51 protein-coding genes, 1 tRNA gene and 1 pseudogene (2 of these 53 only partly in view) are annotated in these 56,584 nt (G+C 66.7%); 24 read left to right on the forward strand and 29 right to left on the reverse strand.

The features are described 5' to 3' along the window. Positions 1–721, reverse strand: partial view of a DUF4118 domain-containing protein gene (locus ACFO0G_RS10175; protein WP_376977361.1) — the 5' end (the start) only. Its footprint begins 1,295 nt before the window's first position; 721 of the gene's 2,016 nt are visible here — the first part of the coding sequence; it begins with the start codon at positions 719–721; its stop codon lies beyond the left edge, outside the window. A gap of 105 nt (positions 722–826) precedes the next feature. On the opposite strand from ACFO0G_RS10175, the gene ACFO0G_RS10180 reads away from it, so the two are divergent. After that, a complete protein-coding gene (locus ACFO0G_RS10180; protein WP_142133947.1) occupies positions 827–1,447 on the forward strand; it encodes an L-threonylcarbamoyladenylate synthase in 621 nt (206 codons plus the stop codon). Positions 1,448–1,552: 105 nt separating this feature from the next. Here the strand turns inward: ACFO0G_RS10180 and ligD are convergent, their stop codons facing one another. Next, complete coding sequence (ligD, locus tag ACFO0G_RS10185; RefSeq protein ID WP_286403914.1) at positions 1,553–2,575, reverse strand: non-homologous end-joining DNA ligase; 1,023 nt, start codon at positions 2,573–2,575, stop codon at positions 1,553–1,555. A gap of 68 nt (positions 2,576–2,643) precedes the next feature. Between ligD and ACFO0G_RS10190 the strand changes: the two genes are divergently transcribed. Continuing rightward, the gene (locus ACFO0G_RS10190) at positions 2,644–3,321 is read left to right on the forward strand and encodes an alpha/beta hydrolase family protein (protein ID WP_376977364.1); all 678 of its coding nucleotides are present in this window, start codon (positions 2,644–2,646) and stop codon (positions 3,319–3,321) included. Between the two features lie 17 nt (positions 3,322–3,338). Here ACFO0G_RS10190 and hrpB read toward each other — a convergent pair whose 3' ends face one another. The 5 genes from hrpB to ACFO0G_RS10215 all read right to left on the reverse strand — a co-directional run bounded on the left by hrpB (position 3,339) and on the right by ACFO0G_RS10215 (position 8,729). Then, on the reverse strand, positions 3,339–5,975 hold the full coding sequence (gene hrpB, locus ACFO0G_RS10195) for an ATP-dependent helicase HrpB (protein WP_376977366.1): 2,637 nt from the start codon (positions 5,973–5,975) through the stop codon (positions 3,339–3,341). A gap of 41 nt (positions 5,976–6,016) precedes the next feature. Beyond that, positions 6,017–6,622 (reverse strand): hypothetical protein, encoded by a 606-nt coding sequence (locus ACFO0G_RS10200; protein WP_376977368.1) that lies wholly within the window; start codon positions 6,620–6,622, stop codon positions 6,017–6,019. Position 6,623: 1 nt separating this feature from the next. Then, positions 6,624–6,926 carry a hypothetical protein gene (locus ACFO0G_RS10205; protein ID WP_376977370.1) on the reverse strand — a complete coding sequence of 101 codons (303 nt, stop codon included), beginning with the start codon at positions 6,924–6,926 and terminating at the stop codon, positions 6,624–6,626. A 148-nt stretch (positions 6,927–7,074) separates the two neighbouring features. Beyond that, a complete protein-coding gene (locus ACFO0G_RS10210) occupies positions 7,075–7,590 on the reverse strand; it encodes a flavin reductase family protein (RefSeq protein ID WP_376977372.1) in 516 nt (171 codons plus the stop codon). Between the two features lie 200 nt (positions 7,591–7,790). Further along, positions 7,791–8,729, reverse strand: a complete 939-nt coding sequence (locus ACFO0G_RS10215; protein ID WP_376977374.1) for a 5'-3' exonuclease — start codon at positions 8,727–8,729, stop codon at positions 7,791–7,793. A 155-nt stretch (positions 8,730–8,884) separates the two neighbouring features. Between ACFO0G_RS10215 and ACFO0G_RS10220 the strand changes: the two genes are divergently transcribed. Further along, a complete protein-coding gene (locus tag ACFO0G_RS10220) occupies positions 8,885–10,180 on the forward strand; it encodes a BNR-4 repeat-containing protein (RefSeq protein ID WP_376977376.1) in 1,296 nt (431 codons plus the stop codon). Between the two features lie 16 nt (positions 10,181–10,196). Here the strand turns inward: ACFO0G_RS10220 and ACFO0G_RS10225 are convergent, their stop codons facing one another. Genes ACFO0G_RS10225 through ACFO0G_RS10235 form a run of 3 tightly spaced genes read right to left on the reverse strand, consistent with a single transcriptional unit; the run spans position 10,197 to position 14,215 of the window. After that, positions 10,197–10,805 carry a dihydrofolate reductase family protein gene (locus tag ACFO0G_RS10225; RefSeq protein WP_286403894.1) on the reverse strand — a complete coding sequence of 203 codons (609 nt, stop codon included), beginning with the start codon at positions 10,803–10,805 and terminating at the stop codon, positions 10,197–10,199. A gap of 6 nt (positions 10,806–10,811) precedes the next feature. After that, a complete protein-coding gene (locus ACFO0G_RS10230; RefSeq protein WP_376977378.1) occupies positions 10,812–12,812 on the reverse strand; it encodes a vWA domain-containing protein in 2,001 nt (666 codons plus the stop codon). A gap of 14 nt (positions 12,813–12,826) precedes the next feature. Then, positions 12,827–14,215 (reverse strand): sigma 54-interacting transcriptional regulator, encoded by a 1,389-nt coding sequence (locus tag ACFO0G_RS10235; RefSeq protein ID WP_286403889.1) that lies wholly within the window; start codon positions 14,213–14,215, stop codon positions 12,827–12,829. A gap of 214 nt (positions 14,216–14,429) precedes the next feature. Here ACFO0G_RS10235 and ACFO0G_RS10240 point away from each other — a divergent pair, with 214 nt between their 5' ends. Together ACFO0G_RS10240 and ACFO0G_RS10245 are read left to right on the forward strand one after the other, a co-directional pair. Next, positions 14,430–15,059, forward strand: a complete 630-nt coding sequence (locus ACFO0G_RS10240; RefSeq protein WP_286403886.1) for an MSMEG_4193 family putative phosphomutase — start codon at positions 14,430–14,432, stop codon at positions 15,057–15,059. Between the two features lie 28 nt (positions 15,060–15,087). Continuing rightward, positions 15,088–15,789, forward strand: coding sequence for an SCO1664 family protein (locus tag ACFO0G_RS10245; protein ID WP_286403885.1), 702 nt, complete (start codon positions 15,088–15,090; stop codon positions 15,787–15,789). Positions 15,790–15,851: 62 nt separating this feature from the next. Here the strand turns inward: ACFO0G_RS10245 and ACFO0G_RS10250 are convergent, their stop codons facing one another. Then, positions 15,852–16,595, reverse strand: coding sequence for an SGNH/GDSL hydrolase family protein (locus tag ACFO0G_RS10250; RefSeq protein ID WP_286403882.1), 744 nt, complete (start codon positions 16,593–16,595; stop codon positions 15,852–15,854). Positions 16,596–16,835: 240 nt separating this feature from the next. Between ACFO0G_RS10250 and ACFO0G_RS10255 the strand changes: the two genes are divergently transcribed. Then, the gene (locus ACFO0G_RS10255; RefSeq protein WP_376977381.1) at positions 16,836–17,615 is read left to right on the forward strand and encodes an MBL fold metallo-hydrolase; all 780 of its coding nucleotides are present in this window, start codon (positions 16,836–16,838) and stop codon (positions 17,613–17,615) included. Between the two features lie 26 nt (positions 17,616–17,641). Here ACFO0G_RS10255 and ACFO0G_RS10260 read toward each other — a convergent pair whose 3' ends face one another. Then, a complete protein-coding gene (locus ACFO0G_RS10260) occupies positions 17,642–18,466 on the reverse strand; it encodes a DUF1206 domain-containing protein (RefSeq protein ID WP_286403877.1) in 825 nt (274 codons plus the stop codon). Between the two features lie 184 nt (positions 18,467–18,650). Here ACFO0G_RS10260 and ACFO0G_RS10265 point away from each other — a divergent pair, with 184 nt between their 5' ends. Both ACFO0G_RS10265 and ACFO0G_RS10270 read left to right on the forward strand, forming a co-directional pair. After that, positions 18,651–21,236 carry an excinuclease ABC subunit UvrA gene (locus tag ACFO0G_RS10265; protein WP_376977483.1) on the forward strand — a complete coding sequence of 862 codons (2,586 nt, stop codon included), beginning with the start codon at positions 18,651–18,653 and terminating at the stop codon, positions 21,234–21,236. Between the two features lie 48 nt (positions 21,237–21,284). Next, positions 21,285–22,184: an SDR family oxidoreductase gene (locus ACFO0G_RS10270; RefSeq protein WP_376977383.1), complete on the forward strand. Its 900-nt coding sequence runs from the start codon at positions 21,285–21,287 to the stop codon at positions 22,182–22,184. Positions 22,185–22,194: 10 nt separating this feature from the next. On the opposite strand, the gene ACFO0G_RS10275 is transcribed toward ACFO0G_RS10270, so the two are convergent. The 3 genes from ACFO0G_RS10275 to ACFO0G_RS10285 are packed head-to-tail and all read right to left on the reverse strand — an operon-like array spanning position 22,195 to position 24,934. Then, the gene (locus ACFO0G_RS10275) at positions 22,195–22,953 is read right to left on the reverse strand and encodes an enoyl-CoA hydratase/isomerase family protein (RefSeq protein WP_376977385.1); all 759 of its coding nucleotides are present in this window, start codon (positions 22,951–22,953) and stop codon (positions 22,195–22,197) included. Between the two features lie 17 nt (positions 22,954–22,970). Beyond that, the gene (locus tag ACFO0G_RS10280) at positions 22,971–23,606 is read right to left on the reverse strand and encodes a flavin reductase family protein (RefSeq protein ID WP_376977387.1); all 636 of its coding nucleotides are present in this window, start codon (positions 23,604–23,606) and stop codon (positions 22,971–22,973) included. Positions 23,607–23,611: 5 nt separating this feature from the next. Beyond that, entirely contained in the window at positions 23,612–24,934 is a 1,323-nt protein-coding gene (locus ACFO0G_RS10285) for an MFS transporter (RefSeq protein ID WP_376977389.1), read from the reverse strand. Between the two features lie 216 nt (positions 24,935–25,150). Between ACFO0G_RS10285 and ACFO0G_RS10290 the strand changes: the two genes are divergently transcribed. From ACFO0G_RS10290 to ACFO0G_RS10300, 3 genes are all read left to right on the forward strand, one after another. Continuing rightward, on the forward strand, positions 25,151–25,939 hold the full coding sequence (locus tag ACFO0G_RS10290; protein ID WP_376977391.1) for an IclR family transcriptional regulator: 789 nt from the start codon (positions 25,151–25,153) through the stop codon (positions 25,937–25,939). A gap of 245 nt (positions 25,940–26,184) precedes the next feature. After that, the gene (locus ACFO0G_RS10295; RefSeq protein WP_286403862.1) at positions 26,185–27,618 is read left to right on the forward strand and encodes a flotillin family protein; all 1,434 of its coding nucleotides are present in this window, start codon (positions 26,185–26,187) and stop codon (positions 27,616–27,618) included. Positions 27,619–27,636: 18 nt separating this feature from the next. Then, positions 27,637–27,879 carry a hypothetical protein gene (locus tag ACFO0G_RS10300; protein ID WP_376977393.1) on the forward strand — a complete coding sequence of 81 codons (243 nt, stop codon included), beginning with the start codon at positions 27,637–27,639 and terminating at the stop codon, positions 27,877–27,879. A gap of 33 nt (positions 27,880–27,912) precedes the next feature. Here ACFO0G_RS10300 and ACFO0G_RS10305 read toward each other — a convergent pair whose 3' ends face one another. After that, positions 27,913–28,944, reverse strand: coding sequence for an aldo/keto reductase (locus ACFO0G_RS10305; protein WP_376977395.1), 1,032 nt, complete (start codon positions 28,942–28,944; stop codon positions 27,913–27,915). Between the two features lie 13 nt (positions 28,945–28,957). Continuing rightward, positions 28,958–29,851: an SMP-30/gluconolactonase/LRE family protein gene (locus tag ACFO0G_RS10310; protein WP_376977397.1), complete on the reverse strand. Its 894-nt coding sequence runs from the start codon at positions 29,849–29,851 to the stop codon at positions 28,958–28,960. A gap of 227 nt (positions 29,852–30,078) precedes the next feature. Between ACFO0G_RS10310 and ACFO0G_RS10315 the strand changes: the two genes are divergently transcribed. The 3 genes from ACFO0G_RS10315 (at position 30,079) to ACFO0G_RS10325 (ending at position 34,504) form a co-directional block, all read left to right on the forward strand. Then, positions 30,079–32,154, forward strand: a complete 2,076-nt coding sequence (locus ACFO0G_RS10315) for an acyltransferase family protein (protein WP_376977399.1) — start codon at positions 30,079–30,081, stop codon at positions 32,152–32,154. Positions 32,155–32,327: 173 nt separating this feature from the next. Beyond that, complete coding sequence (locus ACFO0G_RS10320) at positions 32,328–33,278, forward strand: CPBP family glutamic-type intramembrane protease (RefSeq protein WP_376977401.1); 951 nt, start codon at positions 32,328–32,330, stop codon at positions 33,276–33,278. Positions 33,279–33,337: 59 nt separating this feature from the next. Next, positions 33,338–34,504 carry a cytochrome P450 gene (locus ACFO0G_RS10325; protein WP_376977403.1) on the forward strand — a complete coding sequence of 389 codons (1,167 nt, stop codon included), beginning with the start codon at positions 33,338–33,340 and terminating at the stop codon, positions 34,502–34,504. A 41-nt stretch (positions 34,505–34,545) separates the two neighbouring features. On the opposite strand, the gene ACFO0G_RS10330 is transcribed toward ACFO0G_RS10325, so the two are convergent. The 3 genes from ACFO0G_RS10330 to ACFO0G_RS10340 are packed head-to-tail and all read right to left on the reverse strand — an operon-like array spanning position 34,546 to position 36,969. Further along, positions 34,546–35,298 carry a lytic transglycosylase domain-containing protein gene (locus tag ACFO0G_RS10330; RefSeq protein WP_286403847.1) on the reverse strand — a complete coding sequence of 251 codons (753 nt, stop codon included), beginning with the start codon at positions 35,296–35,298 and terminating at the stop codon, positions 34,546–34,548. A 37-nt stretch (positions 35,299–35,335) separates the two neighbouring features. After that, the gene (locus tag ACFO0G_RS10335) at positions 35,336–36,370 is read right to left on the reverse strand and encodes a zinc-dependent alcohol dehydrogenase family protein (RefSeq protein ID WP_286403846.1); all 1,035 of its coding nucleotides are present in this window, start codon (positions 36,368–36,370) and stop codon (positions 35,336–35,338) included. Positions 36,371–36,381: 11 nt separating this feature from the next. Next, on the reverse strand, positions 36,382–36,969 hold the full coding sequence (locus ACFO0G_RS10340) for a hypothetical protein (protein WP_286403843.1): 588 nt from the start codon (positions 36,967–36,969) through the stop codon (positions 36,382–36,384). An 85-nt stretch (positions 36,970–37,054) separates the two neighbouring features. Between ACFO0G_RS10340 and ACFO0G_RS10345 the strand changes: the two genes are divergently transcribed. Then, entirely contained in the window at positions 37,055–37,570 is a 516-nt protein-coding gene (locus ACFO0G_RS10345; protein ID WP_376977406.1) for an AAA family ATPase, read from the forward strand. Between the two features lie 33 nt (positions 37,571–37,603). Here ACFO0G_RS10345 and selB read toward each other — a convergent pair whose 3' ends face one another. The 3 genes from selB to ACFO0G_RS10360 form a co-directional block, all read right to left on the reverse strand. Continuing rightward, positions 37,604–39,400 (reverse strand): selenocysteine-specific translation elongation factor, encoded by a 1,797-nt coding sequence (selB, locus tag ACFO0G_RS10350; protein WP_376977408.1) that lies wholly within the window; start codon positions 39,398–39,400, stop codon positions 37,604–37,606. A 3-nt stretch (positions 39,401–39,403) separates the two neighbouring features. Continuing rightward, a complete protein-coding gene (gene selA, locus ACFO0G_RS10355) occupies positions 39,404–40,735 on the reverse strand; it encodes an L-seryl-tRNA(Sec) selenium transferase (RefSeq protein ID WP_376977410.1) in 1,332 nt (443 codons plus the stop codon). Between the two features lie 36 nt (positions 40,736–40,771). Beyond that, positions 40,772–40,866 (reverse strand) — tRNA-Sec (locus ACFO0G_RS10360). A 44-nt stretch (positions 40,867–40,910) separates the two neighbouring features. Here ACFO0G_RS10360 and selD point away from each other — a divergent pair. Next, positions 40,911–41,936: a selenide, water dikinase SelD gene (selD, locus tag ACFO0G_RS10365; protein ID WP_376977412.1), complete on the forward strand. Its 1,026-nt coding sequence runs from the start codon at positions 40,911–40,913 to the stop codon at positions 41,934–41,936. 12 nt (positions 41,937–41,948) lie between these two features. Here the strand turns inward: selD and nrfD are convergent, their stop codons facing one another. The 3 genes from nrfD to fdh form a co-directional block, all read right to left on the reverse strand. Beyond that, entirely contained in the window at positions 41,949–43,037 is a 1,089-nt protein-coding gene (nrfD, locus tag ACFO0G_RS10370; protein ID WP_286403832.1) for an NrfD/PsrC family molybdoenzyme membrane anchor subunit, read from the reverse strand. Next, positions 43,034–44,041, reverse strand: coding sequence for a 4Fe-4S dicluster domain-containing protein (locus tag ACFO0G_RS10375; RefSeq protein WP_286403829.1), 1,008 nt, complete (start codon positions 44,039–44,041; stop codon positions 43,034–43,036). Before ACFO0G_RS10375 ends, nrfD begins: the two co-directional genes overlap by 4 nt. Before the next feature lie 101 nt (positions 44,042–44,142). Continuing rightward, positions 44,143–47,478 (reverse strand): formate dehydrogenase, encoded by a 3,336-nt coding sequence (gene fdh / locus ACFO0G_RS10380; RefSeq protein WP_376977414.1) that lies wholly within the window; start codon positions 47,476–47,478, stop codon positions 44,143–44,145. Between the two features lie 169 nt (positions 47,479–47,647). Between fdh and ACFO0G_RS10385 the strand changes: the two genes are divergently transcribed. Both ACFO0G_RS10385 and ACFO0G_RS10390 read left to right on the forward strand, forming a co-directional pair. Further along, positions 47,648–48,253, forward strand: a complete 606-nt coding sequence (locus ACFO0G_RS10385; RefSeq protein WP_376977416.1) for a TetR/AcrR family transcriptional regulator — start codon at positions 47,648–47,650, stop codon at positions 48,251–48,253. Next, positions 48,243–48,803 (forward strand): NAD(P)H-dependent oxidoreductase, encoded by a 561-nt coding sequence (locus tag ACFO0G_RS10390; RefSeq protein WP_376977418.1) that lies wholly within the window; start codon positions 48,243–48,245, stop codon positions 48,801–48,803. Before ACFO0G_RS10385 ends, ACFO0G_RS10390 begins: the two co-directional genes overlap by 11 nt. A gap of 91 nt (positions 48,804–48,894) precedes the next feature. Here the strand turns inward: ACFO0G_RS10390 and ACFO0G_RS10395 are convergent, their stop codons facing one another. Next, positions 48,895–49,524: a class I SAM-dependent DNA methyltransferase gene (locus tag ACFO0G_RS10395; protein ID WP_376977420.1), complete on the reverse strand. Its 630-nt coding sequence runs from the start codon at positions 49,522–49,524 to the stop codon at positions 48,895–48,897. A gap of 658 nt (positions 49,525–50,182) precedes the next feature. Beyond that, positions 50,183–50,926 carry a glycosyl hydrolase gene (locus tag ACFO0G_RS10400; RefSeq protein WP_376977422.1) on the reverse strand — a complete coding sequence of 248 codons (744 nt, stop codon included), beginning with the start codon at positions 50,924–50,926 and terminating at the stop codon, positions 50,183–50,185. Between the two features lie 182 nt (positions 50,927–51,108). Here ACFO0G_RS10400 and ACFO0G_RS10405 point away from each other — a divergent pair. From ACFO0G_RS10405 to ACFO0G_RS10430, 6 genes and pseudogenes are all read left to right on the forward strand, one after another. After that, positions 51,109–51,324, forward strand: a pseudogene (locus ACFO0G_RS10405) (DUF4287 domain-containing protein); the annotation flags it as partial. A 77-nt stretch (positions 51,325–51,401) separates the two neighbouring features. Continuing rightward, a complete protein-coding gene (locus tag ACFO0G_RS10410; RefSeq protein WP_376977424.1) occupies positions 51,402–51,755 on the forward strand; it encodes an ArsR/SmtB family transcription factor in 354 nt (117 codons plus the stop codon). Further along, positions 51,748–52,221 carry an SRPBCC family protein gene (locus tag ACFO0G_RS10415; RefSeq protein ID WP_376977426.1) on the forward strand — a complete coding sequence of 158 codons (474 nt, stop codon included), beginning with the start codon at positions 51,748–51,750 and terminating at the stop codon, positions 52,219–52,221. The genes ACFO0G_RS10410 and ACFO0G_RS10415 overlap by 8 nt, the downstream gene beginning before the upstream one ends. After that, entirely contained in the window at positions 52,218–53,033 is an 816-nt protein-coding gene (locus ACFO0G_RS10420) for an alpha/beta fold hydrolase (RefSeq protein ID WP_376977428.1), read from the forward strand. Before ACFO0G_RS10415 ends, ACFO0G_RS10420 begins: the two co-directional genes overlap by 4 nt. 12 nt (positions 53,034–53,045) lie before the next feature. Further along, entirely contained in the window at positions 53,046–53,726 is a 681-nt protein-coding gene (locus tag ACFO0G_RS10425; RefSeq protein ID WP_376977430.1) for a DUF998 domain-containing protein, read from the forward strand. Between the two features lie 838 nt (positions 53,727–54,564). After that, positions 54,565–55,698, forward strand: a complete 1,134-nt coding sequence (locus tag ACFO0G_RS10430; protein WP_376977432.1) for a GAF domain-containing sensor histidine kinase — start codon at positions 54,565–54,567, stop codon at positions 55,696–55,698. A gap of 326 nt (positions 55,699–56,024) precedes the next feature. Here the strand turns inward: ACFO0G_RS10430 and ACFO0G_RS10435 are convergent, their stop codons facing one another. Continuing rightward, positions 56,025–56,584 carry the 3' portion of a phosphatase PAP2 family protein gene (locus tag ACFO0G_RS10435; RefSeq protein ID WP_376977434.1) on the reverse strand. The gene runs 277 nt beyond the window's last position, so only the last 560 of its 837 coding nucleotides appear in the window; the start codon falls outside the window, past its right edge; its stop codon occupies positions 56,025–56,027.

Below are 56,584 nucleotides of genomic sequence, written 5' to 3' on the forward strand. Positions count from 1 at the left end.
CCGCGACGGCCACGCCGGCGAAAACGGCCAGTGACAGGATGTCCTGCGGATCGTGGATGGCGAGGTCCCGCAGCGGCGGAGTGGAAAAGTAGTTGACCAGCACGCTGCTCCACAGCGCACCCGCAACAGCCGGCCAGAGGCCCCCCACCAGGGCGATGGCCACCGCGCCGGCCAGCTGGAGCAGTGCCGCCGTGGCCACGCTGTGGTCAAAGACTGCCAGCAGCAGTTGCAGCCCGGCCGGGAGAGCGGCGGCGAGCGCAAACCCGATCATCACCCTGCGCCGCCCCAGTGCGGTCCGCTGCCCGGCGCCCCTGGACAGGGTCGGCTTGGACACCGCCGGACGGGGCACCACCTGGACGTCGATGTCCCCGGCGCCCCGGACCACCTTCGCTTCCACGCTGCCGCCGGACAGCACCGCAAACCGGCGGCGGCTCTGCCCCACCAGGATGTGCGTCGCATTGTGCGCGTGGGCGTAGTCGAGCAGCGCCCCGGCGACGTCGCCGGACGAGAGCGCGTGGTAGCTGCCGCCCAGCCCGGCCACGAGCCGCCGCTGGGACTCCAGCGCGTGCGGAGATTCACCCTGCGCGCCGGACGGTGTCCGGACGTGGACTGCAAGGACGTCACCACCGCCCGCGCGGTCGAGGAGCTTGGCGGCGCGGTGCACCAGGAGGTCTCCGTCGCCGCTGCCGTTGAGGCCGATGACGATGCGTTCCCTAGCCATGACGCACATTCTCCCACCATTGAGCACCCCCGGTGCGTGCCGCCGCCGCGCGGGAGGCGGCGGCGGATGGGTGCGCCCCGGCCCGCGGGAACGTAGGCTCGGGGCATGGCCCGATTCTTTGATGTCCACCCCCACGACCCCCAGCCCCGCGCCATTGCCCAGGCAGTGAAGATCATCCGGGACGGCGGCCTGATCGCCTACCCCACGGACTCCTGCTACGCCCTGGGCGCGCAGATGGGCAACCGGGAGGCCCTGGACCGGATCAGGAGCATCCGGCACCTGGACGACAAACACCACTTCACGCTGGTCTGCCGGGACTTCGCCCAGCTGGGGCAGTTCGTGAACATCAGCAACGACGTGTTCCGCAGCATCAAGGCCGTCACCCCCGGCAGCTACACGTTCATCCTGCCCGCCACCAAGGAGGTCCCCAAGCGGCTGCTGCACCCCAAGAAGAAGACCGTTGGTGTGCGTATCCCGGATAACCGGGTGGTGCAGGCGCTGCTGGCCGAGCTGGGCGAGCCGCTGCTGTCCAGCACGCTGCTGCTGCCCGATGAGGAGGAACCGCTGACCGTGGGCTGGGAGATCAAAGAGCGGCTGGACCACCAGGTGGACGCCGTGATCGATGCCGGGGACTGCGGCGCCGAGCCCACCACCGTGGTGGACTTCTCCAGCGGGGTGGCCGAGGTTGTCCGGCGCGGCATGGGCGATCCGTCCAGGTTCGAATAACCCGCCCGGGAGCCGTCGCGGGGCACTTTGCCGCCGGCCGCCGTCGTAAAGTACGACGGCGGCCTGCGTGTCCGTGCCAGAGCGCCCCAATACTGGGTGTGCGGCTCAGTCCTGCTTGCGTGCCCTGCTGGGCTGGACCCGCGGCGGTTCGCCCGGCATCTTGGGGTAGTCCGGCGGGAACGGCATCTCGCCCAGGCCGGCCTTGCAGTCGCGGTCCCACCATTCCAACAGGGTGTCGATGGTGCCGGGGCTCGCACTGAAGTCCGCCCAGGGATCGCCCACGGTCTTAAGCCGCTCCGGCACGGTGAGGATGGTGAAGTTTTTCGGATCGGCGTGCTCCAGTTCGTCCCAGGTAATGGGGCAGGACACGGGGGCGTGCGGAAGCGCCCGCGGGCTGTAGGCGCCGGCGATGGTGCGGTCGCGGTTGGCCTGGTTGAAGTCCAGGAACACGCGCCGGCCCCGTTCTTCCTTCCACCAGGCGGTGGTCACTTTGTCCGGGATGCGCCGTTCCACTTCCCGGGCAGCGGCGATGACTGCGTGCCGGACGTCCAGGAACTCGCGGGTGGGTTCGATGGGCGCATACACGTGGAGTCCGCGGTTCCCGGAAGTTTTGATGAAGCAGGTCAGCCCCGCCTCGGCCAGCACCTCCTTCATCACCATGGCGGCGGGGACGGCGTCATCGAAGTCGGTGCCGGGCTGCGGGTCCAGATCGATGCGCAGCTGGTCCGGGTTGTCCGTGTTTTCAGCGCGCGAAGGCCAGGGGTGGAACACCACCGTGTTCATCTGGACAGCCCAGACGGCGGCCGCAGGCTCGTCCAACACCAGCTGGGGGTGGGACCGGGCACTGGGGTAGACGACTTTGACTGACCGGATGAAGTCCGGCGTGCCCTTGGGCGGGTTCTTGGAGAAGAACATCTCGCCGTCGATGTTGCCCGAATACCGCTGGAGTGAGATGGGCCGGTCCCCGTTGGCGGCGATGAACGCCTCCCCCACATCGCAGATGTAGTTCACCAGATCCAGCTTGGTAAGGCCCAGGTCCGGCCAGAGGACCCGGCTGGGGCTGGAAATCCGCATCTCGCGCTCGCCGTCGGGACCCGGGACAGTGATGGTGGTCTGTTCACTCGCCATGGGGACAACGTACACCCCGGCGCGGGCCGGGACCGGCACATCCGGCAGGGCTCCGGCATGATGGACCCATGCCGGCAACCGAACAGCAGCTCACCATCACCACAGGGGACGCCACCTTTTCCGCCATTTACGCCCGCCCCGCGAACCCCACCGCAACCGTGGTGGTGGCACACGGCGCAGGCGCCGGCATGGAGCACCCGTTCCTTCGCGGCTTCAGCGATGCGTTGAACAGCCTGGGCCTGGCCACCCTGCGCTTCAATTTCCCCTACCGCGAGGCAGGGCGGAAGTTTCCGGACCGCCCTCCCCTGGCCATCGCAGCCTGGCGGGCAGCCATGGACACTGCCCGTGCGCGGGCCGGAGCGCACGGTGACCGCGGTCCCGTGTGGGCGGCCGGCAAGTCGTTCGGTGGACGGATGGCGTCCATGGCCGTCGCCGAGGGCATGGAGACCGCAGGCCTGGTGTACCTGGGCTATCCCCTGCATGCTCCCGGAAAACCGGAAAAGCTCCGGGACGAACACCTGTATGGGCTGGCCACGCCCATGCTGTTCCTGCAGGGGACCCGGGACACCTTTGCCACGCCGGACATCATGGCGGACGTTGTGTCCCGCATCGGGCCCAATGCCGTCCTTCAATGGGTGGAGGGCGGCGACCATTCCTTCGCGGTGGCAGGTAAGAAGCGCCCTGCCGACGAGGTGGGGGAATCCCTGGCCGCCCCCGTCGCCGAATTCATCGGGTCGCACTCCTGAGCGTCCCGGGTTTGCCCTTACGGGCGCTGCCTGGTCCGCGCCGTCGCCGGGGCGGACCAAGGGTCCTCCGGCCAGGGGTGCTTGGGGTAGCGGCCCCGCATTTCCGCACGTACCTGCCTGTAGGGTCCCGACCAGAACGACGTGAGGTCATCGGTGACGGCGAGGGGGCGGCGGGCCGGTGAGAGCAGGTGGAACAGCACGGGGACCCTGCCCCCCAGCAGCCTCGGGGATTCTGCCAAGCCAAAGCACTCCTGAAGTTTTACCGCCACCACCGGCGCAGCAGCTCCATCACCGGGCTCCGGGTAGTCGATCCGGATCCGCGAGCCGCTGGGTACCTCAAGAGCTTCCGGCGCAAGCTCGTCCAGCCGGGCGGCTTCGGGCCAGGGCAGCAGGCGGCGCAGTGGCTGGGCCAGGTCAAGCGAACTGACAGGCTTGCCGGCAGCGAGCTCTTCCAGCTCCGGCCCCAGCCAGTCCTCCAGCCGCGCCAGCAGCGCAGCGTCCGAAACGTCGGGCCAGGGCTCTCCCAACCCGCGATGCAGGAAAGCGAGCCGGCGCCGGAGGGAGGACGCCGCCGTCGACCATGCCAGCGCCGTGAGCCCCCCTGACTGCAGCGCCGCCGCCACGGCCTTCCTGCCCTGCTCAGCCGTGGGCCGGACCGGCGTGGCGGACAGCACGATGGCACCCAGCCGCCTGGTCCTCCGTGCGCTCACCCGGCCGCCGCTGAATTCCTCCTCCACCGTGTCGGCGAACAGGCGCGCCGCTGCCCGGTCGGCCATCGCGGCCGAGAGCGGCGCCGCGGCGCGGATCACGGCGCCGGTGCCGGCAGCATCCCGGCCTTCCGCCCGCGACACTTCCGCCACGGACAGCCACTCCTCCCCTGACAGGCTGCTGCCGGCGGGCAGGCCCGCCCTGGTGCCGGAGGTCAACAGGTACTGCCCGGCGCCCCCGCTGCCGGGCACGCGGCGGGCCACCCGGTCCGGGAAGGCGAGGGCGACGACGGCGCCTACAGCTTCCCCGCCAGTGGCAGGCATGGCAGGGCCCGCCGCGGCAGCGCTCTTTTGCCGCCGCCCCAGCCCTGCCAGGCGTTTGGCCTCTTCCGCCCAGCGGCGGCCGGCCGGGCCCGGATCGGCACGGAGCTGGGACATGAGGCGGGGCAGGTCTGCTCCCGGGGCACGATGGTCCCCGGAGAGCGCGGCGACGACCTCTGCGGCGGCCTGCGCGCCATAGGAGGCGCCGCCGTCGAGCAATGCACGGGCCAGCCGGGGATCGGCGGGTATCGCGGCAAGGGCGCGTCCCGCCTTCGTCACGTGGCCGTCGTCGGAGACGGCGCCAAGCTCGCGGAGCACCTCGATGGCGTCCTCCATCGCCAGCCGCGGCGGCGCGTCCGGCAGGGCGAGCCCCTTTCCGCCCGGCGCTCCCCAGCAGGCGAGGGTCAGGGCGGCGCCGGTCAGGTCCGCCACACCGATTTCCGGCGTCACGTGGGCGGGGGCAGCCCCGTACGCCTGCTGCGAGTAGCAGCGGACCACGGTTCCCGGCCCTTGCCGGGCAGCACGGCCCGCACGCTGGTCGGCGGATGCCCGGGAGCAGGAAACCGTCACCAGCCCGCTCATGCCCCGGCCCGAGTCGCGCCGCGGCTCACGCGCGAGCCCGGAGTCGATGACCAGCCGGACGCCGGGCACCGTAAGGGAGGACTCGGCAAGATCGGTGGAGACGATGATCCGTGGCGGATCCCCGGGACCCCGCCCTGACACCGCCCGGTCCTGCTCCGCTGCACCCACCTGGCCGTGGAGTTCGAGGACCTCAACGGTGCGTCCCGTCCGGGAACGGAGCAGCGCAGCAACGTGGGAAACTTCCCTGGCACCAGGAAGGAACACCAGGGCGTCCATTGACTCGTCAGCGGCAAGGGTGCGGGCGTGGGCGTCAGCCGCTGCCGCGGCCACGTGGTCCAGGAAGGAGCGGCTCACCCCCCTGGCGTCCAGCCGCGCGGCCGGCGCCGGGAGCCATTGGACCTCCAAGGGATGGTTCACGGAAGGACAGTCGACGACGGGCGCCGGCCCGCCGCCGTCGGTATCCCCCAGCAGGGCTGCGAACCTTGGTGCGTCCAGCGTTGCGGACATGGCGACGACGGCCAGGTCGCCCCGCAGCGCCCGGACCTCCGCGAGCATGCCCACCAAAAGATCCGTCTCCAGCCCGCGTTCATGCACCTCGTCAAGGATGACGGCGGCGGTCCCGTCAAGCCCGGGATCGGCCAGCAGGAGGTGCAGCAGGATGCCCGGGGTGACGAACTCGACCCGGGTGCCTGGACCTGCGTGGTGTTCCCCGCGGACGGTGTACCCGACTCGACTGCCCTTGCCTCCGGCCTCCAGTCCCTTTGCGTCCAACCCGGTGAGGCGGCGGGCGGCGGCCCGCGCGGCAACGCGCCGCGGCTGGGTGACGACGATGCGCCCGTGCCGGCCGTACAGATTCGCCAGCAGCGGCGGAACGAGCGTGGTCTTGCCTGTCCCGGGCGGCGCCTGCACCACGGCGGCGCCCGGCGCCCCGCCGCTTTGCAGTGCGCTTCGCAAGGCGGGAAGAGAACCTTCGAAGGCAAGCCCTGCGCCGATGGCCGCGAGGTCGAAAGCGTCGGCGGGCGGGGAGCCCTCAGGTGGAGTCATCCGTCCATTCTGCCCTGACGGCATGGGCCCCGCCGTTGGGGTCAGGGCTTCCCCTGTTCCTTGCCCTTGTTCTTGTTTCTGGCTTCCTTGGCGGTGTCCGAACGCTTGTCACCGGGAACGGCCGCCGCCGGAGCAGGGGCGGGGGCCACGGCAGGCACCGCCGGTTCCACGGGAGCGGGGACGGATTCACTTTGGGCGGTGTCGGCAAGTTGGTTGGTGTCGGAACCGGCAGGGGCCGCTGCGCTGGGTTCCGCCGCGGGAGGTGCTGCGGCGGCCGCCACTTTCGTGGCAATGTCCGACTTCACTGCCGAGAGTGCGGTCTCGATGCCCCGGTACCGTGCAGCGGAGAGGCGGCCTGCTGCCGCCGCATCGCCCACGTCCTTTTCAAGTGCCTGCAGGGCTGCCAGTGCCCCATCCATCCTGTTCTCTGCGGCCGCCTGGCTGATGCTCAGTACGCGGACCTGGAAGCCCCGGAGGACGTTTTCGTCGTCGTCTGCGGAACGGATGCCCGCCGCTCCCACCACCAGTGCGGCGGCAACCAGGGTGCAGCAGAGGACGATCAGGGCATGGGCCCTCCGACGGCGCAGGGGTACGGGATGCGCCCCGACTGCTTCACTGGCAAGCCCGGGTGCCGCTGTGGGTTCCACCCTATGCGGCATGCCTGCCCCGCATCGGCATGGGAACGGTGGACCGGATGGGTAGCACGGTGACGGTGGCCGGGTCGGCCTCGGGGGGCAGCGCTGTGGTCTCATGCGCGGGTGAAGTACGCCGGGCCAGGAGAATCCGGGCGCCTGCCCGCAGGATGGTGGCGATCAACAAGCCGATGCCCACTCCGAGGAGCACATGTCCGGCAAGATAATGCTGGGCGGCCCCGGGGCCACCCTCTGCGGCAACCGCCGCCCCGCCAACGGTCAGCATCAGTGACAGGGCCGTACCGAGAATTGCGCCCATGGCTCCCGCTCCCATCCCATTTAATCAGCAAGCTTACTAGTAATGCTCAGTAAGCTTACTACCGGATGGGCCGGAAGCAAGAGTGCGGACGGCCGGTGTTCCCGGGCGCGAAGTGGAAGCCCTTGGGCCAATGGGTTGGCAGGACCCGTCAGCGTCCCGCTTCGAGCAGGCCCCTTGCCGGTGCAAGCCCGCCGTACCGGCCCCTGAAGAACAGCAGCGGTTCTGCGTCGTGCCGAGCGTGGAGATGGCGCACCGCGGCCACCACAATGCTGTGGTCGCCGCCGTCGTACTCGGCGTGAAGGTCGCAGTCGATCCAGGCGAGCGCATTATCGAGAAGGGGATTTCCCAGCGGCGACGACGTGTGGCTGACTCCTGCGAACCTCTCGGCTCCGGGGCGGGCGAACTGCCCGGCGAGGTGCTGGTGCTCCGCCGGAAGGATGTTCACGGCGAAGGAACCGGCCCTCCGCAGCACCGGCCAGGTAGTTGAGGTGCGCGCCGGGCTGAACGTGACCAGGGCCGGATCCAGCGACAGGGATGCAAATGACTGGCAGGTGAAACCGGCGGGTCCGTCCGGGGTGGAACCGGTGATTATGGTCAGGCCGCTGGCGAAGGTTCCGAAAATGTCGCGAAGCCGGCGCGGAGCAAGATCTGAAGTGACTGTCATGGAAGTGGCCTCTCGTCTGGATCGTTACCTCACCAAACCATCCCGAAAAAGGCCTGTTCAAGCCGTCTGACATGAACGGACACGGGCCGAAACCCGGCGTCACCCCTGCACATCCGGCGTCATCCAGCAGGGATCCAAGGGGGCGTGTTATGTCCCTGGATGACGCAACACAAGGCGGCTTTCACCGCCGTTGGCGTCTGCTAACCGCGCTGATCCAGGGCGGCCAGCAGCCGGCGGACCGATCCGCCCAGGTTCCAGTCCGTTGCCAGCTGCTCGAGTTCAGCGCGCCGCCCACCGGTCACCGGCTGCAGCAGGGCGCCGGCCTCATCCAGGGTGGGCAGCTCCAGGTTGCGCACCAAACGGACGACGGCGGGGGCTGCTTCCAGGTACGCGGCGGCGGCTGTGAGCTTGGCCTGGACAGGCCCGGACACCCCGCCGCCGGGCTCTTCCGCGGCTGCCAGCAGCCGTTCCAGGGTGCCGTGCTTCAGCAGCAGGGAGGCCGCCGTCTTCTCGCCGATTCCCGCCACGCCGGGCAGGCCGTCGGAAGCGTCCCCGCGCAAGGTGGCATAGTCGGCGTACTGCTGGGGCAGGACCTTGTACTTGGCCACCACACTTTCTTCGGTGATGACTTCGAGGTTCTTCATGCCGCGGGCGGTGTAGATGACCCGGACTCCGCGTTCGTCGTCGCAGACCTGGAAGAGGTCGCGGTCGCCCGTAACGACATCCACGGGGAAGGCAGCCTGGCTCGCGTAGGTGCCCACGACGTCGTCGGCCTCATGCTGCGCGGCACCCACGATGGCGATGCCGGCCAGCTCCAGCACCCGGCGGATCATGGGCAGCTGCGCTTCAAGACCCTCCGGTACCACCTCGACGTCGGTGCCGCCCGGTACCGTCCGGGCCACGCGGTGGGCCTTGTAGGTGGGAAGCAGGTCCACGCGCCACTGCGGCCGCCAGTCATCGTCCCAGCAGGCCACCAGATGGGTGGCATGGTAGTCGGTGGTGAGGCGGGCGATCATGTCCAGCAGTCCGCGGACGGCGTTGACCGGCGTTCCGTCCGGATGGCGGATGGTGTCCGGCAGGCCGTAGAAGGCACGGAAGTAGAGGGAGGCAGTGTCGAGCAGCATGAGGCGCTGGGGCATACCTTGATCCTGACACGGAATGGCTCGGTACGGCAGCAGGCGGACCGGTGGCCGGAGCGGCTGTTGATCCGATATCAGCGGTGCAGAAGCGTTGACCCCGGAAGAGGTATGGGCAAGGATAGCGGAATACGCTTTCCCGACTATACAGGAGTGCCATGTCCCAGGACCCGATCACAATCAATGACAACGGCGCCTGGTGCTGGTTTCAGGACGAGCGGGCCCTGGTGGATCCCGTTGCCAACACCCTGCTGGTGGGTTCGGTGGCTGCTCCGGAAGGCCCCGGCGGCGAAAGCCGTGGCGGCAACATCGAAATTGCAGTCCTGGACCTGGCAACAGGCCAGAGCACGGTACATGTCCTGCACCGGAAGCTGGAGCCTGACGACCATGATGCTCCTGCGTTGCTGATCAGGCCGGACGGCCGGTACCTGGCCATGTACGCCAAGCACAAGACAGACAACTTTTCCCGCTGGCGGATCTCCACGCGGCCCCACGACGCCTCCGAATGGGGGCCTGAACAGTGCTTCGACTGGACGGAACTGGCCGACGGGCGCGGCGCCACCTACTCCAACCTGCACCGGCTGGACTCCGAGTCCCGCGTGTACAACTTTGTCCGGGCCATCAACGACGACCCGACCCTGATGGTGTCCGAGGACGACGGCACCAGCTGGCGCTTCGGCGGCAAGCTCTTTACCCGGCCCAAGGTGGGCTACGTCAACGGCTACACGCGCTACTTCGGCAACGGCAGTGACCGCATCGACCTCATCACCACGGACCACCACCCCCGCGACTTCAACAACAGCATCTATCACGGCTTTATCCGCGACAACGCTCTGCACGACGGACAGGGCCAGGTGGTGTCCAAGCCCCTGCTCGGTTCCCCCGGCATCAACCAGAGCTCCCTCACCACGGTTTTCCAGGCAGGCACCGAACTCGACGGGCACCTCCTCACCCACGGCTGGACTGTGGACCTCCGCGGCCAGGGTTCCCAGCTGGCCGCGATCATCAGCTGCCGGGCAAACGACGTCAACGGTGCCCTTGAGCGGGAGCAGCGGCTCGACGTCGACGATCACCGCCTGCTCTACGCGCGCTTCGACGGCACCCGCTGGCAGCTGCACCATCTCGCCGCCGCCGGCCCGGCCCTGCTCCCCCACGAACAGGACTACACCGGGCTGGGCGCGGTGGATCCCTACGATCTGGACCGGGTGTACATCTCCGCTCCGCTCGATCCCCGGACTGGGGAAGCCACTGCACACTACGAGATTTACACCGGCTTGACCCGGGACGGCGGCGGCACGTGGGACTGGGAGGCAGTGACCGCCGACTCCCAGGTGGACAACCTTCGTCCAATGGTGCCGCCCGGAGACTCTGCGGTGCATGCGGTGTGCTGGTTCCGCGGCACCATGCGCTCCTCGCAGGCCTACGAAACTGAAGTCGTGGTGCTTCCCCTGTGACCTGATGCCAAGGGCGCTACGCCTGTCCCCTCCGTTGCGGCGCGTCGATCACGCGCGGAATGTACTCGAGCAGCTGGAGGCGCCCGTCAAAAGTCCTGCTGTCCACCATCTCCAGGGCAACGTCAGGGTAGCCGTCATAGATCCGTTCGCTTCCGGTGCGGCCGGTGATCAGGGGGAAGACGACCAGGCGGAAACGGTCCACCAGGCCCGCTCCCATCAGGGACCGGCAAAGGCTGAGGCTGCCCAGGGTACTCATGGGCCCCGCATGGGTTTGCTTCATCCGCCTGACGGCCTCAACGGCGTCACCGGCCACCAACTCGGAGTTCGGCCACTGGAGGGGCGCCGTCAGGCTGGAGGAAAAGACCACCTTGGGAACGGCAGCGAGGCCCGTCAGCGAAGCGCTCTCGTCTTCCGAGTAGCCTGTACCCCCGGCCGCGGCATCCTCCGACATCCCGGACATGAGGCGGTAGGTGTTGGCCCCCAACAGATAGGTGCGCTCCGTACGTGCCTCCTGCTGGAGCCAGGCCAGGTACTCCGGCCCTTCCAGGCCCCACCAGCCCGGCCAGCCCTCCCCGGAGGCACAGCCGTCCAGCGTGATGATCAGGTCCACCATCAGCTCGGCCATGGCGGGTCAGAACCAGTCGCCGTCGGCGTAGGCGCTGCGGACGTGGGCGCGCAGGTACTCGCCCACCACTGCGGCGCCCAGGTCGCCCACCTCGGGCGCCACCACGCGGCCATCCACGCGGTGCGCCATCCGCTGGATGAACCGTTCCAGGCCCGGATCGTTCCCCAAGCGGAAAAAGGTGGTCTGCACCCCCATGCGGCCAAGCCGGTCCAGTTCCCCGACGGTGGCCCGGATGGTTTCGGCATCCGGCGGCCAGTTGAACCAGGAGTCCCCATCCGGCAGCAGGTGCGCGGTGGGTTCGCCGTCCGTGACCACCAGCAGGACCGGCTGCATGGACGGGTGCTGGCGGAAGAAGCGGGCCGCCAGCAGCAGGCCGTGGTGCAGGTTGGTTCCCTGCTCGCGCAGGGCAGGCAGTGCCGTCAGTTCCCCTATGTCCATGGACTGCGCGTAGCGGCCGAACGTGATCAGCTGCAGCCGGTCGCCCCGGAAACGGGTGGACACCAGGTGGTGCAGCGCGAGCGCCGTCCGCTTCATGGGAACCCACCGCCCCTCGGCGGCCATGGAGAAGGACACGTCCACCAGCAGGGCAACGGCGGCCTGGGTCCGGGCTTCCGTCTCCGCTACTTCGATGTCGTCCACCGCCAGCCGCAGTCCGCGGGCCGGGTCGCCGCCGTCGGCCATGGTCCGCCGGATGGCGTTGGTCATGGTGTGGGTGACGTCCCAGGGTTCGGCGTCGCCGAATTCCCACTGCCGGCTGGACCCGGTCAGTTCACCCGCGGCCCCTGCCATCCTGGTGTCCCGGCTGCCCTGCCGCCCGGACAGCTGCCTGGCGGCGTCGCGCAGCAGCGACTTCCCCAGCCGCCGCATCGCCTGTGGGGACAGCCGAAGGTCGCCGTCCGCCCCGCGCCGCAGGTAGCCGCCGTCCTGCATGGCCCGCTCAATCTCCGCAAGCGTCCTGGCGCTTACCGCGGCGTTCTCGCCGAGCTGGCGGGCAAGGGCGTCCAGGTCCAGGTCATCCAGCCGGGAGCCGTTGTAGCTTTGGGACAGCTGCTCAGACAGTTCGTCGAGTTCCGCGATGTCCTGGAGCACTCCGGTGCCGTCGCCCAGTCCCAGGCCTTCCTGTCCTTCGAAACGTTCCGATCCATTCCAGTCCTCCCCCGGCCGCAGCGCCTGCAGGGCGGCGTCGAGGTCGCTGAGCTGGGCCATGAGTTCGGGCGAGCCGAAGGCCTGGGCAGACAGGCGCATCAGCTCATCACGCTGCTCCGGGGACATCGACTGCAGGAGCCGCTGGGCAGCGGCGGCGCGCTGTGCCAGCGCGTCCACCAGCTCCTCGACCGACTGCGGGTTCTCCGGAAAGTACTGGCCGTGCCTGGCCATGAACTCCTGGAAGTCCGCCTCCGTGTCTTCGCCGCGCCGGTGCTTGCCCAGCAGCTCGTTGAGGTCCCGGAGCATGGTGCTCACAGCCTCGCGGTCTTCATCGGTGGCGCTCTCCAGCGCCTGCTTCATCCCGGCGAACCGCTGCTCCAGGACTTCCCGGCCCAGCAAGTCCTTGATCTGTTCGTACGCTTCGCGTGCTGCACTGGATTGCCAGTCGTAGGACGCCAGCTCATTGACGGCCGCGGCGGTGGAGGGCGGCAGGTTCTGCAGCTGCATTTCCCGGAAGGCACGGTCGGTGTTGTCCATCATGGCGTCCCGGGCCAGCTGCTTGCGTTCTTCCAGCACGGCAGTATCCAGGAGTTTCTTCACTTCGTCCAGGGTGCCGTCCAGCCGGTGCCGGCCGAGCAGGTCGCGCCGCCGCTGCTGGACGCGCCGGGCAAGGTCATCCAGCCCGTCGCGGTTCCGGCCGCCCCGCCGCAGGAACTCCTGCAGGGCGTGGCGCGGCGAATAGCCTGCCATGACGTCCTCGGCGACGGCGTCGAGGGCCTCGGCCAGGTCCACCGGCGGGGCAAGCGGATCGGGGCCGCCGGTGTACCGGCCGTATCTGGCGGACCGTTTGTGGATGGCCATGGTGCCTCCTGGGCTTAGCCGTAAATGGTTTCCTCGTCGTCGGACTCCTTGGAGATCCGCCGGCCAAGGTACAGGCCTTCCAAGGCGAGTTCGACGGCGGCGGCCCGCTGGCCGTCGTTCACCGCACCGAGGCGCCGGCCAATTTCGTCGTAGAGGCCGGAGCCGTTCAGCGACGGGAGGTTGCCAAGGAACTCCCGGGCTGTAACCTGCTCGCCGGTGCTGACGGTCCGGTGTCCATCGAGGGCGGCGACGAGCGGTCCCATGTCCAGCCCCTGGAAATGGGCCCTGACCGCTTCGGCTGTGGCGGTGCGCAACAGGTGGTCAAGGACGCCCTGCTCCCGCCCTTCTTCACCTGATTCGAACTCGATCTTGCCGGTGAGCACCTCCACGGCGGGTTCCAGGTCGATGATCCGGGCCACGGCCTGGTCCTCACCCCGCAGGCTGGCCCGGCGCAGGGCCGCGGCGGCGATGGTCTCCGCCCCGGCAATGGCGAACCGGGCGGAAACACCGGAGGTCTGGTTGATCGCCGGCGACTGCCGCAGCGCCCTGGTGTAGCGGGCCAGGATCTCCAGGATGAATGGCGGGACATCCGCCACCAGGCGGCCCTCCTGCCGGATGACCGAGACCTCGTCTTCCAGTTCGATCGGGTAGTGCGTCCGGATCTCCGCGCCAAAGCGGTCCTTCAGCGGGGTGATGATCCGGCCGCGGTTGGTGTAGTCCTCCGGGTTGGCGGACGCGACCACCAGCACGTCCAGCGGCAGCCGCAGCACGTAGCCGCGGATCTGGATGTCCCGCTCCTCCATGACGTTGAGCATGGCTACCTGGATGCGTTCGGCAAGGTCCGGCAGTTCGTTGATGGCGATGATGCCGCGGTTGGAGCGCGGGATAAGGCCGTAGTGGATGGTTTCGGGATCGCCCAGGCGCCGGCCCTCGGCCACGCGCATCGGGTCCACATCGCCGATGAGGTCTGCCACCGACGTGTCCGGCGTCGCCAGCTTCTCGACGTAGCGCTCCGAACGGTGCCGCCAGGCAACCCGCAGCCGGTCCCCTTCGGTGACGGCGCGGGTACGGGACTGTTCGGTAATCGGTTCGAACGGATGCTCATTGAGCTCCGAATCTTCAATCACTGGGGACCATTCATCCAGCAGCCCGGCCAGGGTTCGGAGCAGGCGGGTCTTGCCCTGGCCGCGCTCGCCCAGCAGGACAATGTCATGGCCTGCAATCAGCGCCCGCTCAAGCTGCGGAATAACAGTCCTGCTGAACCCGTACAGGCCCGGCCAGGGGTCACGCCCCTCCGCCAGGGCGGCGAGGAGATTGTCGCGGATCTCATGGCGAAGGTCCTTGAGGACGTAGCCTGCCGCACGGAGTTCACCAACGGTGTAGATATCGGGGCGATCAGTCACCTCTCTACCGTAAGCCCCGCCCTGCGGCTAATCGAGAGATTCCTCCAGATTCCCAGGCGGCTGGCCGTAACGCTTGCCGCTCCCCGCGCGGCTACCGCTTGCCGCTCCCCGCGCCTCGCAAGCTCGGCACGGGGTCCCCTCGCGGCTACCGCTTGCCGCTCCCCGCGCCTCGCAAGCTCGGCACGGGGTCCCCTCGCGGCTACGCTTAGACGCAATGACACAGAGCACCTTGATCCTTTTAGTCCGCCACGGCCAGACGCCCACCACTGGTACGGTCCTGCCCGGCCGGGCCCCGGGGCTGCACCTTTCAGAGCGCGGGCGCGCCCAGGCCGACGCCGTGGCCGAACGCCTTTCCGGCCTGCCCGTGCACGCGATCTATTCCTCGCCGCTGGAACGGGCACGGGAGACAGCTGAACCGTCCGCTGCCCGTGCCGGGCTCACCATCAGCGAGGATGCCGGGCTCCTGGAGTGCGACTTCGGCGACTGGACCGGTGCGGCGCTCGCCGGCCTGACAGGCCTGCCGGAGTGGCAAACCGTCCAGCACAACCCGTCCGCTTTCCGCTTCCCCAACGGCGAGGGATTCTCCGGAATGCAGGCCCGGATCGTCGGCACGCTGGACGCCCTCCGGGCTGCCCACCCGGGTGCCGTCGTCGTCTGCTTCTCCCATGCCGACCCCATCAAAGCTGCCGTCGCCCACGCGCTGGGCACCCACCTGGACCTCTTCCAGCGGATCATGATCAGCCCGGCGTCGGTCTCGGCAATCTCCTACACCGACGGCCAGGCACCAGCCGTGCTTATGGTTAATTCGACGTCGGAACCCCTCAGCGGGCTGAGGGCGCCGTGACCAGGCGTGCATCCACGTGGAGCCCGTGGTGCCTGAACGTGAACTGACCCTCCTCACGGAAGGCCGCGTGGAGCTGCTGGGCCGCATCATGAGCGGCAGCAATGCCACCTTCCTCGCAGAGCTTTCGTGCGGGGATGACTCCGCCTGGGCAGTCTACAAACCAGTTGCCGGCGAACGTCCGCTCGCAGATTTCGACGCCGGCCTGCACCGCCGGGAGCGTGCTGCGTACCTGCTCAGCGAAGCACTGGGGTGGGGAATCGTCCCGCCCACGGTGGTCCGCGCAGACGCACCGCTGGGGGTGGGATCGTTGCAGTGGTTCATCGAAGGCGATCTCGGGGAGCATTACTTCACCCTGTACGAAGACTCCCCCGAAACGCACGGCGCACTGGCCAGGATCGCCCTGTTCGACTACGTGGCGAACAATACGGACCGGAAAAGCGGGCATGTGCTGCGGGGCGCCGACGGCCATATCTGGGGCATCGACCATGGCCTGTGCTTCTCCGCCGCCTTCAAACTGCGGACGGTGATCTGGGACTTCGCCGGCGACCCCATTCCCGAGGCCCTGCTCGACGACATCAGCCCCCTGGCCACCCAGGTGCCGGCCGATCTGGCCGAGCTGCTTAACGACGCCGAGGTGGCCGCGCTCCAGCGCCGGGTCCAGCGCATGCTGCAGGAACGGGTCCTCCCCGTGGACCGCACGGGCATGCGCTACCCGTGGCCTTTGGTCTAAGTGACGCAGGTGATGCTGTCCAGGCGCTTTTGATCGGGCCTCTAGTGGTCCTGTCCGCGGGACTAGGCTGCAGGCTTGCGCGGGTCCTGGCGCCCTTCCAATGCCGCTGCAGCCGCCGGGGCTGCCTGCTCAAGGTAGGCGCCGATATGGTCCAGCAGGTAGTGCTGCCCCTGAACGGTCGGATGGTCGCCGTCCGGACCAATCAGGTCGTCAAAATCATCGCTGATCCAGCCTTCGGCGATGGGGTCCACGAACTCCCCGCCGGCCTGCAGGGCAGCGGCTTTAAGTTGGTCGCTGATGTCCACCAGTCCGGGATCCGGGGTTGTGGTGTACGACGGCGGGCCCACCACGATGATTCTGGCCTCGGGGGCCAGGGTCTCCGCCCGGTCCATGGCGGCCAGGGCGGCGCTGCCTAAATCGGCCGGCGGGTAGCCCAGGTCATTCTCGGACCCGAAGAAAACCACGATCCCAGTATCCGGGGTGACGAAATCTTCAACCTGGCTGCCGAAAGTTCCGTTGTAGTCGCCCAGGCTGAGGTAGCCGCTTCCGTCCTCGGCGGCGTTGACCACTTCCAGGCCGGCCACCTCCGGGTCCTTCCGCATCAGCGCAGGCCACGCCTGCTGCGGAGAGGTACCGTGGCCGGTGCTCAGCGAGTCCCCCACCACCACCACGCGGACCGGAGGCGCCGCCGTGGCGGATGGCTGGGTCTGGGCGGCACTTCCCGATGTGATGGCCAGGAGGAGGGCAACAGCTCCGGCCGCCAAAAGACGCCCGGGATGCGAGTGGGGGTACGCATTTTGGTGCATGGGTACTGCCTCCTCCCTGGAAATGCGTGGCGGCAGCTGGGTCGCTGCCGCCGATATGTTCTTTGTCCGTGTCCAATCGTAGGCAATTGTGGGATCACTGTAGGGCGAAGGTGACCAGAATCAACAGGATGCACAGCGACTGCACAGGAAGTCTTAGGGCATTAGGTACCCCGCCAGCCTCCGTGGGGGGCAGGCGCGCACCCGGCCGTCCCGCTGCGCTCGAGCAGCTACCCTTGACCCGTGCAGCAGCAAACCACCTGGAACCCCGCGACCAGCCTTTCCGTGACGGCACCCGGCGTCTACTTCGCTGAAGGGCCGGCCGCCAACTGGATCGTGGTCCGGGACGGGACGGGATTCATCCTGATCGACAGCGGTTACCCCGCTGACCGCCACCACGTCCTCGCCTCACTCCGCCACCTTGGCCTGGACCCTGCCGACACCGTTGCGCTGCTGGTCACGCACGGCCGCGTGGACCACACCGGCTCGGCGGCGTACTTCGCCGAGGAGTTCGGAACCCCGGTGCTGTGCGCCCCCGAAGAACTGGCCCACGTGCGCGGAACGGAAAAGCACCAGGTCAGCCTTGCCCAGGTGCTGGGCCGTGCATGGCGGCCCCGCGTCATGCGCTGGATGCTGCACGCCATCAAAGCCGGGGCGCTGGCGGCCAAGCCTGTTTCCGGCGCGCAGGCATGGGACGCAGCCGCCCTCCGGGCGCTGCCCGGCAGGCCCGAAGCCGTCTCCCTGCCCGGCCATACCCCAGGCAACGCGGCACTCCTCCTTCCGGGGGCCGGCGTCATCGCCGTCGGTGATTCGTTTGTCACCGGCCACCCGATCAGCCGGAGCGGCGGGCCGCAGATGCTGCACAGGATGTATCACTCAGACCCGGCCGAGGCGCTGGCCGCCCTCCGGAAACTGGAGGGAGTTGACGCCTCGGTAATCCTCCCCGGCCACGGGCCCGCAGTGCGCCTCCCGTTGGGCGCGGCCCTGGCCGCCATACAGGGCCGGGTTCCTGAGACCCCGTAATCCGGGCTGGACTGGCACGGCTGGGTCTAGAACCGTCCGTAGCGTGCCCGTGCCATGGAATACACGCCGTAGCAGATGAGTCCGGCGGCAATGGCGGCGAGAAGGAACACCCCGTAAGGCTGTGAGCCGAGGGCCTTCAGGCCGCCGTCGAGGCCCGAGGATTTGGATGGGTCGGCGGTGGCCGCAGCCACGACAATCAGGACACCGACGGCGGCGAGCACCACGCCCTTGGCCGCATAGCCGACTGTTCCAAGCCACTCAACGGCCGTGCGGGCACTGCCCGGATCCTGCAGGTCCTTCATGAACTTCCGGGAAACACCCCGATAGGCATAAAAGACCCCTGCCCCGACGATCGCCAGCCCCACGACAATGACAAACACCACCCCGGCCGGCGCTCCCATCAGCTTTGCTGTGAAGTCGCTGGCCGACTGGCTGGAGTTTTTGCTGCCACCGGCGGCGAAGACGGCAAAGGTGAAGGCCAGGAAACCGAACACCACGGCCTTGCCCACGGCGGTGGCCGCCTCTTTCACCTTCTTCTTGGACTCAGTCTCGCTGCGGGCACCATAAAAGGCTTCGCTGAACATCCACAAGGCAAGGGCGCCGCAGGCCACGGCGCCGGCCCACAGCAGGATGCCGCCACCGGGCTTGGATGCCAGGGTTCCAATCGCCCCCGACTGGTCGGCCTCGCCGCCCCGGCCCTGGACCAGTTGCAGGGCAATGACGCCGATCAGGATATGGACCAGGCCGATGAAGACAAATCCTGCCCGGGCCAACATGCGGACCGCCGGGCTGCGGCTCGCGGATGCGGCCTCCGATACTGCCCTGTTAGCTCCCTGCGACGCGTTGCCCATGGCCGGCCCTTCCCAAATATGTAGTTGATCTTCTCTTCCCCGGTCAGCTTCCCCCGGCCCGCCAGCGTCGCGGAATGCTTCAGTGTAAATCCGCCCGCGCCGGCCCAACAGGTCCTGAAATTCCGGCCATCTCCGGATCGGCGCTACAGTCGAAGCGGTGTACGCCAAACAGAGTCCCAACGAACTGACCGCCCTGACCCTACCCTCCATTGCGGCCGGCCACGCCGAAGACGGGTTTGTCCGGGTGCGTGGCGCCCAGGAAAACAACCTGCGGAACGTGAGCGTGGACGTGCCGCGGGATGCGATCGTGGCGTTCACCGGCGTATCCGGCTCCGGCAAGTCGTCCCTCGCGTTCGGCACCATCTACGCCGAAGCGCAGCGCCGGTTCTTCGAATCAGTGGCGCCCTACGCCCGCCGGCTCATCCAGCAGGGGCACAACCCCAAGGTGGAACAGATCACCGGGCTGCCGCCCGCCGTCGCGCTCCAGCAGCGCCGCGGCACTGCCACCTCCCGGTCCACCGTTGGAACCGTCACCACCTTGTCCAATTCGCTGCGCATGCTCTTCTCCCGCGCAGGCACCTACCCTGACGGCGCCCCTCCGCTGGACTCGGACTCCTTCTCCCCCAACACCGCGGCCGGTGCCTGCCCGGAGTGCCACGGACTGGGTACTGCCCACACCGTCAGTGAAGCCTCGCTGGTTCCAGACCCGTCCCTCAGCATCCGAGACGGCGCCATCGCGGCCTGGCCCGGTGCCTGGCAGGGCAAGAACCTGCGCGACATCCTGACCCACCTGGGCTACGACGTCGACACACCCTGGCATCAGCTGCCCCGGAAGCAGCGCGACTGGATCCTGTTCACCGAAGAACAGCCCGTGGTGGAAGTGACGCCGCAGCGGGACCGCGTGGCCAAGCCCTACAAAGGCCGGTTCTGGAGCGCCAAAAGCTACGTGATGCACACACTGCTCGATTCCAAGAGCCCTGCAATGCGGGAGAAGGTGCTGCGGTTCATGGAGACCGGACCGTGCCCCCGTTGCGGCGGGACGGGGCTCCGGCCCGAAGCCCTGGCAGTGACCTTTGCCGGCCACACCATTTCCGGGCTCAACGCCGTGCCCATGGCCGAACTGGCGGAGCTCATCCGCCCCACAACGGAATTGGCCGCCGCGGGGACCGCGTCCCGAAAGCAGTCATCCGAGTCCAACGAAGTGGCCGTGGCCATCACCCGCGACCTGCTGCAGCGCATCAATGTGCTGCTGGAGCTTGGCCTGGGCTACCTGGCGCTGGGCCGGCCCACGCCAACGCTTTCCCCGGGCGAGATGCAGCGGCTCCGGATTGCCACGCAGCTGCGCTCCGGGCTGTTCGGCGTGATCTACGTGCTGGATGAACCGTCCGCAGGCCTGCATCCCGCGGACGCCGAGCCCCTCCTGGCCGTGCTGGACCAGCTCAAATCATCCGGGAACTCGGTGTTCGTGGTGGAGCACAACATGGACCTGGTCCGCCGTGCGGACTGGCTGGTGGATGTAGGGCCCCGTGCGGGCGAAGACGGCGGGGAGGTGCTGTACAGCGGCCCGGTGCAGGGCCTGGAGGCCGTACCGGAGTCCGTAACGCGGCCGTTCCTCTTCCAGGCGGGACGGATCCAGGAGGCACGGCAAGCGGTAACGGTCGACGGCGGCGCTGACGCCGGCAAGGATGGGCCCCGGCAGGCCGCGGGCTGGCTTGAGCTGCGCGGTGTGAGCCGCCACAACCTGCGGGACCTGGACGCGGCTTTTCCACTCGGCGTCCTGACGGCAGTCACCGGTGTTTCCGGCTCCGGGAAGTCCACCCTGGTCAGCCAGGTCCTGGCGGGCGTGGCGGGCGCAGCACTGCGGACCGTGTCCGCGACCGCGCCCGCAGCCGAGGAGCAGGACCCGGATCCTGCCCAAGACAACGCGCCCCTGACCGTGGGCACCGTGACCGGACTGGAGCGGATCGACCGCCTGGTCACGGTGGACCAAAAACCCATCGGCCGCACCCCGCGCTCCAACCTTGCCACGTACACCGGACTGTTTGACGCTGTGCGCAAGGAGTTCGCTGCCACCGACGCTGCCAGGAGCCTGCGGTTCGGGCCCGGGCGCTTTTCGTTCAACGTGCCCGGCGGGCGCTGCGAAACCTGCCAGGGCGAAGGGTTCGTGGCCGTGGAACTGCTCTTCCTGCCCGGCAGCTACGGTCCGTGCCCGGAATGCCACGGCTCGCGCTACAACCCGGAAACCCTCGAGGTCACCTACCAGGGCAGGACCATTGCCGAGGTGCTGGGCATGACGGTCGACACCGCCGCGGGCTTCCTGGCTGGTGTTCCCGCCGCCGCCCGCTCCCTGCAGACGCTGCAGGACGTGGGGCTGGGCTACCTCCGGCTGGGCCAGCCCGCCACCGAACTCTCCGGCGGTGAGGCGCAACGGATCAAGCTGGCCACGGAACTGCAGCGCGCCCGGCGCGGGCACACGCTGTACCTGCTGGATGAGCCCACCACGGGACTGCACCCAGCGGACGTCCAACTCCTGATGGCCCAGCTCAACCGGCTGGTGGACACCGGCAACACCGTGATCCTGGTGGAACATGCGATGGATGTGGTGGCCGCCGCCGATTGGGTGATGGACCTGGGGCCCGCCGGTGGCGACGCCGGCGGGCAGATCGTCGCCGCCGGCGACCCAGCCGCCGTCGCGCGTTCCGCCAACAGCCGCACCGCACCCTACCTGGCCGCCGCACTCGACGCCCGCTCTGCGGCCCAGGACCGGTAGCCGCCGGCAACCCTTGCCCTCCTCCCCGCCGGCGCGTATCACTGAGGGATGCGTTTACAACGCGGCGCCCTTGCCAGTGACGCGCTTCAGGGCCGCGTGGCGGTGGTGACCGGCTCATCGCGCGGCCTCGGCTTTTCCATGGCACGCGCCCTGGGCCTGCACGGCGCAACGGTGGTGCTGGCGTCCAGATCGGACGACGGCGTGGCTGCCGCCGTCGGACGCCTGCAGGCTGAAGGCATCGCGGCGTCGGGGAGGCGCTGCGACACCGGAGAGCCAGGGGACGTCGAGGCGCTCCGGGACGAAGCCCTCAGCCGGGGAACGCTGGACATCTGGGTCAACAACGCAGGCGTGTCCGGCGTGTTCGGGCCGACGGCCTCCACGCCCGTGGCCGACTTCACGGACGTGGTGCGAACGAACATCCTGGGGACCTTTCACGGGGCCCGCGTGGCCTTGCCGGTGTTCCTTGCCCAGGGCCACGGCGACCTGGTCAACCTGTACGGCCAGGGCGACCGCGGACCCGTCGCCCTGCAGAACGCGTATGCGTCCAGCAAGCGGTGGGTCCGCCAGTTCACGGAGACGCTGCGGCTGGAAACCAAAGGCACCGGCGTCCGGGTGCACGGCATGAACCCAGGGCTGGTGCGGACCGACCTCCTGGGCCGGGTGACTTCCCAGCCCGGGTACCAGCATCGCCTGGGCGCCCTGCCGGTGGTCGTCGGGCTGTGGGGCCAGAGCGCCGACGAAGCTGCATGGCCCATCGTGGACATGGTGACCTCCGATAGGGCGGAATTCCGGTTCCTGACCAGGCGGAGGCTGGTGACGCACGGACTGCACAACGTCCTGCGCGGCAGCCTGCGCCGGACGCACCGGATGCCCATGGAGGTCACCGTCCTGGAAGCGCCGCAGCAGCCGCTTCCCATGGCGCGCCCCTCACACCGCGACAGCCCCTGACCGGCTTTGGCTACAGGTTTTTTCGCTGCCGGGCCAGAAAGCCCTTGACCCGGCCCTGGAACTCAACGGGATCCACTGCGGGCCCCGGTGTTGCCCGGCGGCCGGCTTCCGTCAGCAGGCCCAGACCCGCATTCACAGCTGCTTTTGATGCCCGCAGGGAAGCCGCCGAAACCCCTTTCCAGTTGTCGAGGATCGCTTCCAGCGCCGCATCGGCGTCCTCGTCGGGGGCGACGGTGGTGATCAGGCCTGTGGACCAGGCCTGGTCGGCCGTCAGCATGCGGCCGCCAAACAGGAGGTCCTTGGTACGCGACGGGCCTATCCGCAGTGCCATGCGGTTGGCAAAGGTGGCCGGGACCAGCAGGCCCAGGCGTGCCACGGGCATCCCGATGCGGGCCGACGGGGTGAGCAACTGCAGGTCGCAGGCGAGGGCCAGCTGGCAGCCCCCACCGGCAGCCGCCCCCTCTACAACAGCCACGGTGGGAACGGGCAAGTCCTCGAGCGCCTGCAGGGCACCCTCGATCACGTCGAACGTCCGGCTGATTTCCGCGTCCGTCCGCCCCTCCCATTCGCGCACGTCAAACCCGGAGCAGAACACTCCTCCCCTGCCCCGCACCACGACGGCGCGAAGGGACGGGATGGCCGCCAGCCGCTGGACCGCGCTCCCCAGCTCCTGCCACTCGGCGCGCCCAAGGGCATTGAGCCGTTGCCCGCTGCCGAAGGACAGCGTCGCGACAGATCCCACCTCTTCAAGGCTTATGGTGGCGGCCATACGTCGGCTTTCCTCCCTTATTCCGGGTGCCGCGGAGTCCGTGGCGTGAAGCTGCCGGGCCATTGGGATGCCCGGATCCGCGGAAGGTCCTGGATGGGACCCATGGTGGCCCACTCATCACCGCCAAGCCTCGAGAGCGGATCAAGCCCGGTGACGTCGGGGTGGCCGCTGCGGAGCACCCCGGTTGAGACTGATCCGTGCACCACCACCCCGAACACCAGGACGCAGTCGCCCATGGGCAGGGTCTGATGCAGGGAACACTCCAGGACCGCCGGGGACTCCTTGACCCGGGGCGGCCGGACCACTGCACTGGGCTCGCGGGTAAGGCCTGCGGCATCAAACTCGCTTACGTCGGGACTGAAGTTCGTGCCGGTGGCATTGACCTCCTGGATCAGCGCGGCCGGCGCGAGGTTCACCACGAACTCCCCCGTCGCCTCGATGTTCCGCAGCGAGTCCTTTTCCCCGACGGAGGTCAACTGGATGATCGGAGGGTCCACCGACGCAACAGTGAAAAAGGAGTGGGGTGCCAGGTTGTCCACCCCCGCCAGGGACGTGCTCGAAACCCAGGCGATGGGCCGTGGAACAACCACCGACGTCAGGAACTTGTAGAACTCCCGCGGGCCCAGCTGCCCGGGGTCGAAGTCAGATCGCATCCGGCCTACAGGTTCCTGGGGGCCGCGGCGGCAGCGGCGTCCTTGGCCAGCGCCCCCTTGGCCCTGGGCAGGAAGATCAGGGCCAGCATCGCGATGACACAGCAGAGGATGATGTAAAGCGAGATCGACGTCGAGTTGCCGTAGTTCGCCAGCAGCGCCGCCGCAATCAGGGGCGCGGGACCACCGGCGATCACGCTGGCCAGCTGGTAACCCAGCCCGGCGCCGGTGTAACGGATGTCGGTGTCGAAGCTTTCCGCGATCAGGGCAGCCTGCGGGCCGTACTGGATGTCGTGCAGGATCAGGCTGACCACGACGGCGACACCCACCCACAAGGCGTCCCGGGTGTTCAACAGTCCAAAGTAGGGAAATGCAAACAGGGCCGTGAGCACGATCCCGGTTCCGTAGACGCGCCGCCGGCCGAAACGGTCTGAAAGCCGCCCGAACAGTGGCACGCTGATCAGCCCCAACGCCGCTGCGATCAGCGTGTCATCGAGGATGGAGTTGCTGTCCAGCTTCAGCTGCTTGGTGGCGTACGTGATCACGAAGGTGATGAACAGGTAGAAGGGTGCCTGTTCCGAAGTCCGCACCAGGGCGGAGAGGAGGATCTCCTTGGGCTGCCTCCGAATCACCTCGATGATCGGGGCCCTGACCACCTTGTTGGACTTCCGGACGGCATCGAACTCGGGGCTTTCAATGACCCGCAGGCGAACGAACAGGCCCACACCAATCAGGATGATGCTCAGAATGAACGGGATCCGCCAGCCGTAGGCGACAAATCCCTCGGCGCCGGTGGCGGCAGTCGTCAGCCGGACGACGCCGGTGGACAGGACCAGTCCCAGCGGCACGCCGATCTGCGGCCAGGAGGCGGACAGGCCGCGGCGGGCCTGGTCACCCCATTCCATGCTCAGCAGCACCGAACCGCCCCACTCGCCGCCCACCCCGATGCCCTGGATGATGCGCAGCAGTACCAGCAGCACCGGCGCGGCAACGCCGATGCTTTCGTACGTGGGGAGCAGGCCAATCAGTACGGTTCCGAAAGCCATGAGGAAAAGCGTGGCCATGAGCGTCGTCTTGCGTCCGATCCGGTCACCGAAGTGACCGAAAATGGCCGCGCCGATGGGCCGGGCCACGAAGCCGACAAACTGCGTGCCGAAAGCCGCGAGCACACCTGCGAAGGCTACTTGGCCCGGAAAGAACAGCTGGGGAAACACCAGGGCGGCGGCAGTGCCATAAAGGAAAAAGTCGTACCACTCGATGGTTGTACCCACCACACTCGCCACGGTGGCGCGCCGTACGGCCTGCTCCCGGGTCACTCCTTGAATACTCATCATCACTCCATTGGTCAGATGTAGCAGGGGCGCCGGCCTGGCTTCGAACATAGGATATTTGAGGTTCCGGAATCAGGCCGCTGGACCCGCAATGCGGTTCTCCAACCCATGGTGCGGGTCCTTGTTGCCTATGTCAACGATTATCTTGACCGGGCGCGGCGCCATAGAATGACGACTCACGCACGGGAAAATCATTGAAGACAAGGGATATAGACGTTGGCGTCAGAGCGAAGCAGCGGATCCGCGCAGCCCCTCCTGGTGCTGCGCAAAGTCAGCGAGATTCTGAACTGCTTTTCCATTGAATTTCCGGAACCAACCCTCCAGCAGATCGTCCGGGAGACGGGACTGCCGTCAAGTACCTGCCAGCGACTGGTGCAGAACATGGTGCGGGAAGGGTTCCTTGACCGCGACGGTGACCGCTACCGGATCGGACTGCGCCTGGTCCAGTGGGCCACCCCCGGAACCTTCGGCCTCGATGTGGTCCGCCTGGTCCATCCCTTCCTGCAGGAACTGCGTGACCGGACCGGAGAGACGGCTTGCCTGTATATGCGGGACGGCCCCTTCCGTACTGTGGTTGCCGTGGCCGAGACCCGTCACGTGGTGATGCGGCCCTTCCTCGTGGGGCAAGTCATGCCCATGCATGCCGGGGCTCCGGGAAAGATCTTCCTTGCCTTCGATCCCGAAGCCCGCCGGGCCCTCGAGGACGCGGAACTGACGAGTTATACGCCGGCGACGCCGGATACGTGGGAGAAACTCGACAGCCAGGTCAGCAATGCGAAAGCCGATGGCTACTATGCGGCCTTCGGCGAGCGGAACTCCGACGTGGGCTCCATCAGCGCTCCGGTCTTCAACCACGCCGGGCGCCTCGCTGCGGTCCTGGGCGTCGGGTTTCCCACCCAGCGCGTTGGCCCGGACGACGTCGGGCGGCTGGGTCCGGCGGTGGCGGAGGCCGCCAGGGCGGCCAGCGCAGCCCTCGGCTACCTGGAGAAAAACCTCCCTTCCTGACTGGTCCTGCCCCGGAGGCCGGACCCGGCGACGGAAGACGGGTTGCCGCCGTCGTAAGCGTTTTTCCGTTGCCGCAGGCAAATGGCCGCCCAACTCTGGACTCCGGGGCGGGCCCCAATCAGACTGTCTACAACAGCTGGCCGGAAACGCCTGAATCGAGGGCACTTCAGCGGTGCGGTAAAGGACGGCTGCAATTGTTGGGGCTATACCGTGATGCCCATTCACGGCATTGAAAGGATCTGGTTATGCCGGACTTTGCACCGTTCTTCCCGCTTATTGCCACTATTTTGGCGGTTCTCTTTGCCATCGCCTTTATCTGGGTGGCCACAAAACTGATGTGGAAAGTGGCTGAGCCCAATGAGGCCCTCATCATCTCCGGGCTGACCCGCGGAACACTGGAAACCCGGGAAGGAATGGACTTCAAGATCGTCACCGGCAAAGGCGCCCTGGTCCTGCCCGGCCTCCAGACGGTGCGGCCGCTGTCACTGACATTGAATGAAACCGAACTCAAGGTTTCCTGCGTTACTTCCCAGGGCATCCAGGTCATTGTGGAGGGTGTGGTCATTTACAAAATCGGTGATGCCCCGCCCTTTATCGCCAATGCCGCCCGCCGTTTCCTGGGCCAGCAGCCAAAAATGGAAAGCCAGGTATATAACGTCTTCGAGGGACACCTGCGCTCCATCATCGGCAGCATGACCGTAGAGGAGATCATCCGCGAACGGGACAAGCTCGCTTCCCAAGTGCGCAGCGCCAGCGGGGTGGAGATGGAGAAACTGGGCCTGGTGGTGGACTCCCTGCAGATCAAGGACCTCCAGGACCCAACGGGCTACATCCAGAACATCGCCAAGCCGCATATCGCCCAGGTGAAGATGGAGGCCCGGATCGCGGAGGCCACCCGGAACCGGGAAGCGGCGGAAAAAGAAGCGGAGGCGGCAGCGTTGATCGCGGACGCACAGAGCGCTTCCGCAATCAGGCAATCCGTGGCGCAGGCCAACGCCGAGCGCGCCAGGGCCAACGCCTCCCAGGCCGGGCCGCTGGCCGAAGCGACGGCAAGGCAGCAAGTGGTAGTCCAGGAAACGGAGGTGGCCAAACTCGAGGCAGACCGGGAGGAGCAAAAGCTCCAGACCATCGTCAGGAAGCCGGCTGATGCCAAGGCCTATGCCACCCGGACCGAAGCGGAGGGCAAGAAGGCTGCGGACATCAGCGCCGCGGAGGCACTGGCCCGCCGTACCGAACTGGAAGCCCAGGCCAACGCGCGGCGGACGGAGCTGCTGGCCCAGGCCAACGCCACCGCAGCCGCTGCCACGGCAGGGGCCACCAAGGTCACCGGCGAGGCCGAAGCCACGGCAACCAGGGCCAAGGGTGACGCCGCTGCCTCCGCGATCAAGGCCAAGGCACTCGCCGAGGCGGACGGCATCAAGGCCCGCGCCGAAGCCTTGGGCACCAACCAGGACGCAGTCATATCCCAGCAGCTTGCCGAGAACATGCCAGCCATCATCGCCGCGGCGGCCGAGCCTTTCTCCCACGTGGGCAACATGACCGTCCTGAACGGCGGAGAGGGCGTCAACCAGATGCTGGGCGGAATCCTGGCCCAGGCAGGCGACTACCTCCCCGCCCTCGCGTCCGCTCTGCGCAAGGGTGAAGACGCCAAGCACCCGGCCAGGGCACAGGGCTCCTAGAGGGCATAAGGGACCTGGATGCGCAAGAACGTTGACCGAAGCCTGACCGGAAAGATCGGCCGGGTGACCGGGCGAATTGGCCCGGACACCATCGGCGAAGTCATGCTGCCCTATCTTGGCGGCATCATGGCCTTTCATGCCCACCCGTTCGACAAAGCCAGAGACTTCCCGGTGGGTGCTGAAGTGCTGGTGATCTACTTCGACCCGCCGCAAACGGTGTACGTGGACGAACTGCCGGACGTGCTCAAGCACACGGAGTAGCCTGACGCACTTCCCCGGGCTGTTCCGGAGGTACTACCGGCCGCCCTCCATCTTGCGGCTGCGCTGCTCCTGGGCCATGGGCCCGTAGGGGTAGACGCCGGTTTCGGGCCGGCTGGCCTGCGTGAGCCGGGAGACTTCGTCGGCGGTGAGTTCCAGCTCGGCGGCGGCCAGGTTGTCAGCCAGCTGCTCCGTGGTGCGGGCTCCCAGGATCACGGAGGTCACTGCAGGCCGGTCCGCCAGCCAAGCCAGCGCCACCTGGGAATGGCTCACGCCGTGGGCAGAAGCAATCTCCGCAACGGCGTCGAGAACGGCCCAGGTCCGAGGGTTCTCGTTGCGCGCCTTCCAGGCCTCCATGCCGCGTTCCGGGTTTTCGCCGAGCCGGGTTGCACCGGACGGGCGCTGGTCCTTCTTGTACTTTCCGGACAGCCAGCCGCCGCCCAGCGGCGACCAAGGCAGCAGGCCAACTCCGGCGTCGAGCGCGGCCGGAACGATTTCGAACTCGATGTCCCGGACCAGCAGGCTGTACTGCGGCTGCAGGCTCACGGGCGGATTCCAGCCCTGGCTGCGGGCCACGTGGACGGCCTTGGTGAGCTGCCAGCCCAGGAAGTTGGAGAAACCGTAGTAGGCGATCTTGCCGCTTGCCACCGCATCGTCCAGGAAACGGAGCGTCTCCTCCAGCGGAGTGATCGGGTCCCAAGCGTGCATCTGGTAAAGATCAATCTGTTCCACGCCCAGGCGGCGGAGGGAGTTGTCCAGGGCGCGCGTAAGGCGCCGGCGGGACGTCCCGACGTCGTTCGGTGCCGTCCCCATGGGGAAGCGCCCCTTGGTGGCGACCACGGCGCTGTCCCTGGCTTCGGGCCGTTTGGCCAGCCACCGGCCGATGATTTCTTCGGACACGCCGGCGCTGTACACGTCCGCGGTGTCAATGAAGTTGCCGCCGGCCTCGAAGTAGCTGTCCAGGATGGCATGGGAGGTTTCCTCCGTCGCCTCTGCGCCGAAGGTCATGGTGCCCAGCGCGTAGTTGGTGACGATAGTGCCGCTGTGTCCTAGGGTTCGGTACTGCATGGGTTCCTCGCGATCAGTTGGGGTTGGGCGGAAAGGTGCGGGCGGCCGCGTCCGTGGTGGTGGTGCGGATCCGGTACAGGCTGGTGGTTGCCGTGAGGTAGAGGTCCTGCCCGTCGGGACCGCCGAAGCACAGGTTGGACACAGTTTCCGGCACGGCGATGGTGTGCAGGAGGTCGAAGGACGGCGAATAGATGCGGACCGTGGGTCCGGCCGAGGTCCAGATCCTGCCCTTGACGTCCACCCTCAAACCGTCGGCCGGGTAGCCGTCTTCCAGCTCCAACATGCCTGTCCGGGGACCGCAGTGGCCCTGGCGCACGGTGTAGGTGGCGATCCGCAGGGGCACGCCGTAGCGGCGGCCGGCGGTGTCCGCGACGTAGAGGACCGACTCGTCAGGCGAGAAGGCCAGCCCGTTGGGGTGCACCAGGTCCGTAATGACGGCAGTGAGTTTTCCGGTGGCCGGCTCAAAGCGGAAGACGTTGCAGCCGCCGTACTCCTGCTCGCCCTCGTGGCCTTCCCTTGTCCCCGGCAGAATGCCGTACGGCGGGTCCGTGAACCAGATGCTGGAGTCGCGGGCCACCACCACATCGTTGGGTGAGTTCAGCCGCCGGCCCTCGAATGAGTTCACCAGCGCGGTTACTGTCCCTCCGCTGTCCCGCTCCACCCGGCGCCGGCCGTGGCTGCACTGCACCACGCTGCCATCGGCGTCGAGGGTGCGGCCGTTGGTGTATTCGACGCCCACGGCGTATTCGCGGGTAGTCCCGGAGTCAGGGTTGAACTCAAGGATGCGGTCATTCGGGATATCGCTCCAGCGCACGGTCTGCGACGACGGCACCCACAGAGGTCCCTCGGCCCACACGGAGCCCGTGTAAAGGCATTCAAGCGGGCCGGTGGTGAAGTCGTTAACCATTGGAGCTCCTTTGCGGTCCAGGGGTCGGCCGTGGCGTGCCCGGACAGGACGGGCCCTCCGGCGGCGGCACAGGCACCACCCTAGCGCCAGGGATTACAACGACGGCGTTCCCGCGCCGGATCCTGCAGGATATGGTCTTCGGATACAATCGGCTGTCGGCGGGCCCCACCCGCCCCGATTCCCCATGCAGGGCGGAGGTTGACAGCGTTTTGTATGGAGGGGAAGCAATGAGGCACGCCGCGGTTAAGGGCCGCCGGACACACACCCGGAACAGCCATGGCCCCAGGCCCGACATCCAGGGCCTTCGCGCGCTGGCCGTGGGGATAGTGGTGATCTACCATCTCCGCCCGGAAGCATTGCCGGGCGGTTTCGTAGGAGTCGACGTGTTCTTCGTCGTCTCGGGTTTCCTCATCATTGGCTCACTTGCAAGGGAAGCCGCGAAGAAGGCGTCCATCTCCGTCCTCGACTTCTACGCCCGGCGCATCCGGAGGCTGTTCCCGGCGTCGGCAGTTGTTCTGGCCGCTGTCCTGGCCGGCACTGTCCTGCTGCTTGCCCCAAGCCGCTGGCAGAACATCTCCTCCGATGTCCTGTTCTCGCTGCTCCAGGTACAAAACTGGCACCAGGCACTTTCTGCTGCCACCTATGCGGGTGCGACGCAGGAAGTATCTCCCCTGCAGCACTTCTGGTCACTCGCCGTCGAGGAGCAGTTTTACCTCGTCATCCCGTTCTTCTTCCTTGGCCTGATCGCCGCGGCCCGCGCTGCCGGGCAAAAAGCCGGCCGGTTCATCGTGCCGGCCCTGTCCGTGACTGCCCTGGCGTCGTTCATTTACAGCATTTACCTAAGCGGCCATGAACACACCATGGCGTACTTTGCCACCACCACCAGAATCTGGGAACTCGCCGTCGGCGGCCTCGCGGCCCTTCTCCCAACCATGCTGAAGGGCTCCGCCCGCCTTTCCGCGCTCAGCGGGTGGCTGGGCGTCTCCGCCATTATCGTGCCGGCCTTCCTCTTCAGCACCGACATGGCCTTCCCCGGCAGCATCGCCGCCATTCCAGTGCTCGGCACCGCCATCCTGCTGCGTACGGGCACCGAGTCAACGGCCGTTCCCTGGTCCGCTTCAAGGGTCCTTGGCATCCGGCCTATGACGTTCGTCGGAGACGTGTCGTATTCCCTGTACCTGTGGCACTGGCCCGTCATCGTTTTCGCTGTGGCGCTGTTGGGCCGCACACCGCGCATCAGGGAAGCACTTATCCTCGCCGTCGTGAGCCTTGCCCTCGCCGCCGCCTCCTACCACCTTGTGGAGCAGCGCTTCCGGCACCACTCGGGGCCCGCCGACTGGCGCGCGTACCGACAGGTCTACGCGATGGCGCTTTGCGTGGCGATGGTGGTGTCTGTGGCGGCGTGGGCGCCCTGGCAGGTGATCGAGTTCAAGCGCGCGCAGTTGTCCACCGAGCTGTCCGACCACGATTACCCCGGCGCGCAGGCGTGGTCTGCCCGGCCCGCGCCGGTCCCTGCCGGCCTGCCCATCCGTCCTGATCCCTCTGTTGCCATGCAGGACGTGCCTGCCACCAGCGCCGGGGCCTGCGGGGTGTACGACCCCGCCCTGGTGCCCGACACGGATTGCTGGTTCGGGTCCACCGGACAGCAAGGTGCCCCGGTTGTGGTGGTTGTCGGGGATTCCCATGCCGGCCAGTTTGTGGATCCGCTCATCGCCGTCTCACGGAAGATCCCGCTCAGGATCCACGCCATGGTGCGCAACGGCTGCCCGTTTACGCTGACGCCGCCGCGGTCTGCCGCCACCGTCTACACCAACTGCTCCGCGCAGAACGCTGTGACGGCGGAGAAGATCGCGGCAGCAAAACCGGACCTTGTCCTGGTTGCGGGAATGCGTGAAGCGGGGTACCGCAAGGCACTTGGATGGTCCTGGGGGCCCGATGCCCCGCTGCTGGATGGTTATGTCCAGTCCCTTTCCCGCCTGCGCGCTGCCGGGCTGCGCGTCTCCGTCGTCGCCGACCTGCCATATCCCCAGGGCAACCCGGTTGAGTGCGTTCAGAAGCACGCCGACGGCGGCGCCTGTGCCACACCCGCTTCGGAGGCCCTTTCTGACGGTGAGGACGCGCTTGTGTCGGCAGCCGGCCGGATCGACGGCGTCGACGTTGTCAACCTGTCGAAGCTGTTTTGCCGGGACGGCGTTTGCCCTGCCGTCATCGGCAATGTTTTGGTCTACCGGGACAACCACATGACGAACACCTTCGCGAAGTCACTGGGGCCGGAGCTGGCCGTCGCCCTGGGCCTGGGCTAGGGGCGCAAGGGAAGCGCTCCGCAGCCGCAGGGGCTGGCCGCTGACCCGGGTGGTGGCTTGGCGCGGTGCGGGACCTGTGTTCAAGCCCGGCTGGGCCCTTCGCCCCTATAGTCCGGGCTTGGCCAACGAAAGACTTGATGCATGCAGTCCGCCGTTACCTGGAGGTGGGTGTCATGTCGGATATGAAGCTGGGTGGAACCGCCCGGGCTTTGCCACGGATTGCCTGGCCCGTGTTCCTCGTCGGCGCGATACTACTGCTGTCCCTCGGGAACCCCGCAGTCTACGGTTTCGGCGTTCCCGTTGCCGCCCTGGTTTTGGCGCTCATTGTGCCGATGTCGCGGCCCCGCTGGGCCGGACATCCTGACTGGCCTGACGTCGGCGCCGTAGCGGCGCTCTACGTGGGCGTCGTGGCCCTTTTTTGGCTGGCGTTCAGGGTCTTCACGCAGGGAAACACGCTGGGGCTGTTCCTGTCGTTCGCTGCCGGCATGCTCCTCGGTGTCCTCGGTCCCATCGGATACAACACGTGGATCCGGCGGAGGTCCCTGGCCGCGTTGGGAATCAGCCGCAGAAACCTGGGCCAGGCGTTTGCCTTGGGACTCGTCCTCGCATCGGTGCAGTTCGTCATCACCCTTTGGGGGTACCCGCTTCCGCGCCCCGTCGACTGGGTGCCCCTGGCGGCCCTCGCCATCACCGTCGGGTTCTTCGAGGCAGTCTTCTTCAGGGGCTTCGTCCAGGCACGGCTGGAAGCCAGCTTCGGCCCGATCCCGGGTGTAGCCGGCGCCGCCGCACTCTACGCCGCCTACCACGTCGGCTATGGCATGGCCTGGTCGGAGATGCTCTTCCTTTTCGGCCTCGGAGTGGTCTACGCGGTTGCCTTCAGCGCCGCCCGGAACCTCATCGTCCTCTGGCCGCTGCTGGTCCCCCTCGGCTCCTTTTACAACAACCTGCGGGGAGGGTCCATCCAAATGCCGTGGGAAGCGATCCTGGGGTTCGTGGACGTCTTGGGCCTGATGGTGGCCGCCGTGTGGTTCGCCGCGAGGCATGAGCGGCGGCTTGGTTTGGCTGGAGTGCGGAAGTCCAGGAATTCCAAAGTGAAGCGTCATGGCTTACGACGGCGGGACTAATGACCCGGGGGCAGGCTTTGGTTAGGATCGAGGTTCTACGGTCAGTCAGAGAGGCCACCATGGACGCCACCCAGTCCACGCAATACCCGCTGGATCCTTTTCCCCACTATGAACGCATGCGGGCGGCCGCGCCGGTCTTCCACGATGAGCAATCCGGGAGCTGGCATGTGTTCCGGTACGACGACGTCCAGCGGGTGCTGTCCGAGCACGCGACGTTTTCCTCACGGATGGGCGGCGACGCGCCATCGGGTTCAGGCCAGTTGTTCGCGTCAAGCCTGATCACGGCTGATCCCCCGCGGCACCGGCAGCTGCGGTCCCTGGTCACCCAGGCTTTCACGCCCAAAGCAGTCGACGCCCTGGCCCCACGCATCTCCGCGCTCGCAAACGAACTGGTGGACGGAATGGTGGCGCGCGGCGGCAGCGCGGACCTGATCCAGGATTTGGCCTACCCGTTGCCGGTCATCGTGATCTCCGAATTGATGGGCATTCCGGCGCAGGACCGTGAGCGCTTCAAGCACTGGTCGGACACCATTGTCAGCCAAACACGCACCGGTCCGGGCAGCGGCAGCCAGGACACCACCACATCCGAGATGGTCGAGTATTTCCTGGCCCTGATCGACCAGCGCAGGAGCCGTCCGGGTGAGGATCTGATCAGCAGCCTGCTGTCCGCCGAGATTGAAGGCCAGAAACTCTCGGTGCCTGAACTGCTGGGTTTCTGCGCTTTGCTGCTGGTCGCGGGCAACGAGACCACTACCAACCTGATCGGCAACGCCGTTCTGTGCCTGTCCGAATCGCCCGGCACCCTTGACCGTCTCCTGAAGGAGCCTGCCTTGTTGCCCCAGACCCTCGAAGAGGTTTTGCGCTTCCGCTCCCCTGTCCAGTCGATGTACCGGGTGAGCGTAGCGGAGACCGAGGTGGGCGGCGAACGCATCCCGGCCGGGGCACCGATCGTGGCGTGGATCGGCTCGGCCAACCGCGATGAGCGGCAGTTTGAGCGGGCGGCCGAGTTCGACGTCGACCGCAGCCCGAACCGGCATGTGGCGTTCGGCCACGGCATCCATTTTTGCTTGGGCGCACCACTGGCCCGGCTCGAGGCGAGGATCGCGCTGGAGGCGCTGCTCGCCCGCCTGCCCGGGCTGTCCGTGGCTTCCGGGGCCCACCTGGAGCGCATGGAAAGCACCATCGTCTACGGGCTGAAGGCAGTTCCCATCACCTGGCAGGCCTGACCGGGGGAAGGCACTGGCCCTTTCCGGCTGCCGGTCGTGGATTATTCGGCGGTACCCGTTTTCGTGGCGTAGGCAGTGGCCTGCGCACCCACCTTGCGGATATAGGCGTCGGACTGGTTGTAGGCGTAGATGGCATCCCGCCACCCCTGCGAGGTCGTTAGGTCGCGGCCGTGGCCGCATAGATACGTGGCCGCGCTGAGGGCTGCATCGTCGATATTGAACGGGTCCGCTGTTCCGTCCCCGTTCCCGTCCATTCCTGCAAGTCGCCAGGTGGAGGGAATGAATTGCATGGGACCCACCGCGTGGTCCCAGTTGGCGTCACCGTCCAGGGCACCGGCGTCGGTGTCGGGGATGGCGGCGAAACCTGACCCGTTGAGGCTCGGGCCCACGATCGGCCCGCTGGCCTGGCCCGACGCGTCCAGGCTGCCGCCACCATAGGTTCCGTGGCCTGATTCAACGAAGCCGATGGCGGCCAGCGTATTCCAGCCGATTCCGCAGTGCGGCGTGGAGTCATTGGCCGTGATGGCAGCAGCAACATAGGCCCGCAGGGCACGGGCAGGGATTCCGGTGCCGTGGGAAGCCCCTCGAAGCCATTCGGCGTCGGGACTGCGTGTCACGTCCACGGCGGTGGTCATGCCGCCAGCCCCGGTTTCAAGGGTCACCGCCGCCCGCGGCGGTGGTGAAAACGCCACCCGGGCTTCCGCCCCGGGCTGCCCGATGATCCAAAATGAGAAAACCGCGCTGGCGCAGGCCACGAACAGGCTGAAAACTACAAAGCGTCTTACTCGGAGCACTGACTAATCAAACCACCCAATCCGCGGGCCGGAAGCGTCACAGGGTGGGATCGATCATTGTCATGCCGGCGACGTTCGCTGTGTCGAAACGTGGCAGCATCCCGGCGGCCTCCTCCAAGCCGATGATCCGCTCGATGAGTTTCTGTGGCTCCAGTGCCCCCGATGCGATCAGGGCGAGCATGCCAGGGTAATCCACCGCTGCCATGCCGTGGCTGCCGAAGACATCCAGTTCCCAGGCAATAACACGCGCCATTGGTACGCGGGGATGGCCTTCCACCGGCGGGAGGAGCCCGATTTGGACATGCCGGCCACGGCGGCGAAGGCTAAGGAGCGCGTCAGCGCATGTCTGCTCACTGCCTACGGCGTCAATGGAGACGTGGCTTCCACCAGTGATGGCCTGCACTTGGGAGGGGACGTCCGAACCGTCGGCGACCAGGATGTGATCGGCTCCGAGGGATGCCGCCACCTTAAGGGCACCCGGGTTCCGGTCCACAGCAACCACCTTGCCGCCGAGCGCCTTCGCAATCATGACGGCGCTGAGGCCCACCCCGCCGGCTCCAACGATGGTGACCCACTCGCCGCGGGCAAGGCCTGCCCTGCCGGTGAGTGCACGGTATGCGGTGGCAAAACGGCAGCCCAGGCTTGCCGCAGCCTCGAAACTGACTCCTGCCGGGATGGCGACGAGATTCGTGTCTGCGGCGTGGATGACCACTTGCTCGGCAAAGGAGCCCCAGTGGGTGAAGCCGGGTTGCTGCTGTTCGGGGCAGACCTGCGCGTTACCCCCGCGGCACCACTCGCATGCCCCGCAGCCCTCAACGAAGGGCGCCGTGACCCTGTCGCCGACGGCCCACTTGGTCACCCCTTCACCGACGGCGGTGATGACGCCCGCGAACTCATGGCCCGGGACATGCGGCAACGCTATGTCGTCGTGGCCGGCCCAGGCGTGCCAGTCGCTGCGGCAGAGGCCGGTGGCGGTGACGGTGACCAGGACACCGCCTGACGGCAGCTCAGGTACAGGCACTTGTTGGACAGACAGGGGACCGGCGATCCGGTCCATGACGATTGCACGCATGGATCCCCAGCCTAGAGCACGTTGATGGCAACAATGATGCCGATGATGATGGCCACTACGAGACCCAGCATCATGTAAAGGCCGGCCTTCATTGCACTCGTCTGGACCGGAGCGCCTGTTTGCGGAAGGACCGCCTGCCAGGCCTTGATGGTTTCCAGCCCCTCATAGTAGGAGAACATCATCAAGGCACTGCCGGCGACGCCTGCAACACCGCCCAATCCCCCTGCGCCGCTCATTGCAGCACCGGCGGAACCGGCACGGTTGAGGGCTGTGCGGTCCTTGTAGTCGGCGACAGCCGCCTTCATCTCCGCCTTCTGCTCGGGCGACGGGTCCGGCGACATTGACGCCCCCACGCCCAGCACGTCATACGTACGGCCCTGGGCTGTCACCACCATCGTTCCCATGCTGGTGAACCGGAATGACGCCTGCTGCACAGGCAAGGAGAGCACGCTCACGCCCGCGGCATCCACCATGCGGAACATCCCTGACGGATCCATGCTGACTATGACGGGCACCGTCTTGGCTCCGTTGATCTTGCTCTTCCGCCAGTACAACAGGGACTTCATCGGTGTTGCGGAAACGTGTGGTGGCATTGTCATGACCACAGCTTAGGCAGCCCCCGGCCCAACTGCCCGAAAGGGACACGGGGAGAACTGCCCCTGGCCATGATCGGTACCATCAGGCATGGGCAGGAAGAACTACCTGATCGAAGGCGGCTCTGGAACCGGCAAGACTGCAGTCTGCAATGAACTGCGGCGGCGGGGCTATGAGGCCATCAACGGCGACCGCGAACTCGCCTATCAAGGTAACCCGGAAACCGGCGAGCCGGTCGGGGGCATCACCGGAGTCGCCGTTCACCGGCACCACCTCTGGAGAGTGGACAAGGTCAGGGCGTTGGCCGCAGACCAGCGGGAAGCGTTGACCTTCTTCTGCGGCGGCTCGCGGAATCTCGTCAAGTTCATCGATCTCTTCGATGGCGTCTTCGTCCTCGAGGTGGACCTGGAAACGTTGAAGCGACGGCTTGACCAGCGCCCGGAGGACGAATGGGGAGGACGGCGAACAGAACGGGACCTGGTTGAGCACCTGTACCAAACACGGGAAGAAATCCCATCTGGCGGCATCGCTATCGACGCCACCGCGCCGCTCGCACGCGTGGTGGACGACATCCTGCGGCGCGTCCAGTCAACCGAGCCGGCCTAGTCGTCTTTCCAGACCTGCTGCCTGACAGCCCGGTCAGCGCACCACTGTGCGGTGACCGGCATCAATCCGTTTGGTCCAGCCGCGCGAATCGAGGTGCTCCAGCAGTGGAACCGCAATCCGGCGTGTGGTGTCCAGCGCCTGTCGTGCCTGGCTGGTGGTGAAGGGCTGGGCCAGGCCGGCAAGCGTGCGCATCGCGAGTGCCGGCGCCGTGGGAAGCAGCACCACCCCATCGCGAAGACGCAGCAACCGTCCCGTGCGTTCTGCGGCGGCCAGTTCCCGTGCGCCGAGGCCCAAGGCAGCCAGCTCGTCGGCTTCCGGGGCGTGGAACGCGGCCGCGCTGAGCCTGCGCTCCAACTGGACGATTGCCGGCTCGATGGGCCCAAGGTTGTCCTGGCTGCCCGGCAACCGGATGTGGCCACCCTCCTGCTCCAGCTCCGCCCCGCGGATCACGTGGGAAAGCAGCCTCTCCTCAGGCAACCTGAGCAGGTCCCGCGCCGCACCCATGGAAAGGCCCGGGACCAAGGGGTCCTTCTCCTGCAGCGCCTCGACCGCAGTGCGGAGCCGGTGCTGCCATGCCTCCAGGACAGGGGCATGCACCCACCAGTCACCGAAAACCCGCACGCCCTGAGGGGCTTCCGTGCCGTGCCCGGGCAGCAGCCCAAGCTTGCGGAGATGATCCACCTGGACGGCTCCGCGGGCTGCCACTTCCCCCAGAATGTCTCCTGCGGGGTCCATGCCCGAAAGCCGTTCAGCCCAATGCGCGCCGTCACCGCGCCGCCGCAGCTCCGGTGGGTCGGCGTCGAGAATGCGCGCCCCACCCAGGACCGAGCGGCTGCCGGGGTCGCGGAGCACCAGCCGGTCCCCGAGAACCAGGGGCAAGGGCCTGTCGAGGACCAGCCGGGCGTGGTCGGCCCCGAAGGGACGCAGGCGCGCCGGCACGGACGCCGTGCCGACATGAACCATGATTTGCTCGGGCACCTCGGTATAGGCCACGCCGGTAGTGCGGTGGATGCCTACGACGCCGGTGGTAGGCCAGGCGCCAGGGGTAACCAGCGCATCTCCGCGCCTGATGTCCGTTGCGGCTACATCGCGCAGGTTCAACGCCACCCGGCTGACCGGCTCCACCGACGGGTATGAGGTGTCGCGGCTCTGCAGGCCGCGGACCGCCACAGGCCGGGACCCTGAGTGGCCGAGCAGTTCCAGCCGGTCACCCTGGGCGAGTGTTCCCGCTGCCAGTGTTCCGGTGACCACCGTCCCGGAACCGGTGATCGTGAACGACCGGTCCACCCACAGCCGGACCCTCCCAGTGGTGGTGGGGGCAGGCACCTGGGCCAGGACGCCGTCGAGCGCTGCACGCAACTCAGCCAAGCCGGTGCCGTCGATGGCCGACACGGCGATGGCTGGAGCATCCCGCAGCCCGGTCCCTGCCAGCTCCGTGCGGGTCCGCGACAGCACGTCGACGACCCGCTGCCCGGATGCCCGGTCCGCGCGGCTGAGCACGACAACGCCGTGTTCAATTCCGAGCGCGGCGACCGCATCGCGATGGTCGCTTGACTGGGCCTGCCAGCCCTCGTCCGCGGCCACGACGAAGCAGACCACCGGCGCGGGTCCGATGCCGGCAAGCATGTTGCCAAGGAAGCGTTCGTGGCCGGGAACGTCAACGAAGGCAACGTCCTGGCCGGACGGCAACGTTGTCCACGCATAGCCGAGGTCGATCGTCAGCCCGCGGCGCCGCTCTTCCTCCCAGCGGTCCGGTTCCATGCCGGTGAGGGCGCGGACCAGGGTACTTTTCCCGGAATCGACATGTCCGGCCGTGGCAACGACGTGCACGGTTCAGCCCGCCCTGCCTGCGTCTGCCACGTCGAGGGTTGCCAATGCCTGGCGTACGGCGTCAAGAATCCGGTCGTCGTCGGTGGGCGGCACACACCGCAGGTCGATCAGGCAGACGCCATCGTGGACGCGCGGCAGCACGGCAGGGTGGCCGGTGCGCAAGCGTCCCGCAATTCCCTCGGGCAGCCGGAGCGCCCACCCCGGCAGCGGAAAGCCGGGGGCACCGCCGCCGCCCACCCGGCCGTCATGGGCCTCCACGGGTACCCCGAGAGCTTCGGCGAGCCTGTCGGTACGGCGCCTCAACTGTTCGACGTCGGCGTGCAGCGCCTCGACCACCGGCGGCAGCCCACCGGCGACCGTCGCCTCCAGGGCGGCCAGGGCAAGCTTGCCCGCCCGGACCGCACGGGCCAGCGGGTGGCGGGCCAGCCTGCTGATGATCTCCTTGCGGCCCAGCAGCAAGCCGGCCTGGGGGCCGCCCAGCAGTTTGTCGCCGCTGGCAATGACGACGTCGGCCCCGCCCGCAAGGGCGGAGGCAACATCCGGTTCGTCGGGCAGGTAGGGGTCGGGGGCCAGCAGCCCACTGCCCAGGTCAGCCACGAGCGGTATTCCATGTGCCGCAGTCAGCCGGCTCAGTTCGTCAATCGGAACTGCGGACGTGAAGCCGTCCACGCGGAAATTGCTCGGGTGCACCTTGAGGACGCAGCCTGTGTCCGGCCCGAGGGCGCCCGCGTAGTCGTGCAGGTGGGTCCGGTTGGTGGTGCCCACCTCGTGAAGCACCGCGCCCGTCGACTCCATCAAATCGGTCAGTCGAAAGCCTGCGCCGATCTCGACGAGTTCCCCTCGGCTCACAACTACCTCCCGGCCGGCGGCCAGGGCTGTGGTGGCCAACACCAGTGCAGCCGCCCCGTTGTTGACTACCAGGGCGTCCTCGGCCGCAGGACAGGCAGCGAGGAGGGCAGCCCGGGCGCCGGCACCGCGGCGGGAGCGGCTGCCGTCTGCCAGGTCCAGCTCCACGTCAACGTAGCCGCTGGCAGCGACAAGGGCTTCCACCGCGGCTGCGGAAAGGGGGGCACGGCCGAGGTTCGTGTGCACGATGACACCGGTTGCGTTCAGCACCGGGCGAAGGGTTGTTGCTTTCAATGAAGCGACGGCGGCCAGCAGGGCGGGTTCCACCTTGCCGGGAGCCAGCTCACCGCGGCGGGCCTGCTCCTGGACCTTCCGGACGAGTTCGCGGACGACGCGCTCATTCAGCCGCGTCCGGGCCTCGCGGACGGCCGGCAGCGCCAGCAGGTCGTTCGTGCGGGGAATCAGCCGCCGGGGATCGACCTGGTCCACAGCCCTCCTCTTTTCGCGGCAATCACGCCGGTAGTTTGGCGGTGGCGGACGGGAATCGAACCCGCCAGGCCGAGATGCTCAGCCTCACCGGTTTTGAAGACCGGGGGGCCCACCAGGACCCGGACGCCACCGCGCCTCAATATAGCAGGGTTAACTGGAGGGGTACGCTTGGCGGGTGAATGAGGCTCAGACATCAGTCCAGCAAGTTGATGATGGTGTTGCCGGTGCGCTCCGGCTCACCGACTATGCCCACGGTGGGGGCTGCGCCTGCAAAATTCCGCCCGGTGAACTCGAGGATGCGGTCCGTGGCCTGATCGGCCAGCCGGGCGCGGAGGTCCTGGTCGGCCTGGACAGCGGCGACGACGCCGCGGCGGTCCTGGTCCGCGATGATCTGGCCGTCCTTACCACCGCTGACTTTTTTACTCCCGTGGTCAACGATGCCTTCGACTGGGGCAGGATTGCGGCCGCCAATGCCCTCTCGGACATCTACGCGATGGGTGGCAAGCCGGTCACGGCGATCAACCTTGTCGGGTGGCCCCGCGGTGTCCTGCCGATGGAATTGATGACCGAAGTCCTCCGCGGGGGGCTGAGCGTGGCATCCCAGGCGGGCTGCCCGGTGCTCGGCGGCCACTCCATTGACGATCCTGAGCCGAAGTACGGCATGGCCGTTACTGGCGTCGCCCACCCCGACCGGCTGCTCCGCAACGACGCCGCGCAGCCCGGGCTGCCGATCACGCTCACCAAACCACTCGGCGTCGGACTTCTCAACAACCGGCACAAACAGACCGGTGAGGTATTCGCTGAAGCGGTGGAGACCATGGCGGCCCTCAACCGGGACGCAGCCGACGCCGCGGTTGCCGCCGGCGTCCGGGCGGCCACCGACGTGACGGGTTTTGGGCTGCTGGGGCACCTTTACAAGATGGTCCGCGCTTCGGAAGTGGGCGCCGTGATCGATCTGAAGGCCGTTCCGCTGATCGAGGGCGCGCGGGAGGCCCTCCGCGACGGTTTCGTCTCCGGCGGGACCCGGCGCAACCTCGATTGGGTGCGGCCGCACCTGGGCTCAGCCGCGGGTGTCACCGAAGACGACCTGCTGCTTCTGGCCGACGCCCAGACCTCAGGCGGCCTGCTGGTGGTCGGCGAGCTGCCGGGCTACCCCGTGATCGGCCACACCACCGCTGGGCGGGGCATCGAGGTCCGCTGACCCGCTGCCCCCTCAGCTGGCGGTGGTGATCGCGTCCCCGGTCACCCCGGCAGCACGGCGGGCAGCGAGCCGGTTCTTCTGGGGTTCGATGGTGTACCGCGGATCCCTGGCAGAGGCGAGGCCAGCTTCGAACACGCCGAAGCGGGTCAGTGCCGAAGCGGACAGCAACGCCAATCCTGAAACTGCCGCAACCACGCGGTTGCGTCCTGCGAACAGTGTCCCCAGGCCGCCGGCCAACGCCAACCGCTCGCTCCACTTCAGCATGGTGCCCGCCTTGCCCTGGTGCAGGGGCTCCGCGGCCACCGGATCCATCCGGTGCTCCATCACCTTCATGGCAGCGACGTCGCCCAGGACACCGAGCACAGCAAGTTTCCGGGCGGGCCCTGTCTCGTGGATGGGTGTGGTGACCATGGCGAGGCCGGCAGAAGCGAGGCATGCCGAACTGACGAAGACGAATGGCAGTTCCTCATGCGCGGCGTTCCACGTCGGGGTGGCGGTGTCGCCAAGCAGGACAGCCGTGTACGCGGCCAGTGGCCCTGCGAAGACCGCCGCTTCGACCCCTGCCGTGCCTTCAACTGCATGCAGGACCTTCCGCAACGGACCCAGCGGAAGCCGGCTTCCCGTCATCCGGTCGATTTCCGCCACCGCCGTCACGGCCGTGCCCGCGCTGAAGGCGCTGAGGATCCACGAGCCAACACTCATGGGCGACGTCACCTTGAAGGTCCGCAGCATGTGCAGGAAACGCTCCGGCCTGCCCAGGTCCTTCACCAGGGCAACGGCGCCGGCGCTTACTGCCGTCAAGGCGCCCAGCCGGGCGTTGCGGCGAAGGATTGGCCGGCCGGTCAGCTGACCGCCAAGACCGAGGAGGGCCGATCCACCTGCCACCCCGCCCAGAAAGAGGTAGATGGCCACGTCGTCGCCCCATGGAGCCGGTTTGACCACCGGACGGCCGTAGTACGAGGTGAACTCGGGCTCCGGCACCATGGGCATTTCCCGCGAGCCGTCACCATTGTCCCGGCGGCGGCCGGTGCCGCGCTTGCCGCCCTGCCGGCGGCGGGCAGGCTCTGAGGGACGGAAGCTGTCGAACTCTGAGAGGGTCACGCCCGTCCTCCCAGGAAGGCCAGCGCAGCGGCCGCGGCCATGCCCGCCACGGCCATTCCGGCCCGGCGGTACATCTTCGGCAAGTCTGCGGTGGGAACCCGGGGGTCCGGCGGAAGACCGTACACTTCGGGTTCGTCGAGCAGCAGGAAGACTGATCCGGTTCCGCCGACGCCGTCGTTTTCGTTCGCCCCGTAAAGCCTTGCCTCGGTCATGCCCTGCGCATGCAGGGTGGCCACCCGTTCCCGGGCCGTGTCCACCATGTCATCGTGGTCGCCGAACTTGATGGACGTCGTCGGGCATGCCTTGGCGCATGCAGGCGTCTGGTCATCAACCAGCCGGTCGTAGCACAGCGTGCACTTCTGGGCGATGCCCTCGTTGGGGACGGCGGGATGCTTGGCGTGCTGTTCTTCCCTGCTGCTGGCAACCTTGACCGTGCCGTTGCTGCGGCGCTCGATCACGCCGAAGGGGCAGCCGGCCACGCAGGTTCCGCAGCCATTGCAGACGTCATCCTGGACCACGACAGTGCCGAACTCGGTGCGGAACAGGGCGCCAGTGGGACAGACGTCAAGGCAGCCGGCGTGGGTGCAGTGCTTGCAGACATCCGAGGACATCAGCCACCGGAAGTCAGCGGTGTCCGGCGGGGTGGTATCAGCGTCCGCCAAGTCCGTGACCGGCGCTGCCGCGGCCGGAGGACCAATGCGGGGCATGCCCAGGCTGACCAGGGCGCGGCCTGATTCCCGCGCCTCAACAATCCGTTCCTGGCCCTGTTCGATGAAGGCGACATGCCGCCAGGTGCTGGCACCCAGCGATCCGGTGTTGTCGTAGGAGGACCCGAGCAGTTCCAGGTTTCCGTCCTGCGGGTTGTGGTTCCACTCCTTGCAGGCAACTTCACAGGCCTTGCAGCCAATGCAGATCGAGGTGTCGGTGAAGAACCCCTTGCGCGGATGATTGTGCTCCCAATGGGCATCGGCGGTGGGGTCGGTCGGTCCGGACAGCTGGCCCATCTAGTCCTCCGTCGTCGGGTCGGTGCCCGGAACGCCACCGGCAGGCGGCGTTCCGGGCGGGGCAATGTGTGCTTCAACTGAAGCGGTGGGAAGCGGGCTCATCAATGCTCCCCACCCTCGGTGCTGCCCTTTTCATCGGGGCGGGGTTGGAGCCCTTCCACCGCGGGATCGGTGACGGCGCGGTTGCCGGTCTCAATGGTCACGCCGGCCCGTTCCTGGTACTCAGCAACCAAGGCAAGCAGCTCCTTCCCGCGGGGCCGGCGGCCCGGCCGGATGTCACAGGATGCCACCTTCGATTCCTGGATCTGGACGTTGGGATCCAGCGTCACACCCAGCAGGTCGTTGGCAGCGTCGCCGCTGACGACGGCATTGCTGCCGACGCCCCAGTGGTAGGGCAACCCGATCTGGTGCACCGTGTGGCCACCAACCTGGAGGGGCGCCATGCGGTCAGTGACCAGCACTTTGGCCTCAATGGCGGAACGCGCCGAAATAATCGTGGCCCACCCATAAGGTTCAAGACCGCGTTCGGCCGCCAGCTGCGGCGAGACCTCGCAGAACATCTCCGGTTGCAGCTCGGAGAGGTACGGAAGCCAACGGCTCATGCCGCCCGCCGTGTGGTGCTCGGTCAGCCGGTACGTGGTGAAGACATACGGGTAGACGTCGGAGCCACTGGTCCCTGCGCTTGGGGCACTCAGGTTGTCCTTGCGGGGGAACACCAGCCGCGCGGGGTTCTGCTGCTGCGGGTACAGCGCGTTGGCCACCGGTGACTCCTGCGCCTCGTAGTGCGTGGGCAGGGGTCCGTCCATGAGGCCCTTCGGCGCAAACAGCCAGCCCTTGCCGTCAGCCTGCATGATGAAGGGATCATCACCGCTGAGGGCGGCAGGACCACCAACCGAGGGATCGGGTTTGCTGCCCGGGGCGCGGTCAACCGGGAAGTCGGGCACGTCGTCTCCGACCCATTTGCCCTGCTCCTGGTCCCACCAGATGTATTTCTTCCGCTCGCTCCACGGCTTGCCGTCCGGGTCCGCCGAGGCACGGTTATAGAGAATCCGGCGGTTGGCCGGCCATGCCCAGCCCCACTCCGAAGCAGCCGGTCCCTGTTCCTGGCCCGGCTTGCGGTTGGCGGCATGGTTGAAGCCGTCAGCGTAAACACCGGTGTAGATCCAGCAGCCGCCAGACGTGGATCCGTCAGCCTGCATCTCCGTGTAGGAGGACAGGGGTTTCCCTGCGTCCGGACCCGCCAGGTGACGGCCGTTGATCTCGGCAAGGACCGACTCGGCATCGGGATCGCCGTGTTCGTCCGTGGGATAGTCCCAAGTCAGGTCGAGCAGGGGACGGTCGCGCTCATCCTGGGAACCGGCCAGCCTCTCCCGGATCCGCTTGCCCAGTTCAAAGAAGAACTGCAGTTCGCTTTGGCACTCCCCTGGCGGTGCAACCGCCTGGTGCCGCCATTGCAGCAGCCTTTGGGTCTGGGTGAAGGATCCGGCTTTCTCGACGTGGGTTGCCGCCGGCATGAAGAACACCTCGGTCTCGATGTCTTCGGTGCGCAGCTCCCCCGATTCGATCTCCGGACCGTCTTTCCACCAGGTAGCGGACTCGATCATGTTCAAGTCCCGAACCACGAGCCACTTCAGGTGCGACATGCCCATCCGCTGCATCCGGCCATGAGCCGAACCCACTGCAGGATTTTGTCCGAGGATGAAGTAGCCCTCCACCTCGTCCTCGAGCATCCCCATCACGGTTTCGTACGTACCGTGCGCTCCGGTCAGCCTGGGAAGGTAGTCGTAGGCCCAGTCGTTGTCCGCGGTCGCGGCGTCACCCCACCATGCCTTCAAAAGGCTGATGGTGTAAGCGTCCGCGTTAGCCCAGTAACCTTTTTGCTGCTTCGACCCAATAACGGACAGATACTCTTCGAGGCTGTCGTGGCGGCCCGCGCTGGGCATCGGCAGATACCCGGGCAGCAGGTTGAACAGCGTCGGGATGTCGGTGGAACCCTGAATGCTGGCATGTCCGCGCAGGGCCATGATGCCACTGCCCGGGCGTCCCACGTTTCCGAGCAGGAGCTGCAGGATGGCGGCACCCCGGATGAACTGCGTTCCCAGCGAGTGCTGGGTCCAGCCAACGGCATAGGCGAAACAGGTGGTCCGGTCGCGTCCGGAGTTCTCCGTGATGGTACGCGCCAGGTACTCGAAATCCGCCACACTGATGCCACACATGTCCTGCACCATCTCCGCCGTGTAACGGGCGTAGTGCCGCTTCACGATCTGGAAGACGGTCCGGGGGTCCTGAAGGGTATCGTCCCGCTGGACTTCGGCGTGCTCCAAGGGCGGACCACCACTGCCGTACGAATGGCCGGTAGCGCGCGCCGTCCCATTGGCCCCGTGTTCCGACCCGGGCCCGGGCTCGTCGATGGCGCCGTCCTCACGTTCGGCGTACGCCCATGACGACGTGTCGTAGGCACCCTTCTCCGGATCGAAGCCGGAGAACAGCCCGCCCAGATCCTCGGCATCGCGGTAATCGTCGTGGACCAACGTGGCAGCGTTGGTGTACGCGCTGACGTACTCCTTGAACCAGAGATCTTTGCTGATCACGTAGTTGATGAGCGCGCCAAGAAGCACGACATCCGAGCCGGCCCGGATGGGTATGTGCTTATCCGAGACGGCAGACGTGCGCGTAAAGCGGGGATCGACGTGGATGACCTTCGCTCCGCGTGCCTTCGCCTCCGCTACCCACTGATAGCCCACAGGGTGGCACTCGGCCATGTTGGAACCCTGGATGACGATGCAGTCGGCGTTGGCCATGTCCTGCAGTGATTGCGTTGCACCACCGCGTCCAAACGAGGCTCCCAAACTGGGAACCGTGGCGGAGTGTCATATGCGGGCTTGGTTCTCGGTCTGCACCGCCCCTGCAGCCGTGAAGAGCTTCTTGATGAGGTAATTCTCTTCGTTGTCCAGGGTCGCGCCGCCCAGCGAGGCGATGCCCATGGTGCGCCGCAGCAGCCGGCCTTGGTCGTCTTCCTGCTGCCAGGTCCTGCGGCGGGTCTCGATAAACCGGTCCGCCACCATGCCAATGGCCGTCTCCAGGTCCAGGTGTTCCCACTCAGTGGAACGCGGTGCACGGTAGAGCACCTTGGTTTGCCGGCCCGGCGAATTGACCAGCTGCTCGCTGGCAGAGCCTTTGGGGCACAGCCGGCCGCGGGAAATGGGGGAATCCGGATCGCCCTCGATCTGGACTACCTTTTCGTCCTTCACATAAACACGCTGTCCGCAGCCGACGGCGCAGTAGGGACAAACGCTCTGCACCACACGGTCAGCAGTGGCGGTGCGTGGAGCTATTGCCTTGGTCTTGGCCGATGTGACCGCGGGGCCACGGCCAAGCAGGTCGCCCGTGCTCAGCTGACGGACGACCGGCCATTGAAGAAAACTTCGCGGTGCCATTTCTGGAGCTTACCCCGGACCACGGCAGGTGTAACAGGACATGGTTGGGCGTGTCCCGTCCGAAGCATTCCCAGTGAAGTTCCAGCTGAGGAACCAGGGGGAAGATGGCCGGGAATACAACGCCTGCACGTCTACTTATACGAACAGATCAGTTCGATTAAGGAGGAGCATGGTGACAAAGCGCCGCACCCGATCGGTGGACAGGATCCTGGAGGCAGCAGCAGGACTGTTCTATGAGTCCGGCATCCGCGGGGTCGGGGTGGACGATGTGGTCGCCGCATCCGGAGTCTCCAAGTCGACCCTGTACACCCACTTCCGGACCAAGGATGACCTCGTGGCGGCTTATCTGGCCCGCACGGACGTCGCGTGGCTTGAACAGTTACAGTCCGCAGCCCAACAGGCAGCCCAGCCCCGGGACCGGCTCGTGGCACTTTTTGACGCACTGTCGGACGCGTTCGACCGGCACGGATTCTTCGGTTGCCCCTTCGTCAGCGCCGGCGTGGAGGCAGCCCTGGACTCGGCTGCCAGACAGGCCACGCTGCACCACGTCAAGCGCCGCCACCGGTGGCTCCTCGAATTGAGCCGGGAGGCGAACGCCACCGACCCGGAACACCTTGCCGGCCATCTTGGGCTGCTGATGGACGGGGCGCTTGCCACCGGCAGGCTGACCCAGTCGCGCTCAGTAGTCAACGCCGCGAAGTCGTCTGCCCGGGCAGCAGTCCTGTCCCAAACCCCGCAACCCACCCGCCAAAAGGAACACGATAATGACGTATGAAAAACCCAAAACCCTGATCCTTCTCGACCATCCCGATATCAGCCAATCGCGCGTGAATCGTGCCCTCGCTGCCGCTTTGGAAGGGGCTCCCGATCTGGCCGTGCGTGACTTGCGGCGCCTGTATCCGGACGGCCGGATCGACGTCGCGGCCGAAAGGGCAGCGGTGGAAGCGGTGGAGAACATTGTTCTGCAATATCCAACGCACTGGTACGCCCCTCCTGCATTCCTCAAAACCTGGCTCGATGAGGTGCTTATCCGCGGCTGGGCCTACGGCACCGGCGGGCCGGGGGCGCTTGCGGGCAAAACGCTCCGGGTTGCCACCAGCACAGGGGGTACCACGGAGGCATACTCTCCTAGCGGCTTCCATGGATGGGACTACAGTGACATCCTCATTCCCCTGCAGGCGACAGCCCGCCGGCTGGGCATGCAGTGGCTCAGCCCGTTCATCCTGCACGGGGTACGTGACCTGACCGACGAGCAACTGCACGGCCAGGCGCAGGACTACAGGACCATGTTGGTGTCAGGGTCTGTTCCCGACCCCGTGTCATGACGCCGGAAGCCAGGGACTTGCCAGCCAATGATTTCCAAGCCCGTGGCATGGGTATCCAACGGCACATCCGGCTGGCAACGCCGCGTCGGCGTCACTTCGTCTTCTCGCTGCGGGCGATCGCGGCGATGGCGGCGTGCGGCCGCCGGCGCGGGTCGTGCCGTGTTTCCACGTCCAGGACCTCGAAGCCGGCGTCCCGCAGCATCGCACTCATTTCGTCAACAGACCAGTAGTACGCCGTGGTGACCGCATGGTCGAAGGGCTCGCCGGACTCGCCCTCGAAGAAGCCAACAAGCAGGCGCCCCTGTGGTTGCAGGATGCGCCGGAACTCCGTCAGGACCGGGGGCAGTTGCGTGGGTGCGAAATGGATAAGCGAGTACCAGGCCAGGACGCCGGCATGGTGGCCGTCGGGCAGGTCGAGGGCACGAAGCGACGCCACCCGGAAGCGCACCTCCGGGAAGCGGGCGCGGGCACTCCGGATGAACTCGGGGACGAGATCAACACCGGAGATGTCCAGTCCCTGCCCCTGCAGAAAGTGGGTCCAGTGCCCGGGGCCGCACCCGGCGTCGAGCACTGGTCCGGTAAGTCCAGGCCCTCCAAGTCCCCCGGCCCACCGTTCGATACGACGGCGGTCCAGCTCGCCCATGTCCTTTACGGAGCCAAGAAGGCTCTCGTACTCTGCAGCCCGGGCAGTGTAGGCATGGAGCACTTCGTCATCGGTCACGCAGCGAGTCTAGAAAATGTTGCTCCTGAAAGGAGCTCAGACACTCGTGATCACCCTGGCGATGTCTGCGGGACGGCTGATGAAAGGTGAGTGGCCCGGCTGCTGCGGTACGAGCAGCGCTGTTGCCCAGACGCTGTCGGCGTCAGTGCAGTCGGCGTAAAGGACTTCCCGTCCTTCTGCACAGCCGCTGTATCCGCCGCCAGCGAGCCGCGATGCAGACGAGGAACATGGACAGTCGACCCCTGCTCCCGCAGGGCCTTTGCGAGCCGGTCAAAGTGGGCGGGCTGGTGCCACATCCCGTGAACGAGTACCACCTCGGCCTGCTGTCCCATGCTCACATCTTAGGGACGCGCCCGTGCCGCCGGTCATCACGCTGTTCGACGGCTACTGTGGACGGGTGCGCATTCAGGCCGTCCTCTTCGATCTGGACAACACCTTGTTCGACCATTACACGTCTGCCCGTGCGGGCCTGAACGGCTTCCTACGGCACCTCAACCAAGAGCCCAGTCGGGAGCTGGAGCGTTCCTGGTTTGAAATCGAGCAGCTCAACTACGTCCGATTCCTGGCAAAGGAGATCCCATTCCAGGAACAGCGCCGCGAGCGGCTCCGTCAGTTCCTCCCTTTAGTCGGAACGGTTCCTCCCGGAACAGACACGCAGCTAGACGAAATGTTCGCTGCCTACCTGCGGAACTATGAGCAGGCATGGGTAGCGTTTCAGGATTCGGCGCCAACGTTGCAGGCCCTTACTGCCCTTAATCTGCGGGCCGCCGGCAAAGGGGTAGCCGCCGGCGTAGTTGGGTGCCCACATCATGGCCGAGCCCGGCGCGTCCTTGTGTACGGCGTCCGCCACCTGCGTGAAGACTTGCCTGTATTCGGCCGGCTGTTGTGACCAGGGATACCAGGACCCGTTCATCTCATGGGCAAGGCGGACGACCACCGGCACCCCCTGACCGTTGATCGACGCCAAATCCTTCACCAGAGTGTTCACCACCTCGGGAGTGACGGCCGCCAGGCCCTGTTTGGGCTCAAGGGTCAGCAGCATCACGTGCCCGTCGGCGCGGATCTGGGCGGCCGCCTGCTGCAGGTGTGTCCGCTCCTGCTCCGTGTAGGGGAAGTCGGCGAACGAGACGCTGACGGCGGGTTTATGGCCAAGATCGGAGGCATACTGGGACAGCGGCTTCGCGTCCAGGTTCAGGTTCACCCCAAACAACGTACCCGAAGCCGGCAGGCCATTCCGGTCCGTCACCTCGCATGTGGGGAGGGCGGCAGCGCTCTGGCTCGCCCCTGCTTCATGGGCTTTGCGGTCGCGGTCCGCCAGGGCACCCGAAATGCTGGCAGCACCCAGCCCGGCGGCCACCACCGCCACACCAATGGGAAGGGCCCAGGACTTGAGCCTGTCCATCGTGACCTCACGACGCCCGGTCGTTGCCCGTCCTTGCTCATCCCCCTCCACAGCGAAAACCCCCCATTGACCTGCTGTTTTTCCCATCCTAAACGCTGCCGGACAGCGGCTGCCCCTTCTTACAGTCCTGTCGAACGCATCGCCCGGGACTCACATGAGGAGAACAAGAGTCCTTTAAGGCCTATCTGGATGCGATCCAACAAAAGACCGGCCCGACGCCGACAGAACTGATCGAGAAGACACATGAGCGCGGCCTGGACGCCCCCGGAACCAAGGCAGGTGACATCCTGGCCTGGCTCAAGGAGGCCTACAGTCTGGGCCGGGGTACAACGGCCCCACACCTACAGGAGCAGCTGCAGCAAGGACAAGTGCGTCACCAGGTGCGCTGGTCTGCATAGCTCGGCAGCTTGACGCGTTGCTCAACCAACCTTAGTCTAAAACCATAAAGTTATATAACGGTAAGGTTATGATTTCGATGGTTGATGAATTGAGTGCAGTGTTCGGTGCTTTGGCCGATCCGACCCGGCGGGCAATTTTGCAGCGGCTAGCGGACGGCGACGCGCAGGTTTCCGACCTCGCGGCCCCGTTCAGGATCAGCCAACCGGCGATTTCAAAACATCTGAAGGTACTGGAAAATGCCGGTCTGATCTCCCGGAACCGGGTGGCGACTGCCCGGTTCAGTCATTTGGAGGCGGACCGGCTCAAGGAAGCGAGCGAATACATGGAGCGGTATAAGAAGTTTTGGGGTGAGTCCTTTGACAAACTCGACGGCGCGCTGGCCGCGTTTCAGCGCGACACGACGCCCAAGGGCCAGGGCCGCGATGTCTGAGGGGCGCCAGCAGGAAATCACAGAACATGACGTCTTCATCTCCCGTTCTTTCGCCGCGCCCAGGGACACGGTCTGGCGATTCTGGACCGAACCCCGACTCCTCGCCTCCTGGTTCGGGCCCGAAGGAGTTTCCGTACCGGTCGACAGCATCACGGTGGAGCTCGTGGAGCAGGGCCGGTGGGAGTTGACTATGATCGACAACGCCACAGGGGCCAGCCACCCCATCACCGGACGCATCACCGCCTTCAAGGCACCGGAATTCCTTGAGATCCAACTGACCGCACTGACCGAGGCTGGACCCGTGGACGATGTCGTGCTGCGGCTTCAATTCCACGATCACGGCGAGCGGACGCGCATGACCCTCCACCAAGGCCCGTTCACGGACGAGATCCGGGACATGACACATGCCGGATGGATTCTGTCCTTCACCAAACTCGACACCCTCCTCGAAAGGCCCTCAGCATGAAAACCAGCTCTGCCCAAACCCAGGTCACCCAGACCACCTCAGCGGACGGAACCCCCATCTCCGTCGAACACCTCGGCACTGGCCCCTCCCTGGTCCTGGTCGACGGCGCCTTCTGCGGCCGGTCCTTCGGCCCGGCACGGTCACTGGCCACAACGCTTGCCGACTCCTTCACCGTGTATTTCTACGACCGTCGCGGCCGCGGCGACAGCGGTGATACCCGGCCCTACTCCGTGGAACGCGAAATCGAAGACCTCGCCGCGGTCATCACCCATGCAGGCGGAGACCCCTACGTCTACGGCATCTCCTCCGGCGCCGCCCTCGCCCTCGAAGCAGCAGCGGCGGGTATCCCGATGCGCAAGCTCGCCACCTATGAAGCCCCCTACACAGGAATCGGGGACACCGACGGAACACCCACCGACCACGCCGGGCACCTGAACTCACTGCTCGCCCAAAACAAACGCGGCGCGATGGTCTCCTACTTCCTGGTCAAAATGATCGGCGTCCCGGCATTTGTGCCCATCATGCTGCGCCTCATGCCAAAGATCTGGAAAAGCCAAAAGGACGCCGCCAACACACTCCCCTACGAGGTCGCCGTTCTCAACAACTTCACCGCACCCACCGACCGGCTCGCCAAAATCACGGTCCCGACCCTTGTCATGGTCGGTGGAAAAGCCGCGCCAGCCATGACCTCAGCCCAAACGACAACAGCAGCCGCCATCCCCCAAGCCCTGCACCGCACGCTTGACGGACAAACACACCAAGTCTCTGACGCAGCAATAGCAGCAGAGCTCCGCGGCTTCTTCACCGATTGACCGGAGCTGACCATGCCCAACACCAGGTATCAAACCGACCGTCAGGGATCCCCGCGAACCACGCCTCCTGCCTCCGCCACGCGGTTATTGCTGGCCTGTGGGATAGCCGCCGGCCCCCTGTACCTTCTGGTCAGCTATACCCAGGCGCTTCTTCGCCCAGGCTTTGACGCGGCACATAACGACCTCAGTGTCCTCGCCAACGGGGACCTGGGCTGGATCCAGACCACAAACCTGATCCTCACGGGCGCCCTCACCCTCTGGGGATCCGCTCTCATCGGAATCTACGGTGCCGGTTTAGTGGGTGCGGGCATTTTCAGCGCCGATCCGATGAACGGATTCCCTCAAGGCACACCTCCCGGACACCCCGCCTCCGGCTCCCTCCACGGATTCCTTCATTTCATTACAGCGGGAGTAGGTTTCGCCGCCCTCATCGCCGGATGCTGTGTTCTCTCCCGCCGGTTCTACAGCTCAGGAAACCGGAGACTCGGAGCATTCTCGCTAGCCACCGGAGTTCTCTTTCTTGCCGCCTTCGCCGGCATTGCCAGCGGGTCAACATCAGCAGTCATCGTCCTTGGCTTCACAGCAGCCGTAGTCCTCGCTTGGACCTGGCTGGCTATAACCGCCACGCACCTACGACGCATCCACCACCTGCCTCCCCCCGTCCCCCACCAGCTGAGCACGCCGCCCCACTGAAAAGCACCGATCCAACGGCAATTTGACGACTATAGGAGCATCGTCGTAGACACCTAAGGTGCAGGGGGTCCGGAGCTCTGCGACGGTACGCCCTGGACCCAACAGCCGGCCGCGCCAGCGGACGCCCACCAAAGTGGTTGAAGCGCAGCGGAAACCAGGGCGAGCCCCGCGAGCCGGCTCTCGCCCCTTAGTAGGGTGGGCGCATGAGTGAACCAGCCCGGCAGCGTCGGCGCCCCCTGGTTCCCGTCTGGGTGCCGTCCCGGCGTCGTCACTGGTGCTGCGGATCCTGGCCCTGGTGTTTGCTGCGGCCGCTGTCGGCTGCTGGGTGCTGGACTCAGTGGACCTGGTCATCGGCCGCCCGATTGGCGGTGACGCGCTCGTTGCCGTGCTTGCTAGTCCGCGGCCGTAGGGTTTTGGTGGATGCTGGCGGCAAACCGGAGCAGGCAAAGTTGCAGGAAGTCTTCGAGCAGGCTCGCGTCCGGGGCGAGACGCTGCCATCAGGAAAAAGAAGCTTGTAAGCCCAGAGGGGCCTACAAGCGCGGCAACTACACAGCTCGTCAGATCGCGCCCAGTCCGTCAATTCGAGAAAGCCCTCTCCGACGGCGTCAAAGTCCCTGGGGTCGCACAAGTTCATCTAAGGATGTGACAAGGGCCTTTGGTCTGTCTGGAATGATGGTCCGATGAGTGAAACCCCGGTATCGACGATGTGCCTTCGTGGCGGGAGCGGTACACGGACATCCCTGCCGGCATGGCGCCGGTGAGGGCTTCGGAGCTCGCCAGAGACCCGGTCCTGGCACGTCATGGTCTGCCGGTTCCCAGACCAGGACAGAACATCACAGTGCCCGTCCCTTCGGAACGGCTGCAGAACCTTGTGGAGCTGGCACGCACGGTCTGCGGGCAGCCGGTGACGGCGATCAACATCATTACCGATGACCTTCAGTATCAAGTGGCCACGGCGGGTATGGAACCATATCTTTGCACCCGAGAAGACTCCATGTGTGCCGTCGGCTTCTTGGACGGGACCTCGACTGTCGTTGACGACGCGTCCTTGGATCCTCGCTACTGGAACAACCCTCTCGTCGACGGACGCCGCGGCACAATCAGGTTCTATGCCTCCATCCCCCTGGTCAGCGACGGTGGCTTCGTGCTAGGCACACTTTGTGCCGGAGCACGGGAACCCGGCCAGCTGAGCGACCGCCAACGCCACGGTCTGGAAGTCCTCGCAGCCGAAATAGTTGAGGCTCTGGCCCTGGAACACCGGGCCAAGGCCTTGACCGATGCACTGGCCGAGGCCCGGCGCAGCAACTCCTTGCTCGCAGAGTTCGCCGGCCGGATCAGCCACGATCTTCGCAATCCCCTGACCTCCATCCTGGGATTCGTCGAACTGAGCCAGATGGAAGCCGAGGACTCCCCGGATTCACAAATCCTGCAGTACCTGGACGTTGTGGCGAACTCCGGTCAGCGCATGTTGACGATGGTCGAAGACGTCCTGGCCTACGCGACCATCGGCGGCGCCCCCCGGCCTACCAAGCTTTCTCTGGCGTCGCTGGTCACGGACGTCCTCCAGGACCTGACCGCAAGCCTCGAAGCGAGAGGTGCAACGGTCGACTGCGCCGACCTGGACTTCACCGCGGACCCCGTGCAAATGCGGGTGCTGCTGCAGAACCTGATCCACAATGCGGTTGCGTATTCCAGACCAACAGTTCCACCGGTCATTTACGTCACCGGGCATCGGGCCGGAGACGACGTGACGCTGCAGGTCACCGACAACGGCAAGGGAATAAGTCCGTTCGACCGTGAACGGGTCCTGAATCCGTTGGTCCGACTGCACCGCGAGGATGACCCACCCGGAACGGGCCTCGGCCTTGCGACCTGCGCACGCATCGCTGCCGCCACCGGCGGACGCTTGGAAATCTCCGCAGGACCGGGCACCGGCACTACCGTGACAGTCCACCTCGGCAAAGACACCTAACTCGGCAACGTCAGCCGACCAGAACAGGAGCGGCGCCCGGCAGGACCTCTACGACCCGGGAGCCTGCGCGGTGCGGGAAGTTTAACCGGCGCTTCCGTATGGTTCGGCACCGGCAGGAAAATAGGTCACCATGCCAACTCCCCGGGCCTTCAGAGTCTTTTTTATCGGCTGGTGATCTGTATGTGGCCAGAAGACGGCCACAGGAGAAAGGTGTCGCGTCAACGGCAGCAGCCGCTTTTCAAAAGTCCACGTTGTTGCATCCGAGAACGTGCGGCGGATCCGAAATCCACGTGGGTGCCCGCCCGAAGTGACCTGCATACGCCGAGCTAGGGTTGGTGGCCAGCCCCGACGAGTGTGCTGTGGTGTTTGCGGGCTGTGAGGTAGAGGCGGTGTGCTGTGATCATGATGGTCAGCCAGGCGGCCCCTAGTGTCCAGGCGGCGAGGACGTCGGTGAGCCAGTGGTGGCCGAGGAAGACCCGGCTCAGCCCGATGGTCAGGGCGAACAGGGCCGCAACGATGATGGCGGCTATGCGGGCACGTCTGCTCCTGAGCCTCAGGATGATCAGGTAGGCGACGATACCGGCGATGACGACCGCGTTCAGTGAGTGGCCGCTGGGGAATGAAGCGGAGTGTTCGTATGGCGGGACGGCGTCGGTGAGCGGGGGCCGGGTCCGTCCGATGAGTTGCTTGCCGGCGATCGTCATCAGCAATGAACCGGCGCCGGCGATCACGATCAGGATGCCGGGGGTCCAGGACCGGCGACGGATGGTCAGGATTACCAGGGCGGTGACGGCGAGGATGGGCATGCCTACTGTTCCGCCGATGTCCGTGTAGGCGGTGACGAGTGTGTCCGCCGCGGGAGACCTGATCGATTTGGCGAAATCCA

The organism is Arthrobacter sedimenti (assembly GCF_042652025.1).
GTDB lineage: Bacteria > Actinomycetota > Actinomycetes > Actinomycetales > Micrococcaceae > Arthrobacter > Arthrobacter sedimenti.

Excerpts from the sequence above, each read along its gene's own strand:
- ACFO0G_RS10205 (WP_376977370.1), bottom strand. The coding sequence starts at position 6,926 with ATGGGCGCAATTCTCGGTACGGCCCTGTCACTGATGCTGACCGTTGGC.
- ACFO0G_RS10335 (WP_286403846.1), bottom strand. The coding sequence starts at position 36,370 with ATGCGTGCAATCGTCATGGACCGGATCGCCGGTCCCCTGTCTGTCCAA.
- ACFO0G_RS10260 (WP_286403877.1), bottom strand. The coding sequence starts at position 18,466 with ATGGGCAACGCGTCGCAGGGAGCTAACAGGGCAGTATCGGAGGCCGCA.
- ACFO0G_RS10250 (WP_286403882.1), bottom strand. The coding sequence starts at position 16,595 with ATGCACCAAAATGCGTACCCCCACTCGCATCCCGGGCGTCTTTTGGCG.
- ACFO0G_RS10420 (WP_376977428.1), top strand. The coding sequence starts at position 52,218 with ATGAAAACCAGCTCTGCCCAAACCCAGGTCACCCAGACCACCTCAGCG.
- ACFO0G_RS10285 (WP_376977389.1), bottom strand. The coding sequence starts at position 24,934 with ATGAGTATTCAAGGAGTGACCCGGGAGCAGGCCGTACGGCGCGCCACC.
- hrpB (WP_376977366.1), bottom strand. The coding sequence starts at position 5,975 with ATGACTCCACCTGAGGGCTCCCCGCCCGCCGACGCTTTCGACCTCGCG.
- ligD (WP_286403914.1), bottom strand. The coding sequence starts at position 2,575 with ATGGCGAGTGAACAGACCACCATCACTGTCCCGGGTCCCGACGGCGAG.
- ACFO0G_RS10300 (WP_376977393.1), top strand. The coding sequence starts at position 27,637 with ATGCGCAAGAACGTTGACCGAAGCCTGACCGGAAAGATCGGCCGGGTG.
- ACFO0G_RS10400 (WP_376977422.1), bottom strand. The coding sequence starts at position 50,926 with ATGGACAGGCTCAAGTCCTGGGCCCTTCCCATTGGTGTGGCGGTGGTG.
- ACFO0G_RS10310 (WP_376977397.1), bottom strand. The coding sequence starts at position 29,851 with ATGGTTAACGACTTCACCACCGGCCCGCTTGAATGCCTTTACACGGGC.
- ACFO0G_RS10345 (WP_376977406.1), top strand. The coding sequence starts at position 37,055 with ATGGGCAGGAAGAACTACCTGATCGAAGGCGGCTCTGGAACCGGCAAG.
- ACFO0G_RS10180 (WP_142133947.1), top strand. The coding sequence starts at position 827 with ATGGCCCGATTCTTTGATGTCCACCCCCACGACCCCCAGCCCCGCGCC.
- ACFO0G_RS10280 (WP_376977387.1), bottom strand. The coding sequence starts at position 23,606 with ATGCGATCTGACTTCGACCCCGGGCAGCTGGGCCCGCGGGAGTTCTAC.
- ACFO0G_RS10305 (WP_376977395.1), bottom strand. The coding sequence starts at position 28,944 with ATGCAGTACCGAACCCTAGGACACAGCGGCACTATCGTCACCAACTAC.
- ACFO0G_RS10210 (WP_376977372.1), bottom strand. The coding sequence starts at position 7,590 with ATGACAGTCACTTCAGATCTTGCTCCGCGCCGGCTTCGCGACATTTTC.
- ACFO0G_RS10225 (WP_286403894.1), bottom strand. The coding sequence starts at position 10,805 with ATGGCCGAGCTGATGGTGGACCTGATCATCACGCTGGACGGCTGTGCC.
- ACFO0G_RS10325 (WP_376977403.1), top strand. The coding sequence starts at position 33,338 with ATGGACGCCACCCAGTCCACGCAATACCCGCTGGATCCTTTTCCCCAC.
- ACFO0G_RS10375 (WP_286403829.1), bottom strand. The coding sequence starts at position 44,041 with ATGGGCCAGCTGTCCGGACCGACCGACCCCACCGCCGATGCCCATTGG.
- ACFO0G_RS10230 (WP_376977378.1), bottom strand. The coding sequence starts at position 12,812 with ATGGCCATCCACAAACGGTCCGCCAGATACGGCCGGTACACCGGCGGC.
- ACFO0G_RS10390 (WP_376977418.1), top strand. The coding sequence starts at position 48,243 with ATGACGTATGAAAAACCCAAAACCCTGATCCTTCTCGACCATCCCGAT.
- ACFO0G_RS10415 (WP_376977426.1), top strand. The coding sequence starts at position 51,748 with ATGTCTGAGGGGCGCCAGCAGGAAATCACAGAACATGACGTCTTCATC.
- ACFO0G_RS10385 (WP_376977416.1), top strand. The coding sequence starts at position 47,648 with ATGGTGACAAAGCGCCGCACCCGATCGGTGGACAGGATCCTGGAGGCA.
- ACFO0G_RS10320 (WP_376977401.1), top strand. The coding sequence starts at position 32,328 with ATGTCGGATATGAAGCTGGGTGGAACCGCCCGGGCTTTGCCACGGATT.
- ACFO0G_RS10220 (WP_376977376.1), top strand. The coding sequence starts at position 8,885 with ATGTCCCAGGACCCGATCACAATCAATGACAACGGCGCCTGGTGCTGG.
- ACFO0G_RS10190 (WP_376977364.1), top strand. The coding sequence starts at position 2,644 with ATGCCGGCAACCGAACAGCAGCTCACCATCACCACAGGGGACGCCACC.
- ACFO0G_RS10315 (WP_376977399.1), top strand. The coding sequence starts at position 30,079 with ATGAGGCACGCCGCGGTTAAGGGCCGCCGGACACACACCCGGAACAGC.
- ACFO0G_RS10425 (WP_376977430.1), top strand. The coding sequence starts at position 53,046 with ATGCCCAACACCAGGTATCAAACCGACCGTCAGGGATCCCCGCGAACC.
- ACFO0G_RS10275 (WP_376977385.1), bottom strand. The coding sequence starts at position 22,953 with ATGGCCGCCACCATAAGCCTTGAAGAGGTGGGATCTGTCGCGACGCTG.
- ACFO0G_RS10410 (WP_376977424.1), top strand. The coding sequence starts at position 51,402 with ATGGTTGATGAATTGAGTGCAGTGTTCGGTGCTTTGGCCGATCCGACC.
- ACFO0G_RS10340 (WP_286403843.1), bottom strand. The coding sequence starts at position 36,969 with ATGACAATGCCACCACACGTTTCCGCAACACCGATGAAGTCCCTGTTG.
- ACFO0G_RS10215 (WP_376977374.1), bottom strand. The coding sequence starts at position 8,729 with ATGCCCCAGCGCCTCATGCTGCTCGACACTGCCTCCCTCTACTTCCGT.
- ACFO0G_RS10240 (WP_286403886.1), top strand. The coding sequence starts at position 14,430 with ATGACACAGAGCACCTTGATCCTTTTAGTCCGCCACGGCCAGACGCCC.
- ACFO0G_RS10295 (WP_286403862.1), top strand. The coding sequence starts at position 26,185 with ATGCCGGACTTTGCACCGTTCTTCCCGCTTATTGCCACTATTTTGGCG.
- ACFO0G_RS10270 (WP_376977383.1), top strand. The coding sequence starts at position 21,285 with ATGCGTTTACAACGCGGCGCCCTTGCCAGTGACGCGCTTCAGGGCCGC.